Origin of the sequence: Arthrobacter oryzae (assembly GCF_030812315.1) — a bacterium.
GTDB lineage: Bacteria > Actinomycetota > Actinomycetes > Actinomycetales > Micrococcaceae > Arthrobacter > Arthrobacter oryzae_B.
In genome coordinates this window covers 114,748-169,759 of sequence record NZ_JAUSSM010000009.1, presented here as the reverse complement: position 1 = coordinate 169,759, position 55,012 = coordinate 114,748, and the positions used below count along the sequence as shown (strand labels likewise).

55 protein-coding genes and 1 pseudogene (2 of these 56 running past the window's edge) are annotated in these 55,012 nt (G+C 66.1%); 28 read left to right on the top strand and 28 right to left on the bottom strand.

Features of this window, described 5'->3' with window-relative positions:
• From J2S97_RS17970 to J2S97_RS17960, 3 genes are all read left to right on the top strand, one after another.
• Positions 1-827, top strand: partial view of an NAD(P)/FAD-dependent oxidoreductase gene (locus tag J2S97_RS17970; RefSeq protein ID WP_307051304.1) — the 3' portion only. It extends 376 nt beyond the left edge of the window; 827 of the gene's 1,203 nt are visible here — the last part of the coding sequence; the start codon falls outside the window, past its left edge; it ends in the stop codon at positions 825-827.
• A 145-nt stretch (positions 828-972) separates the two neighbouring features.
• A complete protein-coding gene (locus J2S97_RS17965; protein WP_307051303.1) occupies positions 973-1,728 on the top strand; it encodes a peptidoglycan-binding protein in 756 nt (251 codons plus the stop codon).
• Between the two features lie 36 nt (positions 1,729-1,764).
• Positions 1,765-4,230 (top strand): hypothetical protein, encoded by a 2,466-nt coding sequence (locus tag J2S97_RS17960; protein WP_307051302.1) that lies wholly within the window; start codon positions 1,765-1,767, stop codon positions 4,228-4,230.
• A gap of 48 nt (positions 4,231-4,278) precedes the next feature.
• Here J2S97_RS17960 and J2S97_RS17955 read toward each other — a convergent pair whose 3' ends face one another.
• The 3 genes from J2S97_RS17955 to J2S97_RS17945 form a co-directional block, all read right to left on the bottom strand.
• The gene (locus J2S97_RS17955) at positions 4,279-4,836 is read right to left on the bottom strand and encodes a GNAT family N-acetyltransferase (RefSeq protein ID WP_307051301.1); all 558 of its coding nucleotides are present in this window, start codon (positions 4,834-4,836) and stop codon (positions 4,279-4,281) included.
• Positions 4,837-4,917: 81 nt separating this feature from the next.
• The gene (locus tag J2S97_RS17950) at positions 4,918-5,730 is read right to left on the bottom strand and encodes a glycosyltransferase family 2 protein (protein WP_307051376.1); all 813 of its coding nucleotides are present in this window, start codon (positions 5,728-5,730) and stop codon (positions 4,918-4,920) included.
• Positions 5,731-6,987: 1,257 nt separating this feature from the next.
• Entirely contained in the window at positions 6,988-8,142 is a 1,155-nt protein-coding gene (locus tag J2S97_RS17945) for an acetate kinase (protein WP_307051300.1), read from the bottom strand.
• A gap of 122 nt (positions 8,143-8,264) precedes the next feature.
• On the opposite strand from J2S97_RS17945, the gene J2S97_RS17940 reads away from it, so the two are divergent.
• Complete coding sequence (locus tag J2S97_RS17940; protein ID WP_307051299.1) at positions 8,265-8,522, top strand: hypothetical protein; 258 nt, start codon at positions 8,265-8,267, stop codon at positions 8,520-8,522.
• Positions 8,523-8,556: 34 nt separating this feature from the next.
• Here the strand turns inward: J2S97_RS17940 and pta are convergent, their stop codons facing one another.
• Positions 8,557-10,668, bottom strand: coding sequence for a phosphate acetyltransferase (gene pta, locus J2S97_RS17935; protein ID WP_307051298.1), 2,112 nt, complete (start codon positions 10,666-10,668; stop codon positions 8,557-8,559).
• Positions 10,669-10,822: 154 nt separating this feature from the next.
• On the opposite strand from pta, the gene J2S97_RS17930 reads away from it, so the two are divergent.
• The 4 genes from J2S97_RS17930 (at position 10,823) to J2S97_RS17915 (ending at position 14,721) form a co-directional block, all read left to right on the top strand.
• Positions 10,823-11,344 (top strand): hotdog fold thioesterase, encoded by a 522-nt coding sequence (locus tag J2S97_RS17930; protein WP_307051297.1) that lies wholly within the window; start codon positions 10,823-10,825, stop codon positions 11,342-11,344.
• Between the two features lie 15 nt (positions 11,345-11,359).
• Complete coding sequence (gene paaK / locus J2S97_RS17925; RefSeq protein ID WP_307051296.1) at positions 11,360-12,706, top strand: phenylacetate--CoA ligase PaaK; 1,347 nt, start codon at positions 11,360-11,362, stop codon at positions 12,704-12,706.
• A gap of 479 nt (positions 12,707-13,185) precedes the next feature.
• Entirely contained in the window at positions 13,186-13,791 is a 606-nt protein-coding gene (locus tag J2S97_RS17920; protein WP_307051295.1) for a TetR/AcrR family transcriptional regulator, read from the top strand.
• Positions 13,792-13,869: 78 nt separating this feature from the next.
• Positions 13,870-14,721: a DUF427 domain-containing protein gene (locus tag J2S97_RS17915; protein WP_307051294.1), complete on the top strand. Its 852-nt coding sequence runs from the start codon at positions 13,870-13,872 to the stop codon at positions 14,719-14,721.
• A 126-nt stretch (positions 14,722-14,847) separates the two neighbouring features.
• On the opposite strand, the gene J2S97_RS17910 is transcribed toward J2S97_RS17915, so the two are convergent.
• Both J2S97_RS17910 and paaZ read right to left on the bottom strand, forming a co-directional pair.
• Positions 14,848-15,261: a VOC family protein gene (locus tag J2S97_RS17910; protein ID WP_307051293.1), complete on the bottom strand. Its 414-nt coding sequence runs from the start codon at positions 15,259-15,261 to the stop codon at positions 14,848-14,850.
• 260 nt (positions 15,262-15,521) lie between these two features.
• Complete coding sequence (gene paaZ, locus J2S97_RS17905; protein WP_307051292.1) at positions 15,522-17,633, bottom strand: phenylacetic acid degradation bifunctional protein PaaZ; 2,112 nt, start codon at positions 17,631-17,633, stop codon at positions 15,522-15,524.
• 136 nt (positions 17,634-17,769) lie between these two features.
• Between paaZ and J2S97_RS17900 the strand changes: the two genes are divergently transcribed.
• From J2S97_RS17900 to J2S97_RS17885, 4 genes are all read left to right on the top strand, one after another.
• Positions 17,770-18,186, top strand: coding sequence for a PaaI family thioesterase (locus tag J2S97_RS17900; protein ID WP_307051375.1), 417 nt, complete (start codon positions 17,770-17,772; stop codon positions 18,184-18,186).
• Positions 18,187-18,280: 94 nt separating this feature from the next.
• On the top strand, positions 18,281-18,823 hold the full coding sequence (locus tag J2S97_RS17895; protein WP_307051291.1) for a flavodoxin domain-containing protein: 543 nt from the start codon (positions 18,281-18,283) through the stop codon (positions 18,821-18,823).
• Positions 18,824-18,938: 115 nt separating this feature from the next.
• On the top strand, positions 18,939-20,207 hold the full coding sequence (locus tag J2S97_RS17890; RefSeq protein WP_307051290.1) for a wax ester/triacylglycerol synthase domain-containing protein: 1,269 nt from the start codon (positions 18,939-18,941) through the stop codon (positions 20,205-20,207).
• 202 nt (positions 20,208-20,409) lie between these two features.
• Complete coding sequence (locus tag J2S97_RS17885; protein ID WP_307051289.1) at positions 20,410-21,117, top strand: DUF4397 domain-containing protein; 708 nt, start codon at positions 20,410-20,412, stop codon at positions 21,115-21,117.
• A 132-nt stretch (positions 21,118-21,249) separates the two neighbouring features.
• Here J2S97_RS17885 and J2S97_RS17880 read toward each other — a convergent pair whose 3' ends face one another.
• Positions 21,250-21,855, bottom strand: coding sequence for a ferritin (locus tag J2S97_RS17880; RefSeq protein ID WP_307051288.1), 606 nt, complete (start codon positions 21,853-21,855; stop codon positions 21,250-21,252).
• Positions 21,856-22,098: 243 nt separating this feature from the next.
• Between J2S97_RS17880 and J2S97_RS17875 the strand changes: the two genes are divergently transcribed.
• Together J2S97_RS17875 and J2S97_RS17870 are read left to right on the top strand one after the other, a co-directional pair.
• The gene (locus J2S97_RS17875; protein ID WP_307051287.1) at positions 22,099-22,674 is read left to right on the top strand and encodes an RNA polymerase sigma factor; all 576 of its coding nucleotides are present in this window, start codon (positions 22,099-22,101) and stop codon (positions 22,672-22,674) included.
• A complete protein-coding gene (locus tag J2S97_RS17870; RefSeq protein WP_307051286.1) occupies positions 22,661-23,467 on the top strand; it encodes an anti-sigma factor domain-containing protein in 807 nt (268 codons plus the stop codon). The genes J2S97_RS17875 and J2S97_RS17870 overlap by 14 nt, the downstream gene beginning before the upstream one ends.
• 111 nt (positions 23,468-23,578) lie before the next feature.
• Here J2S97_RS17870 and J2S97_RS17865 read toward each other — a convergent pair whose 3' ends face one another.
• Together J2S97_RS17865 and J2S97_RS17860 are read right to left on the bottom strand one after the other, a co-directional pair.
• Positions 23,579-26,095 (bottom strand): trypsin-like serine protease, encoded by a 2,517-nt coding sequence (locus J2S97_RS17865; protein WP_307051285.1) that lies wholly within the window; start codon positions 26,093-26,095, stop codon positions 23,579-23,581.
• 19 nt (positions 26,096-26,114) lie between these two features.
• Positions 26,115-26,828, bottom strand: coding sequence for a tyrosine-protein phosphatase (locus tag J2S97_RS17860; RefSeq protein WP_307051284.1), 714 nt, complete (start codon positions 26,826-26,828; stop codon positions 26,115-26,117).
• Between the two features lie 196 nt (positions 26,829-27,024).
• On the opposite strand from J2S97_RS17860, the gene J2S97_RS17855 reads away from it, so the two are divergent.
• The gene (locus J2S97_RS17855) at positions 27,025-27,906 is read left to right on the top strand and encodes an SGNH/GDSL hydrolase family protein (protein ID WP_307051283.1); all 882 of its coding nucleotides are present in this window, start codon (positions 27,025-27,027) and stop codon (positions 27,904-27,906) included.
• 94 nt (positions 27,907-28,000) lie between these two features.
• Here the strand turns inward: J2S97_RS17855 and J2S97_RS17850 are convergent, their stop codons facing one another.
• Entirely contained in the window at positions 28,001-28,792 is a 792-nt protein-coding gene (locus J2S97_RS17850) for a class I SAM-dependent methyltransferase (RefSeq protein ID WP_307051282.1), read from the bottom strand.
• Positions 28,793-28,955: 163 nt separating this feature from the next.
• Between J2S97_RS17850 and J2S97_RS17845 the strand changes: the two genes are divergently transcribed.
• On the top strand, positions 28,956-30,605 hold the full coding sequence (locus J2S97_RS17845; RefSeq protein WP_307051281.1) for a response regulator transcription factor: 1,650 nt from the start codon (positions 28,956-28,958) through the stop codon (positions 30,603-30,605).
• Between the two features lie 28 nt (positions 30,606-30,633).
• On the opposite strand, the gene J2S97_RS17840 is transcribed toward J2S97_RS17845, so the two are convergent.
• Complete coding sequence (locus J2S97_RS17840) at positions 30,634-31,242, bottom strand: GNAT family N-acetyltransferase (protein WP_307051280.1); 609 nt, start codon at positions 31,240-31,242, stop codon at positions 30,634-30,636.
• 36 nt (positions 31,243-31,278) lie between these two features.
• Between J2S97_RS17840 and J2S97_RS17835 the strand changes: the two genes are divergently transcribed.
• Positions 31,279-31,494, top strand: coding sequence for an SRPBCC family protein (locus J2S97_RS17835; protein ID WP_307051279.1), 216 nt, complete (start codon positions 31,279-31,281; stop codon positions 31,492-31,494).
• 56 nt (positions 31,495-31,550) lie between these two features.
• On the opposite strand, the gene J2S97_RS17830 is transcribed toward J2S97_RS17835, so the two are convergent.
• The 5 genes from J2S97_RS17830 to J2S97_RS17810 form a co-directional block, all read right to left on the bottom strand.
• Complete coding sequence (locus tag J2S97_RS17830; RefSeq protein ID WP_307051278.1) at positions 31,551-32,438, bottom strand: 3-hydroxyacyl-CoA dehydrogenase family protein; 888 nt, start codon at positions 32,436-32,438, stop codon at positions 31,551-31,553.
• A 2-nt stretch (positions 32,439-32,440) separates the two neighbouring features.
• Entirely contained in the window at positions 32,441-33,274 is an 834-nt protein-coding gene (locus J2S97_RS17825; protein ID WP_307051277.1) for an enoyl-CoA hydratase/isomerase family protein, read from the bottom strand.
• Positions 33,274-34,503 (bottom strand): thiolase family protein, encoded by a 1,230-nt coding sequence (locus J2S97_RS17820; protein WP_307051276.1) that lies wholly within the window; start codon positions 34,501-34,503, stop codon positions 33,274-33,276. Before J2S97_RS17820 ends, J2S97_RS17825 begins: the two co-directional genes overlap by 1 nt.
• Before the next feature lie 250 nt (positions 34,504-34,753).
• Positions 34,754-35,461 carry a pentapeptide repeat-containing protein gene (locus tag J2S97_RS17815; RefSeq protein WP_307051275.1) on the bottom strand — a complete coding sequence of 236 codons (708 nt, stop codon included), beginning with the start codon at positions 35,459-35,461 and terminating at the stop codon, positions 34,754-34,756.
• Positions 35,461-35,934: an SRPBCC family protein gene (locus J2S97_RS17810; RefSeq protein ID WP_307051274.1), complete on the bottom strand. Its 474-nt coding sequence runs from the start codon at positions 35,932-35,934 to the stop codon at positions 35,461-35,463. Before J2S97_RS17810 ends, J2S97_RS17815 begins: the two co-directional genes overlap by 1 nt.
• A gap of 167 nt (positions 35,935-36,101) precedes the next feature.
• Here J2S97_RS17810 and J2S97_RS17805 point away from each other — a divergent pair, with 167 nt between their 5' ends.
• Positions 36,102-36,278, top strand: coding sequence for a CsbD family protein (locus J2S97_RS17805; protein ID WP_011693098.1), 177 nt, complete (start codon positions 36,102-36,104; stop codon positions 36,276-36,278).
• A gap of 124 nt (positions 36,279-36,402) precedes the next feature.
• Positions 36,403-37,128 (top strand): dienelactone hydrolase family protein, encoded by a 726-nt coding sequence (locus J2S97_RS17800; RefSeq protein WP_307051273.1) that lies wholly within the window; start codon positions 36,403-36,405, stop codon positions 37,126-37,128.
• A gap of 74 nt (positions 37,129-37,202) precedes the next feature.
• On the opposite strand, the gene J2S97_RS17795 is transcribed toward J2S97_RS17800, so the two are convergent.
• The 3 genes from J2S97_RS17795 to J2S97_RS17785 all read right to left on the bottom strand — a co-directional run bounded on the left by J2S97_RS17795 (position 37,203) and on the right by J2S97_RS17785 (position 39,913).
• Positions 37,203-37,571, bottom strand: coding sequence for a hypothetical protein (locus J2S97_RS17795; protein ID WP_307051272.1), 369 nt, complete (start codon positions 37,569-37,571; stop codon positions 37,203-37,205).
• A 58-nt stretch (positions 37,572-37,629) separates the two neighbouring features.
• Positions 37,630-38,178 carry a hypothetical protein gene (locus tag J2S97_RS17790; RefSeq protein ID WP_307051271.1) on the bottom strand — a complete coding sequence of 183 codons (549 nt, stop codon included), beginning with the start codon at positions 38,176-38,178 and terminating at the stop codon, positions 37,630-37,632.
• A gap of 73 nt (positions 38,179-38,251) precedes the next feature.
• Positions 38,252-39,913: a LuxR C-terminal-related transcriptional regulator gene (locus J2S97_RS17785; protein ID WP_307051270.1), complete on the bottom strand. Its 1,662-nt coding sequence runs from the start codon at positions 39,911-39,913 to the stop codon at positions 38,252-38,254.
• Positions 39,914-40,158: 245 nt separating this feature from the next.
• Here J2S97_RS17785 and J2S97_RS17780 point away from each other — a divergent pair, with 245 nt between their 5' ends.
• Positions 40,159-40,698, top strand: a complete 540-nt coding sequence (locus J2S97_RS17780; RefSeq protein ID WP_307051269.1) for a hypothetical protein — start codon at positions 40,159-40,161, stop codon at positions 40,696-40,698.
• 77 nt (positions 40,699-40,775) lie between these two features.
• Here J2S97_RS17780 and J2S97_RS17775 read toward each other — a convergent pair whose 3' ends face one another.
• From J2S97_RS17775 to J2S97_RS17755, 5 genes are all read right to left on the bottom strand, one after another.
• A complete protein-coding gene (locus J2S97_RS17775; protein ID WP_307051268.1) occupies positions 40,776-42,236 on the bottom strand; it encodes an amino acid permease in 1,461 nt (486 codons plus the stop codon).
• Positions 42,237-42,444: 208 nt separating this feature from the next.
• Positions 42,445-42,762, bottom strand: a complete 318-nt coding sequence (locus J2S97_RS17770) for a Rieske (2Fe-2S) protein (RefSeq protein ID WP_307051267.1) — start codon at positions 42,760-42,762, stop codon at positions 42,445-42,447.
• A complete protein-coding gene (gene nirB / locus J2S97_RS17765; protein WP_307051266.1) occupies positions 42,759-45,347 on the bottom strand; it encodes a nitrite reductase large subunit NirB in 2,589 nt (862 codons plus the stop codon). The genes J2S97_RS17770 and nirB overlap by 4 nt, the downstream gene beginning before the upstream one ends.
• Entirely contained in the window at positions 45,347-45,694 is a 348-nt protein-coding gene (locus J2S97_RS17760; RefSeq protein WP_307051265.1) for a molybdopterin oxidoreductase, read from the bottom strand. Before J2S97_RS17760 ends, nirB begins: the two co-directional genes overlap by 1 nt.
• Before the next feature lie 210 nt (positions 45,695-45,904).
• Entirely contained in the window at positions 45,905-47,575 is a 1,671-nt protein-coding gene (locus J2S97_RS17755) for an ABC-F family ATP-binding cassette domain-containing protein (RefSeq protein ID WP_307051264.1), read from the bottom strand.
• A gap of 315 nt (positions 47,576-47,890) precedes the next feature.
• Here J2S97_RS17755 and J2S97_RS17750 point away from each other — a divergent pair.
• Both J2S97_RS17750 and J2S97_RS17745 read left to right on the top strand, forming a co-directional pair.
• Positions 47,891-48,055 (top strand): annotated as a pseudogene (locus tag J2S97_RS17750) (histidine kinase); the annotation flags it as partial.
• A gap of 309 nt (positions 48,056-48,364) precedes the next feature.
• Positions 48,365-49,621: an IS110 family transposase gene (locus J2S97_RS17745; RefSeq protein WP_307051263.1), complete on the top strand. Its 1,257-nt coding sequence runs from the start codon at positions 48,365-48,367 to the stop codon at positions 49,619-49,621.
• Here the strand turns inward: J2S97_RS17745 and J2S97_RS17740 are convergent.
• The gene (locus J2S97_RS17740) at positions 49,618-49,875 is read right to left on the bottom strand and encodes a hypothetical protein (protein WP_307051262.1); all 258 of its coding nucleotides are present in this window, start codon (positions 49,873-49,875) and stop codon (positions 49,618-49,620) included. The genes J2S97_RS17745 and J2S97_RS17740 overlap by 4 nt on opposite strands.
• A 222-nt stretch (positions 49,876-50,097) precedes the next feature.
• Between J2S97_RS17740 and J2S97_RS17735 the strand changes: the two genes are divergently transcribed.
• The 5 genes from J2S97_RS17735 to J2S97_RS17715 are packed head-to-tail and all read left to right on the top strand — an operon-like array spanning position 50,098 to position 52,175.
• Positions 50,098-50,418: a DUF4097 family beta strand repeat-containing protein gene (locus tag J2S97_RS17735; protein ID WP_307051261.1), complete on the top strand. Its 321-nt coding sequence runs from the start codon at positions 50,098-50,100 to the stop codon at positions 50,416-50,418.
• A 58-nt stretch (positions 50,419-50,476) separates the two neighbouring features.
• The gene (locus J2S97_RS17730) at positions 50,477-50,971 is read left to right on the top strand and encodes an ABC transporter ATP-binding protein (protein ID WP_307051260.1); all 495 of its coding nucleotides are present in this window, start codon (positions 50,477-50,479) and stop codon (positions 50,969-50,971) included.
• A complete protein-coding gene (locus J2S97_RS17725; RefSeq protein WP_307051259.1) occupies positions 50,940-51,389 on the top strand; it encodes a hypothetical protein in 450 nt (149 codons plus the stop codon). The genes J2S97_RS17730 and J2S97_RS17725 overlap by 32 nt, the downstream gene beginning before the upstream one ends.
• Positions 51,386-51,958, top strand: a complete 573-nt coding sequence (locus J2S97_RS17720; protein WP_307051258.1) for an ABC transporter permease — start codon at positions 51,386-51,388, stop codon at positions 51,956-51,958. Before J2S97_RS17725 ends, J2S97_RS17720 begins: the two co-directional genes overlap by 4 nt.
• 52 nt (positions 51,959-52,010) lie before the next feature.
• Positions 52,011-52,175, top strand: a complete 165-nt coding sequence (locus tag J2S97_RS17715) for a hypothetical protein (RefSeq protein ID WP_307051257.1) — start codon at positions 52,011-52,013, stop codon at positions 52,173-52,175.
• Here the strand turns inward: J2S97_RS17715 and J2S97_RS17710 are convergent.
• Genes J2S97_RS17710 through J2S97_RS17700 form a run of 3 tightly spaced genes read right to left on the bottom strand, consistent with a single transcriptional unit; the run spans position 52,172 to position 54,858 of the window.
• Entirely contained in the window at positions 52,172-53,047 is an 876-nt protein-coding gene (locus tag J2S97_RS17710) for a metal ABC transporter permease (protein WP_307051256.1), read from the bottom strand. The genes J2S97_RS17715 and J2S97_RS17710 overlap by 4 nt on opposite strands.
• Before the next feature lie 3 nt (positions 53,048-53,050).
• On the bottom strand, positions 53,051-53,881 hold the full coding sequence (locus J2S97_RS17705; RefSeq protein ID WP_307051255.1) for a metal ABC transporter ATP-binding protein: 831 nt from the start codon (positions 53,879-53,881) through the stop codon (positions 53,051-53,053).
• Positions 53,878-54,858 (bottom strand): metal ABC transporter substrate-binding protein, encoded by a 981-nt coding sequence (locus J2S97_RS17700; protein ID WP_307051254.1) that lies wholly within the window; start codon positions 54,856-54,858, stop codon positions 53,878-53,880. Before J2S97_RS17700 ends, J2S97_RS17705 begins: the two co-directional genes overlap by 4 nt.
• A gap of 152 nt (positions 54,859-55,010) precedes the next feature.
• Here J2S97_RS17700 and J2S97_RS17695 point away from each other — a divergent pair, with 152 nt between their 5' ends.
• On the top strand, positions 55,011-55,012 hold a 2-nt sliver of the coding sequence (locus J2S97_RS17695; RefSeq protein WP_307051253.1) for a CPBP family intramembrane glutamic endopeptidase. 760 nt of this gene lie beyond the right edge of the window; just 2 of its 762 coding nucleotides fall inside the window; only part of the start codon is in view: it crosses the right edge, with 2 bases visible at positions 55,011-55,012; its stop codon lies off the right edge, out of view.

Genomic DNA, 55,012 nt, shown 5'->3' with positions numbered 1-55,012 from the left:
CGCACGGCGCGTCCCATTACGAGTTCGAGCTGGCTCCGAAAAGCTGGACCTTGCTCAGCAGCCTCAAGGCGGGCACCGTGGTGTTCACCATGCCTGCCGGGCCCATCAAATGTGGAGGCGCCGCCCAGAAGCCCATGTACCTGGCCTGCGACTACTGGCGGGAACAGGGCGTCCTCGATGACATCCGCGTGGTGATGGTCCAGCCCTACCCCACCGTGTTCGGCGTCCCGGGTGTGGATGAGGAGCTGGACCGGAAGGTGGCCGAATACGGCATTGAACTGCGGCTCAACAGCGAACTGGTCTCCGTCGACGCAGCTGGCCGGACGGCGCGCATCCGGAATAACTCCGCCGGTACCACCGAAGATCTCAGCTACGACGTGCTGAACGGGGTCCCGCCGCAGTCGGCGCCGGACTGGCTCAAGCGCACAGACTTGCCGGCGCCGGGAGACGCTGGCGGCTTCGTGCAGGTGGACCCGGAAACCCTCCGGCATGTCCGATACCCGGACGTTTGGTCCCTCGGCGATGCCGCCGCGACCACCAACTCCAAGTGCGGCGGCGCACTGCGCAAACAGACCAAAGTGCTGGCCAGGAACCTCATGGCGGCCCGCAACGGAGCGCCGCTGACCGCGAAATACAACGGCTACGCGGTGTGCCCGTTTACCGCATCCCGCTCAACCGTGGTTTTCGCCGAGTTCGACGATCAGTACCAGCCGATGCCGACCATCCCGCGTATCCCCACGTGGAAGGAGAGCCGGGCCTCCTGGGTGGTGGACCGCGACATCTTTCCGCAGGTGTACTGGAACCTCATCCTCAAGGGCCGGGCCTAGGCGGGGAAAAGAGCGCGATCATCAATAGAGCCGATCGGTGTACCAAAATATGATCACCATGCTTACTATTGACTGGCATTAGGCACATCGGTGTAGGAACTGCTCACTGGGGGCAGCGGCGACCGTGCCGGAACTGGAGTTTCGCATGAGCACTGAACAGGGATTGACCCCGCTTACCGACGATGAACTCATGGCACAGGGCGGGACGGCGCTCCCGGACAAGGAAGTGGCCTCCGTCCTTGACCTGAACGCCGACCTGGACCTGGGCATCAACGCCGCGGCACCCATCGACCTCGCAGTCGCCGCCAACGCCAACGTCGCAGCCCCGATCGACGCAGCGGCATCCGCGAACATTCTTTCGTTCGGGTCCGAGGCCCAGGCCCTTGCTGACCAGGGCGTCATCATCGACCAGGGCATCACCGCCGACGCCACGGCCGACTCCACGCAGGACAGCACCATTGACCAGGGGGCAGGCACGGCGGACGGGGAAGCGGTTGACGGCGGGACGCCGGACACTGCAGGGGAAGCGGTCGACGGCGGGACTCCGGCGTCTCCGGGCGACGGCGCGGTGGACGGCGGCCAGGTACTCGACGGCACGCTCCCGGATGGCACGCTCCCCGACGTCGGCGCCTTGCCTGTTGATCCCGCCGCGGCACTGGACGGGGACCTTCTGAACGTCAATGTTGATCTCGCTGCCCAGGCCGACATCGCGGCGCCGATCAACGGCGCCGTGGCAGCCAACGCCAACGTGGCCGCACCGATCGACGCCGCCGTGGCTGCCAACATCGGTTCCATCGACAGCGATGCATTCGCCGTGGCCCAGCAGGACGCCATCATCAGCCAGCACATCGACGGCGAAGCCACCGCTTCGGCCGACCAGCAGTCCGACCTGCGGCAGTAGAGTCCGGAAACCACCTCCCACAATGAGCATGCCTTAATGAGCACGATGCAAGGCGGGCCGTCCCAGCTGGACGGCCCGCCGCCTTCACCTGCGTCCGCCGCGGGCGGCGCCGACAGCCTGCCCGAAGCCTTCCTGCCCGATGTTCCTGTCCGGGCCGACGGCATTGAACTGATCGGTGAAACGAAGGGTTCTGGCTACCGTGAGCCGCCCTCGCTGGTCCGCAGGGCAGATGGCCAGGCCATCCAGCTGACACGCCTGCTCTATTTGGTGCTGGAAGCGGTGGACGGCAAGCGCACCACCGGGCAGATCGCCGATTACGCCAGCACGCGCTTCGGAAAGTTGGTCAGCGAGGACAACGTCCGCACGCTGGTGAGCTCCCAGTTGCTGCCGCTGGGATTGCTCCGGCTGGCCGACGGGTCGCAGCCGGAGGTCAGGAAGGCCGACCCGCTGCTGGGCATGCGCTTCCGCTACACCGTGACGGACCCGGAGCGCACCCGAAAGCTGACGGCTCCGTTCGCGGTGCTCTTCAACCCGCTGATCGTGGTGGCCGTGTGCGCCGCCTTCGCCGCCGCCTGCTGGTGGGTTCTTATGGTCAAGGGACTCGGATCAGCAACCCACGATGCCTTCGCCAACCCGGTCCTGGTGCTGCTGGTCCTGGCCGTGACCGTGCTGTCCGCCGGTTTCCACGAGTTCGGCCATGCCGCCGCCGCACGCCGCGGCGGCGCCACGCCGGGAGCCATGGGTGCCGGCCTTTACCTGATCTGGCCGGCATTTTTCACCGACGTCACCGATTCCTACCGGCTGGGCCGCGGCGGCCGGATCCGTACGGACCTGGGCGGCCTGTACTTCAACGCGATCGTGGCCGTTGCCATCATGGTCCTCTGGTGGGCAACAGGCTTTGACGCGCTGCTGCTGGCAGTGGTCACCCAGATCCTGCAGATGATCCGGCAGCTGCTGCCCCTGGTTCGGTTCGACGGATATCACATCCTGGCCGACGCCACCGGCGTCCCGGACCTCTTCCAGCGCATCAAACCGACCCTGCTGGGACTGCTGCCGTGGCGCAGGACAGACCCCGAGGCCCAGGTACTCAAACCGTGGGCCCGGGCCGTGGTGACCGCCTGGGTGCTGGTCACCGTGCCGCTGCTGGTCTTCAGCCTGGTCATGATGGTGCTCTCGCTGCCACGGCTCCTGGGCACGGCGTGGGCCAGCGTCCTCAAGCAGCAGACCGGGCTGTCCGAGAGCCTGGCTGCCGGGGACATCGCGGGCGCCGCTGTACGTGTGCTGGCGATCGCCGCCGTCGCCCTGCCCATTCTGGGCATTTTCTACATCCTGTTGCGGCTGGTCCGGCAGCTGACCGCCGGGCTCTGGCAGAAGACCCGCGGCAAGGCGCTGCAACGGGTCGCGGCAATGGCTGTCGTCGTGGCCGTGACCGCGGGCCTGGCCTGGGCGTGGTGGCCCGGCGCAGAGACGTACCGGCCGGTCCAGCCGTACGAACGCGGCACCCTGGCCGATGTCACCACGGCTGTGTTTCCGACGGCGTCGTACTCGGGGCTGCGCGAGGGCCAGGGCGGGAAGACGGTGGCGTTGTGGCCTGCGGGTGCCGCGAAGCCGACGCGTGAACAGCCCCAGCTCAGCATGGTCCTGGTGCCCCGCACCGGTTCAACCGGCACAGCCACTTCCAGCGCAACCGGCGCCGACACTTCCAGCGCAGCCGGAGCCGCCGCGGCGCCGTCGTGGGTGTTTCCCTTCGACAGGCCTGCGGCCCCGGAGGAGGACGGCAACCAGGCCCTCGCGGTGAACACGGAGGACGGTTCTGTGGTGTACGACGTCGCGTTCGCGCTGGTGTGGGCGGAGGACGGCGAAACCGTGGACACCGCCAACGAGGCCTACGCCTTCGCCAGCTGCACCGACTGCGCGGCCGTCGCAGTGGGCTTTCAGGTGGTCCTGATTGTGGGCCAGGCGGATGTGATTGTGCCGGAGAACCTGTCCGCCGCCGCGAACTACAACTGCGTCCGCTGCCTGACGTACGCGCTGGCCAACCAGCTCGTGCTCACCCTGGACGGACCGCTGAGCGACGATGGCATGGCAAGGCTCGACGCGCTGTGGGCGGAAATTGCCGAGTTCGGGCGCAACCTGCAAAACGTTCCGCTGTCCGAAATCCAGGGACGCCTGAACGCGTTCAAGGAGCAGGTCATGCAAATTGTCCAGAGCGACCCCAGTGCCACGAAGGGCGCCCGCACCTCCGCGACGCCGTCCCCGACCGCCACGCCGTCACCAGGATCTACGTCGGTAACAAGCCAAACTCCCTCGCCGGGAGCCGCCTTGCCTGGCGCGCCGTCCGGAACCACGACGGCGGTGCCTGCTCCCGGGGGGCCCGTCACCACGGGCGCAGCACCGGAAAGCAGCCCGGCGCAGGAAGCTCCCGCCACTACGGAGCCGACGCTTGCTCCAACCGCACCAGCCCCGACCACGCCAACGCCCGTGCCAACCACCGGGGGGTGAGCAGCCGGGCCTGCATTTTCGGGCCACAATCGACCAGTCTCAGCCTGATCACCGCGCCCGGGCAGCCCATTCATCGCGGAGCATCGCATAGACAATTTCCGTGGCCCAGTCACCCTTGTAGCGCCACTTGTCCACGTGTTTGGCCTCCAGGCGCATCCCCAGCCGCTCGCAGACGGCGGCTGACGCTGTGTTCTGTTCGTCCAGCTTGGCATCGATCCGGTGGAAGTCCAGGCCCTCGAAGCCGAGCTTGAGCACAGCCTCCGCAGCCTCGGTGGCGTAGCCGTGGCCGCGCGCACTTGGAGCCAGGCACCAGCCCACCTCGGCCTGGCGGTGGCCGGGAAGCCACTTCAGCACCACTTCGCCGATCAGGCCAGGCGAATCCGCAGCCTCGATGGCGAGCACCACCCAGTCGCCTTCCCGGTCGAAGGCAAAGTTGGCGTACTTGCCCACGCGTTCCATGCACTGTGTGTAGCTTTTCGCCGGCCCGGGCAGGAACCGGGCAGTCAGCGGCAGCGAGTGGTACCCATGGAAGGCGTCGAGGTCGGCGGCCTCGAAACGGCGCAGAACCAGGCGGGCGGTGCGGATGGGCAGTCTGATATCCGGCATGGTTTGAGGGTACCTCCTGCGATTCGCTGGGCTTGCCGCTGGATCTCTCCCAGGGCGCAGGGCGTGCCAGGCCTTAGTGCATTACTTCTTCACCACGTGGAATCCATTGACGGGCTTGAGGAGCGCCATCATGACGGCCGTCGCTTCCATTGCACTGAACACCGGCAACAGGACAACCTGGACTGCGGTCCACGCGCTTCGAGCGAGCCAGCCCGTGATCCCGTGCTCGTCGAGATTCGCCTTCAACCCCGTGAGATACAGGGTCACGAAAGAAGCGAAGGAGAAGTTGGCGAGGGCACGCACCCAGGGCTGAATCTCAAAGCCGTAGAAGAAGTGGACGATGGTGTACAGCACTGCGAACGGAGCGAGCGTCCAGAGCATGGTGTTGGCGCCGATGGCCAGGCGCCACCTCAGCTTCACGGGTGCGTGGATCGCAACCTTCATCAGGCCCTGGTACCAGCGCCGCCGCTGCCTGAGGAAGTCACCGACGCTTTGTGTTGACTGCTCTTCGAGGTACCCGTCAACCCACCGCGCACGCCCGCCCGCTTCCATGAGTTTGAGGGCCCAGAAGGCATCTTCGGTGATGGAACCGTGGGGTCCAAAATCGAATCCGACGGACTTCTCCACATCGTTGCGGACCACTATGTAGCTGCCGTGCAAGCCAAAGACCGTCCGGCCAAGCTTGTGCTGGAAGTGGAAGCGGGCAAAGTCGTCGCCGGTGCGCACATTGTCCGCCAGAGTCAGGAACGGGTGCTTCTTCCAGTCCCGGTGGTAGAGGAGGGCTCCTTGGCCCGCTCGTAGCCGGCCGCTTTCCTCTTCTTCCGGATCATCTGGGCTATGCCCTTTATGCCGGAGGACGTGGGTTGGGTTTCCTCGTCGAGGTGAACCAGCCAGGCGTCGTCCGGAATGTGGGAATTCTCGAGGGCGAACTGCAGTGCGCGCGCTTTGTAGAGCGAAGTATTTGCCGTTGCGTAGTTTCGCGGGATGACCAGGTACCTGATGGTGTCGCCCTGTGGAAGATCACCGACACCGGGGTTATCCTCGATGACGATTTCAACGAGGTAGCGGAAGAGCGGGGTTCTTTCCATTTCGGCAGCGCATCTCCGGATGGTGCTGGCCACCGCCTCCCGGTTGGTGCCGCGGGTGACTATGCGGAACACCACGAGCTGACTGATTGGTGCCACCGCATCCAGGTGGGCCGGGTGCCGGAACGACAGTGCCCCCAACAGTCCCAACAACCCGGGAATGACGGCGCCGAGCCATACAACACTGGCGGATCCCCACAGACTGTCTGCGAAGGTCACAGGTTTCACTGCCACCGGCCACAGGAAATCCTGGAGCAAGTAGAGGCCAACGATCGCCAGGGCCATGCACAGGACAATCCTGGTGCGGTGGCCGGTGATGAATCCCAGGCTCCAGTCGCGGACAGGCTCAAGGACCTTCCCCGGACGGTCAAAATGAAATCTCGTTCGGAATCCAGACCCTACTGCGATCCGCGTGGGTGAAATCCCCTCTTCGAGTGTTGACATGGCTCTTCTTTCAGATGGCGGGTTTTGGTCCGGCGGCGCGCCCGGCGGAGTTTGTTTTGCGCCTGCCGGCCCGATTTTTGGGCAGGACAAATCAGCACGGCGTGATGCCGGGGCATGGCCGCATCAGGCCGGGTAATCAGGATCGGTGCGTATTTAGGCTTTGACGGCGTTTAGCCGCGGAGTAGCGGCACGGCGGTCCACCATGTGCGGTGCCTATGGAGGCTCAGCCCGCGCTGCGCCCACGTTGCAGTGAGCCAGGCTCCCGGATGCCTGCCCGGCGGTGCGAGGGGCAAGGACATTCTGATACGCAAAGAGTTAGACACGGTGAGACCCCCTTAGGTTCCGCGTCGCTGACCAACATTGACGGTTAAGAAACGACGGCGGGCCCCCTCAGTTGGGACCGCCGTCGCGTGAACGAAACCGCTTGCTTAGAGAGTAGGGACAGAGTCGGGGCAGGGACCAGCGTGTGCGCTACCCTACATTTTGGGCAGGAACCACTGGTAAATGGGGCGGGACCACTTGCTTAAAGGGGGCGGGACTACTTGTTTCGGCGGATTTCGCTCGCCCACCACTCCCTCACCTCGCAAGCTCGGTCAGGGAACCCTACGGTCGTGGTCCAGGCTCAAGCACCGACGACGGCGGCAGTCGCCTCCGCGATGGCGCGCTCCTCGTCGGTCGGCACCACCAGGACGGGGATCAGCGACTCCGCGGTGGAAATAACGCGCGGTTCTTTTGACCGCTCACTGTTCAGCCCGACGTCGAGCTCTATGCCCAGCGCACCCAGCTTCTCCCCCACCAAAGCGCGGAACTGGTGCGAGTTCTCGCCGATGCCGGCCGTGAACACCAGCGCCTTGGCACCGCCAACTGCCACGTGATACCCGCCGATGTACTTGGCCAGCCGGTAGGATGCGACGGCGAGCGCAGTGGCCGCCCGCGCATCCCCGGCTTCCGAGGCCTCCACCACGGTGCGCATGTCGTTGTTCCCGGCGAGCCCCTTGAGCCCGGACTCGCGGTTGAGCAGGGAGTCCAGGTCCTCCGTAGACCAGCCGGCCCGGCCGAGGAACACCAGGATGGACGGGTCCAGGTCGCCGGAGCGCGTGCCCATCACCAGGCCCTCCAGCGGGGTGAAGCCCATGGACGTGTCCACCGATTTCCCGCCGCGGATGGCCGTGGCCGAGGCGCCGTTCCCCAGGTGGGCGATCACGCCGTCGAACTCTTCCACCGGAAGATCCAGCAGGGCGGCCGCCTGGTGGGCCACGTACTCGTGCGAGGTGCCGTGGAAGCCGTAGCGGCGGATTCCGTGGTTGGTGTACAGCGAATCCGGCACTGCGTAGCGCCACGCGTGTTCCGGCAGGGTGCGGTGGAAGGCGGTGTCGAACACGGCGACCTGCGGCATCTCCGGCCACTTCTTGGCGATGGCGCGGATGCCCAGCACGTTGGCGGGGTTGTGCAGCGGTGCCAGCGGGTTGAGCCGCTCGATGGCGCGGGTGATCTCGTTGTCGATCAGCACGGGCTCGCCGAAACGCTCGCCGCCGTGCACCACGCGGTGGCCAACGGCGTCCAGCTTCCGGTCGCCCAGGACCTCGTGGATGGCGGCGTCCACCTGCTCCAGCGCCTCCGCATGGTCGCGGGGACCCTCGATCTCGCCGTCACCTTCACCGCCGTTGCCCATGCCGATCTTTTCGATCAGCCCCTCCGTGAGGACACTGTGGGATTCCACATCGCGCACCTGGAATTTGAGCGAGGACGAGCCTGAGTTGATGACGAGGACGAGCACTGGGCCTCCTAAGCCTTGGCTGCTGCGGTGGTCGGTCGAAGTTCGATCGTAGCGTCATTGCGAAAGGTCCGGCGGGAGCCTAGAGTCGGCGGACCAGTTGGACAACCACGGAGGACTTTTCCATGACTGATAGCACTACCAAGCCGGACAGCACCGAACCGGACGCCACGGAGCCTGCCAGCAAGCCGAAGGATCCCACCGGAGTCGAAGGTGCGAACCCCGCCCTGGACGACACCGGAGACCTCAAGGCCGCCGAGGTGGGCGAGGCCCCCGAGCCTCCCGAGAATCTGGAAGACCTGGACCTCACGCCCGAGGGCCTGTCCGACGAGCCGGCCCAGCAGGAAGACGCGGACACCCCGGTTAAGCCGGAAAACAGCTAGGCAGGCCGGCGCCGGGCAGCGCCTTTGGCGCCGACTACGCGTGCGCGGCCGCGGGTGCCGGCTCTGCCGCGGGCTCCACGGACTGCGCCTGGACGGCGGTGATGGCCACCGTGTTCACGATGTCCTCCACGGTGCAGCCGCGGGACAGGTCGTTCACCGGCTTGCGCAGCCCCTGCAGCACAGGCCCGACGGCGACCGCCCCCGAGGACTGTTGCACCGCCTTGTAAGTGTTGTTGCCGGTGTTCAGGTCCGGGAAGATGAACACCGTGGCCTGCCCAGCGACGGACGAGCCCGGCATCTTGGACTGGGCGATGGCGGCGTCGACGGCGGCGTCGTACTGGATGGGGCCTTCGACGGCGAGGTCCGGGCGGCGGGTCTTCACCACTTCGGTGGCCTGCCGGACTTTGTCCACCGCCTCGCCGGTCCCGGACCCGCCGGTGGAGTAGGACAGCATGGCCACGCGCGGGTCCACGCCGAACTGCGTGGCGGTCTCGGCCGAGGCCAGCGCGATGTCCGCCAGCTGCTCGGCGTTCGGGTCCGGGTTGACTGCACAGTCGCCGTACACCAGGACGCGGTCCGGCATCAGCATCAGGAACACCGAGGAGACGATCTTCACGCCGTCCCGGGTCTTCACAAACTCCAGCGCCGGGCGGATGGTGTGGGCGGTGGTGTGCGCGGCGCCGGACACCATGCCGTCCACCACGCCCAGCTGCACCATCATGGTGCCGAAGTAGCTGCCGTCCAGCATGACCTCCAGCGCACGGGCCAGGTCCACGCCCTTGTGCGAGCGAAGCTCCGCGTACTTCTCGGCGAACTGCTGGCGCAGCTCCGACGTTGCCGGATCAATGATGTTCATGCCGGAGAGGTCGATGCCCTGGGTGGAGGCCAGCTCGCGGACGTCCGACTCGTTGCCCAGGATGGTGAGGTCGCAGACGTCCCGCCGGTGCAGGATTTCCGCTGCACGAAGGATCCGCACGTCGTTCCCCTCGGGCAGCACGATGTGCCGGCGCTGCAGCCTGGCCCGCTCAATGAGGTCGTGCAGGAACCGCAGCGGCGTCATCCGCTCCAGCCGCGGCAGGTGCAGGCGCTCCACCAGCTCGGCCTCGTCCACGCACCTGGCCCACAGCCCCACGGCCGAGGCCACCTTGCGGCGGTGTCCGGACCAGATTTCGCTGCGAACCTCGGACACCCGCTTGGCCGTGGTGTAGGTGTCGTCCGGGGCCGCGAACACCGGGAACGGCGCCTGCGCCAGCAGGGAGTAGATGTTGGGGTCCGGGGCCAGGCCGCCGGTGAGGATCAGCGCCGACGGCACCGGGAACTCCGGCGAGAACGACGACGCGAGGCACGCGACCATCACGTCCGCACGGTCACCCGGGACGATCACCAGCGCGCCGTCGTCGAGCACGTGCAGGAAGTTGGCCACGTTCATGGCCGCCACTTTGATGGAGTGGACGTCGCGTTCCATGTCCTGCCGCCCGGCTACCTGGCGGATCCCCAGGGCCGAGGCAACCTCGCCGGTGGTGGGCCTGGCAATGTCCTCCAGCTCCGGGAAGACGTACACGGGCCGGCCGGACGCGCCGGGCTTCACCGCGGCGGCGATACCGTCCACGTCCTCCGGGTCGGCACGGTTCACCATGATGGCCAGCAGGCTGCAGCGTTCCGCCGCCAGTTCCTTGCGGGCAACCTCGACGGCGTCAGCCGCTTCCGCGACAGTCAGCCCCTTCGCGCCAACCACGGCCACGATGGGGGCGGCCAGGTTGTTCGCGAGGCGTGCGTTGAGGTCGAATTCGACGGCGGCGTCCTGGCCGGTGAGGTCAGTCCCCTCCACAATCACCACGTCGCAGTGGCGTGACATCTCAGCGAAGATCTCCACGCAGCGGGCGTCGATCTCCGCCCGGTTCCCCTCCGCCAGCAGGCCGCGGACCTCGGTAAACGTCAGACCGCCGCGGCAGCGGTTGTCGTCGAGGTCGAACCGGGCCTTCATCAGCGCCACCATGGGGTCCGCTCCGGCGTCGTTGCCATGGACCACCGGTTTGAAGAAGCCAATGCGGTCCGCGTGCCGGTGCAGCGTGTCCGCCAGACCCAGCGCTATGAGCGACTTCCCGGATCCCGGTGTGGTCGCGCTGACGTATATCCCCTTGGCCATGATCCGCCCTTAGGTTGTGACGTGGTGATGCTCCGTCCTCCCATACTTTCACTTGTTGGCGGCAGGGGCGATCCGGCCCGCGGCTCTTGACAGGATGCCCCAAAATGGGATTACCTAATGAACATTCGGTAAATAAAGCTGGAGGCAATGACGCATGGCTGAACTAACCATTCCCGGGGCAACCCACCAGATCCTGAAGGACGACTATGCCTCCGAATGGATGGGCATCGAAGTCCTGAAACTGGACGACGGGCACGCCACCATCCGCATGACCCTCCGGCAGGAAATGCTCAACGGCTTCGGCATGGCCCACGGCGGAATGATCTTCGCCTTCGGCGATACCGCCTTCGCCCTCGCCTGCAACCCCGCCAGCCCGCCACCCGGCGCAGCAGGGACCGACACCATCACCGTGGCCGCCGGCGTCGACATCAACTTCCTCAAGCCGGCCTTCCGGGGCCAGGTGATCACCGCCGTCGCCAACCGCCGCGCCCATTCGGGCCGCAGCGGCCTGTACGACATCCAGATCTACGCCGCAGACCCGCACAACGCCGCAGGCACCAACACCGATTCCTCCGACTCCACCGCCGCTTCCCCCTCGGATGCTACCGAGACCGACACCCCGGGCGAGCTCATCGCCGAGTTCCGCGGCCGCAGCCGCACCATCTCCAAGAAATAGAAACAGGGAACCCAGATGACCCTCCACGCCACTGAACCAGCCTCCGCCACCGGCGCCGTACTGGACCCCGAAGAAACCATGTCCCGCGACGAACTGGAGGCCCTGCAGCTCAGCCGGCTCCAGCACACCGTCGCCTACGCCTACGACCGCGTCCCGCTGTACAAGCGCAAGTTCGACGAAGCAGGAGTGCACCCCACCGACCTCCGCGAACTCGCGGACCTGGGCAACTTCCCATTCACCACCAAGGACGACCTGCGCCAGGAATACCCGTTCGGCATGTTCGCCGTGCCGCAGAACGAGGTGGCCCGCATCCACGCCAGCTCCGGCACTACCGGACGCCCCACCGTGGTGGGCTACACCAAGAAGGACCTCGCCGACTGGGCCAAGCTCGTGGCCCGCTGCTTCCGCGCCTCCGGCGTCCGGCCCGGCATGAAGGTCCACAACGCCTACGGCTACGGCCTCTTCACCGGCGGGCTCGGTGCCCATGCAGGCGCCGAAGCGCTGGGCTGCACCGTGATCCCGATGTCCGGCGGCCAGACCGAACGCCAGATCCAGATGATCCAGGATTTCGAACCGGACGTCATCCTGGCCACCCCCACGTACCTGCTCACCATCGCCGACGCCATGGCCCACATGGGCATCGATCCCACCTCCACGTCGCTCAAGTACGCCGTGCTTGGCGCCGAGCCGTGGACCCAGGAGATGCGCCACGAGCTCGAAGTGACCATGAACATCAAGGCCTGCGACATCTATGGACTGTCCGAGGTCATGGGGCCGGGAGTTGCCGGCGAAGCCGTGGAGACCCAGGACGGCAGCCACATCTGGGAGGACCACTTCCGCCCGGAAATCATCGACGCCTTCAACCCTGCGCCCGGCAAGGAGAACGTCCTGGGCGACGGCGAACACGGCGAACTGGTCTTCACCTCGCTCACCAAGGAAGCCCTGCCGATCATCCGGTACCGCACCAAGGACCTCACCCGCCTGCTCCCGGGCACCGCGCGCCCGGCCCACCGCCGGATGGGCCGCATCACCGGCCGCAGCGACGACATGATCATCCTCCGCGGCGTGAACCTGTTCCCGTCCCAGATCGAGGAAATCGCCCTGCGCATCCCCGATCTCAGCCCGCACTTCCAGCTGGTGCTCACCCGCCCCGAAGGCCAGCGCATGGACCAGCTGACCGTGAAGATCGAGCGCCGCGACAACGTCACCGAAGCGCAAAGCACGACGGCGGCCCGCACCCTGCGCGAGCAGATCAAGATCCACGTGGGCTCTTCGTGCACGGTGGAGGTGGCGGAGCCCGGGTCGCTCGAGCGTTCCAGCGGCAAGCTGCGCCGGATCTACGACCTGCGCCCGAAGGGATAGCGGCCTTGGGATAGCGCGAACGTACACTTACGGCCCTGAGATAGCACCTGCCCGAAGGTCTAGCGCGAACGTACACTTACGGCCCTGAGATAGCACCTGCCCGAAGGTCTAGCGCGAACGTACACTTACGGCCCTGGGCCCTGGCGTCCAACCCAGGCACGGGGATGGTCCCCGGCTACGGCAGCCGGGGACCATCTTTTCGGGAGGCATTCAGTGCACTGCTGCCAATGCGCGACAGCGCTGTGACGTGCCGATGGCTAACCGTCTACCGGGCAACCCAATGTGCCTGATCCCGTCCCGGTCTCTAAAGTCTCTTTGAAGTCCGGACTTTGAAGCTGTTTGTTTGTATGGACCGGTCCCCGCGCCGGAAAGTTCCTGATACAAGTTTTCTAGCACCGGGGACACCGACAGGCAAGGGTTTTGCGGCTTTGACTGTCCGTTACGTTGATTGACCGAACGTTCATGAGAAAATAGCCGGTATGTCCACAACTGATGCACCCACGAAGCGCGGCCGCCCCGGATACGACCAGCAGTCGGTGCTGCAGATCGCCGTCGAGGTTTTCAACCGCCACGGCTACGACGCCACGTCCATGGGCATTCTTGCCGAAAACCTGGGCATCTCCAAGTCGGCCATCTACCACCACGTGCCGTCCAAGGGAGACCTCCTCAAGCTCGCCCTTGACCACGCTCTGGGCGGCCTCGAGGCCATCCTGGACCAGCCCGAGGCCCAGTCCGGCACCGCCGAGGCGCGGCTGGAGTTCGTCCTCCGCCAGACCATCTCCGTGCTCGTGGAACGCCTGCCGTTCGTCACCCTGCTGCTTCGCCTGCGCGGCAACACGGACATTGAGCGCGACGCCATGGAACGCCGGCGCACCTTTGACCACAAGGTTGCAGCCCTGATCTCGGCCGCCCGCGACGAAGGCTCCCTCCGCGAGGACATCGACCCCCGCACGGTCACCCGCCTGCTGTTCGGCACCATCAACTCGATCGTCGAGTGGTACAAGCCGGGCGGTTCGCTGTCGCCGGAAAAGCTGGCGGACGACGTCATCACAATGGCCTTCAAGGGGCTCAACGCGCCTCGCTGACGCGGTTCTCCCCCACGTTCCCCCACGGCTGCGGGGGCCGTCATTGACGGCGGGAATAGCGGCGATCACCCTGTAGTCATGGCCACGAAGTTATCCGAAGTCATCTTCGGCACGTTCCCCGAATTGCGCTACCAGCCCACCGCCAAAAGGGTCCGTGCCATGGTGGGCGGGAACGCCGTCGTCGACACTTTTTATGCGCTCCTGGTGTGGGAGCCCAAGCGCATCACCCCCATCTATGCCGTCCCCGAAGTCGATCTGCAGGCCGAACTCGCGCCGCCGCGGCAGGAGCCTGCCGTCGTCGCGGAACACGGGGTCAGGCTCGGCGCGGACGGGCCGCCGGCGCTGGATCCGCGCACCGGTTTCGGCCGGCACACGGCGCCCGGTGAGGAGTTCGACGTCGTGACCTCCGAGGCGAGGCTGCTCCGCGCGGCCTTCCGGCCGCAGGACCCCGACCTCGCCGGCTATGTGGTGCTGGATTTCAAGGCCTTCGACTGGCTGGAGGACGACGAGGAGATCATTGGCCACCCCCGTGACCCGTTCCACCGGGTGGACATCCGGGCGTCGTCACTCACCGTTGAAGTCAGGCTCGACGACGTCACGCTGGCTACCACGAATGGCGCCCAACTCCTGTACGAGACCATGCTGCCGGTGCGCTACTACATCCCGCCAGCAGACGTCCGGCTGGACATCATGGAGGCCAGCCCCAAGAAGACGGTGTGCCCGTACAAGGGAACGGCGAGCTACTGGACGTACCCGCAGTCCGAAACCGGGCGGAACATCGCGTGGATGTACGACCAGCGATTCCGTGACGCGGCGCAGATCCACGGGCTGGTGAGCTTCTTCAATGAGCGGGTGGACATCACGGTGGACGGGGTCCGGCAGGAGCGGCCGGTCACGCCGTGGTCCGCGACACCGCCGGAATCGCCGTGAGGCCAGGTCACCTTGGCCCGCCCGGCGGTTTCCCTCCTGGGGAGGCAAAGATAAGGCGTCCCGCTGAGCCGGAACGCCCGTCTTTTTCGCCCTCGCCGGAGTGATCGTCCGGCAGGGCCACAGCCGCTAGAGCTGGTACTCGGCCTGCTGCATGCCGAGGGTTTCGTGAACGCAAAGAATATTGTTCTCGGTGTCCATGAACCATGCGCATTTCTCGGAATCGGTAGTACAGATGTGGTGTTCGCCAGTCTTCAGATCAGGGCGATCATAATCCTGGAACCGGACGCCACGGGATTCCATTTCATCAACGGTCCGCTCGATGTCCCTGACTTCAAAGCTCAGGGCGGTGTGCTCGGAGTGCTTGCCATCCGTCACGGGCATCAACTGCAGCATGGGGCCGTCGCCGCTGCCAAACAATTCGCTTCCGTCGTCTGCCACGCCGCGGTGGGGAAGTCCAAGAGTCTCCTCGTAGAAACGACGGGCACGCTCTTTGTCATCCACGGGCAGGACGGTTGTGGCTGTGTTCAATACTAGGGTCATTTCGCCACCTCCTACGCTGAAAATTTTACGCCCGGGCAGGGCAGAAAGATCTTACGAAAAGGGGTGCGGTCCCGTGGCTCACGGGCCCCAACGCTCTCTCACTTCCTGCCGCTTAAACCCCCAACGCTCTCTCACTTCCTGCCGCTTAAACCCCCAACGCTCTCTCACCGGGTGAGAGAGCGTTGGGTGAAAAACCCACCGGAAGTGAGAGAGCGCCGGGAAAAAACCCACCGGAAGTGAGAGAGCGTCGGGTTAGGCGGCTACTTTTCGACCAGGGTGAGGACGTCGTAGGTGGCGACGATTTCGTCGTTCTGATTGGTCAGGACGGCGTCCCAGGCAACCTCGCCGTACTCGTCGGTCTCGCGCGGCGTGATCTTCTTCGCCGTCAGGGTGACCCGGATGGAATCCCCTGCTGCCACCGGCGTGATGAAGCGCAGGCTCTCCAGGCCGTAGTTGGCCAGGACGGGGCCGGGGGCCGGCTCCACGAACAGCCCTGCACCCCAGGCCAGCAGGAGGTAGCCGTGCGCCACGATGCCCGGGAAGAACGGGTTGGCTTCGGCGGCCGCCTGGTTCGTGTGCGCGTAGAAGGTGTCACCGGTGGAGTTGGCGAATGCGGTGATGTCCTCCAGGGTGACCTGGCGCAGCTCGGACCGGACAGCGTCGCCGATGTGCAGGGTCTCCAGGGACTTCCGGAACGGGTGGGTGCCTTCCGTCTCAACAGTGAAGTTGCGGTCCGCGCCCGCGTGCCAGACGCCGGTCACGGCGGTGAGCATGTTGGGCGAACCCTGGATGGCCGTGCGCTGCATGTGGTGCATCACCGAGCGGATGCCACCCAGCTCCTCCCCGCCGCCGGCACGACCCGGCCCGCCGTGGACCAGGTGCGGCACCGGTGAACCGTGGCCGGTGGAGCTGCGGGCGTCCTCGCGGTTGAGCATCAGCACGCGGCCGTGGTGAGCGGCAATTCCGGTAACCAGTTCCCGCGCCACGGCGGGATCGTTGGTGCACACCGAGGCCACCAGGGAGCCGCCGCCGCGGGCGGCGAGGCGGACGGCGTCGGCCAGGTCCGTGTAGCCGATCACCGAGGAAACGGGACCGAAGGCCTCCAGCGAGTGGACTTCCTCGGCCTCGGCATCCGCCCAGCTGAGCAGCACCGGGGACATAAAGGCACCGCGCTCGACGACGCCCACTCCCCCGTCAGCCTTGGTCACCTTGGGCGAATCGAGCGTGCCGTACGCGAGCTCGCCGCCGGCGTCGAGCATGGACTGCACCGCGGCGCGGACGTCGGCCAGCTGCTCAAGGGAGGCCAGTGCGCCCATGGTGACGCCCTCGGCGCGGGGATCGCCCACCACAACGCGTTCCTCGATGCGGGCACCCACGGCAGCAACGACGTCGGCCACCAGCTCACGCGGCACGATGGTGCGCCGGATGGAGGTGCACTTCTGGCCGGCCTTAACGGTCATCTCGGTGACCACGGACTTGATGAAGGCGTCGAACTCGGGCGTGCCCTTGACGGCGTCCGGGCCCAGGATGGCGGCGTTGAGCGAGTCCGTCTCGGAGGTGAAGCGGACGCCGCCCTGCACAACATTAGGGTGCGACTTCAGCGAGTTGGCCGTGGACGCAGAGCCGGTGAAGGCCACGAGGTCGCGGTAGTCGAGGTGGTCCAGGAGCGTGCGGGCCGAGCCGGAGATGAGCTGCAGGGAACCCTTCGGCAGGATGTTGGACTCGATCATGGCCTTGACCACGGCCGCCGCCACGTAACCGGTGGGGGTAGCGGGCTTCACGATGGTGGGAACGCCGGCGATGAACGCGGGCGCAAATTTCTCCAGCATGCCCCACACGGGGAAGTTGAAGGCGTTGATCTGCACGGCCACCCCGGGGATGCGCGTGTAGATGTGCTCACCGGCGAAGGAGCCGTCGCGGGACAGCACCTCCATAGGACCGTCCACCACCACCTGGGAGTTGGGCAGTTCGCGCCGGCCCTTGGAGCCGAACGTGAAGAGCACGCCGATGCCGCCGTCGATGTCCACCAGCGAGTCGATCTTGGTGGCGCCGGTCTGCGCGGACAGCTCGTAGAAGTGTTCGCGGCGCGCGTTCAGGTACTGCGCCAGTTCCTTCAGCTTGAGGGCGCGCTGGTGGAAGGTCAGCGTGCCCAGTTCCGTCTGGCCGGTGGTGCGCCCGTAATCCACGACGTCGGCAAGGTCCAGTCCCTCGGTGCTCACCTTCGCCAGGAGTTCTCCGGTGCTGGCGTCCAGGACGGGCACAGCGGAAGCCGCAGCGCCGGCGTCGGGCGTCCACCAGGAGTCCCGGACGAAACTGGGGACTGTCTCAACAGTGTCCAGCGAGGATTTCGGAGCAGTTGCTGTGGTGGTCATCGTTGACGGGTCCTTCCAACGGGGGGCAAGATCTTCACGGCCAGAGCATTACTGACCGTCCGTTCGGTAATATGTCTACAGTACATGAATGTGCCTTGCTGCACACTAGAGGAAGACCAAGGAAAGATAGGTGGCCATGCAGCCCGAAACAGGCAGCGCCGAACTGTGGAAAATCACGCTCGGCGAACTCGACGAGAAGATGGGCGTGAAAATCGTCGAGGAATCGGTGGAGCGCGTAGTTGCCACGATGCCCGTGGAAGGCAACCGGCAGTCGTTCGGGTTGCTGCACGGCGGTGCGTCCCTGGCCGTGGGCGAGGCCGTGGGGTCCTGGGCCGCCGTGATCCACGCCAGCACCCTGGGCAAGACCGCGGTGGGTGTGGACGTGTCCGCCACCCACCACAAGTCAGCGCGCGAAGGGCAGATCACTATCACGGCCACGCCCATCCACCTGGGCGGTACGCTGACCACGCACGAGGTCCTGCTCACCAACGAAGCCGGCCAGCGCCTCTGCACCCTCCGGATCACCAACCTGCTCTTGGACCGGAAGAACTGACCCGACGCGTGGAGAAGCTTGCCCGTGTCAGGACTTATGGCACGGTCGAACCGGCTCAGCTTCCATGAGACTGAGAGGGTAAGGAGGCTTCGTTATGACTGTTCTTGTTGCCTATGCAAGCGAGCTGGGTTCCACCGGGGAGATAGCTCAACATATGGCCTCCCGTATTGCGGTTGCACTGGGCGCGGTCGAGTGCCGGTCCGTGGAGGAGGTCGATTCTGTCTCCGGTTACGAAGCTGTCATAGTCGGTAGCGCCATCCACAACCAGGCGTGGTTGCCCCCGGCCGCGCTGTTCTTCACCCGCCTTGCACCCGAGCTGGCTAAACGACCCGTCTGGGCCTTCAACGTAGGGATGGCCGACGCCTTGCCAAAGCCGTTTCGCAAGCGCGGTGCGGCACTGCAGCAGAAACGCCTAAGAGGATTTCTGCCCCAGGAAGTTCCGCTTCGCGGCCACAAAATCTTCTCCGGTGTCTATCAGCCCGAGCAGATGCCACCACCGCTCCAGGTCTTGTTCCGGCTTACCGGTGGCCAGTTCGGGGACTTGCGGAACTGGGCGGCTGTCGACGCCTGGACGGATCAAATTACAGCCCAACTCGCTAAACCTGCTTCCCCGACTTCAGGCAACATCACGCCATAGCTTCTCGTCACGGTCGCACTCCATGGCACAGCTCGCCGGGACGCTCACGCGGGACGGAACGGGGTTACAGTTCCGGCCCTCACGGCCTGGCAGGACCGGCTGCTACCCTTTTTGCATGCGCCCGGCGACACACCGGCTCGCCGCGGTCGACGAGGCGAACTTGGTGCTTGACCACGCCGGTCAGGTCAACGTGTTCCTAGTCGCCGGTCTGCTAACGGCGGGCGGCTTCGTCGGTCCCGACGGCATGCCTGACCTGACCGCCCTGCGCGCCTCCCTTCGCGAGCGGATCGCAACGCTGCCACAGCTCCGGAAGATGGCTGTTGCCACAGGCCGCCGACACCGCTGGGTCGAGGCGCCGCCCGACCTCAAGCACCACATCCGTCTCATCGAGGCCGTCGATGGGTTCACGGGCTTCGAGCAGACGTGCGGCGAACTGATGAGTGCGACGCTGGGGCTGGATCGTCCACTCTGGGAGATTCTGGTGGTGCCGGGTGCGACCGCTGGAGGGCTCGGGGTCGTGCTGCGCATCCACCATGCTGTCGCCGACGGGATGGCGGCGACAGCGATAGTACAACAGCTCTTCGACCCCGTGGAATCGCGGGAAATGTCGGCGCACGTGCCTCGTGTCCCAGTGCCGAGGCAGGCACCGCGACGCGACCTACGGCATGTGCTCGGGAGGCTCGGCTTCGGTCTGCGCCGCATGCGGATGACCCTGAGCGGTCGGGAGGTCGCTCCCACGGTGCTGCTCGGTGAGCGTAGTCCGCGTCGCGGGGTTGTGTTCCTGGACGCCGACCTCGCTGCGCTCGAGACACATGTCCGGCCGCTCGGCGCCACAGTAAATGACGCCCTGCTCGCTGCAGTGGCGTGGGGCTACCTGGCGTTGCTGCCCGCCGCCGGAGAACGGATCCCCGCCCGGCTACCCGTCTCAGTGCCGGTCGCGCTGCAGCGCCGCGGGACATCGGGGAACCAAGTCGGGGTCATGCTCGTGCGGCTGCCGCTCGGCGAGGTCGAACCCGACGAACGCGTCCGGCTCATCGCGGAACAGACCCGGGAGGAGAAGGCGCGGGCGAGGGAGCAGGGAACGCTCGAGTTCATGCGCGGCCCGATCGGCGCACGCATCATGGACCGCGTGGCTCGAAGGCAGCATCTCGTCGCAGGGTTCGTCACCAACGTGCCAGGCCCGGTCGGCTCCTTTCACCTCGCGGGTGCCCCGGTCGTCGCGATATGGCCGGTCGCCGTGCTCGCTGCCAACGTCCGGCTCGGCGTCGCGGCTGTCTCCTACGCCGGCCGGCTCCACTGCGGCATCCATTTCGACGCGGAAAACGTGCCCGGAGCAACCTTCGCGCGCGCTATGGGCGAGGAACTGGCACGGCTGGGCGGGTGAACCCCCGCCGGGAGACAGGAGCCTGCGGAGCGGCTCCCTCAGGTGAGAGTAGCGAGTGCCGCGAACGGCACCGCGAAATCCGTCTGCGAAAATAGCCCCGCAGAAAACTTCATGACTTTGCATCCAAAGAGGGCCTCCGGCCGGTAGTAAGGGCGTAAGCACAAACACAGCCCGTCACGGGCATCCCTCTTAGGAGTTTGAAATGCGCAAAACAACCTACGCCGCCGGAGCACTGTCGCTCCTGGCTGCACTCACCTTCGCGACCCCCGCCCAAGCGGGCGGCTGGCACCACGACGATGCCCCCGCGAAGCTCTCTGTCCTGCACGGCGTTCCCGGCCTGACCGTGGATGTGTGGGTGGACGGCAACCTCACGCTGGATGACTTCACGCCCGGCACCCTGGCCGGTCCGCTGGAGCTCGCGGCGGGCGACTACGAAATCGCCATCACCGCCTCCGACGCCACCAGCGCCGACAGTCCCGTGATCGGGCCGGTGGACGTTGAACTGGACGACGGCGGCGACTACACCGCGGTGGCCCATCTCGACGCCGACGGCGCCCCCACAGCCACGCTGTTCACCAATAACACGAAGGCCCCGCGCAACGACAACAAAGGCAAGCTGACGGTCCGGCACGTAGCCGCAGCCCCCGCCGTCGACGTCCTGGCCGGCGGGACCGCCGTAATCGAGGGGCTCAGCAATCCGGACGAGCAGACCCTGAAGCTTGAGGCCGGAACCGTCTCGGCGTCCGTTGCCGCGGCCGGAACCACAGCTCCGGTGATCGGGCCGGCTGACGTTACCGTCGAGGCCGGCAAGAACACCATCGTCTACGCGTGGGGAAGCCTGGCCGACGGCACGCTGGCGGTAGCCGTCCAGGTTGTTGACTCCGCCGACCGGTGGTGCGGACGCCACTAACGCCGGTTCTGAGAACGTCGTGCGCCATTACTGAATACCACTCCCGGCGGGGTCGCCTGACTGGCGGCCCCGCCGTCGTGCCCCCGCCCCGTCGTCAGAGCGCGCCGCCGTCGCGCCTGCCCCGCCCCTGCGTCAGAGCGCGCCGCCCGCCGCTTCCGGCGTGGCGGAGTCGTGGCTTTCGCCGCCATGGCCGCCGCCGTGATGGTGGCCGCCGTGACCGTGGCCTCCTCCATGACCGCCACCGCCGCCACCACCGGCGTCGCCCACCCTCTCGCGGGCAAGGAACATCTCGACGTCGAAGAGATTGTCCGCCCGGCGCGCCACGTTCAGCAGCGTGGACATGGACGCGACTTCTTCCACCTGTTCCTTGAGGAACCAGAGCATGAACTGTTCACCCAGGGGGTCGTTTTCCGCACGGGCCGTGGCGAACAGTTCCTTGATGCGGTCCGTGACCTCGACCTCCTGGGCCAATGCCAGGACAAGGGGCTCCTCCGCGGACGTGAAGTCGTTCCGGACGGGCTCGATGCCGGGAATCGTGATCCTAATGCCGCGGTCCAGGATGTACCGCACCATCATCATGGCGTGGTTCCGTTCCTCCAGCGACTGCCGGTAGAAGTGCTTGGCAAGCCGGGGCAAATCCTGCCCGTCGAACCAGGCAGCGATGGCGATGTACTGCTGCGATGCTGCGAACTCATTGCCCACCTGTTTGGCGAGCAGTTCATTGAATGTGGTGCTCATGGGGCTCTCCTCGAGTCGGGGTTCAAGGCTGAGGACCTGCGGCACAAAGGCTCGTCTGGGCCCGGGGTTGCCGGAGGGCCTGACATGAGCTTGCCCCGGTGCGGTGGCGGCGGTCAAGACCCTTTCGGTTGCCGCCCGCGGGTGCGGCCACGGCCGCCTCTCTGGCGGCCTCTATGGCGGGCCGCTGGCGGGCACGGCATAATGTGGTTCCACAGGTCTCACTGCCGCTCGAAGGAGCCATCGATGACGCCTGCCGGCCCGCATGATTGGGACGCCGATCTCGATCATGCATTCGCGGGCGGCCAGGAAGCGGCACTTGCCGAGGCCTACAGGCGGCTGGGCCCGCTGGTGTACACCTTGGCGCTGCGGTCGCTGGGGGAACGTGCGGCTGCCGACGACGTCACCCAGGATGTGTTCATCCGGGCGTGGAAATCGCGCGCCAGCTACCGGCCCGAGGCCGCCCGCCTGCCTGCCTGGCTGGTGGGGATCGCCCGAAATGCCATTGCCGATGCGCTGTCCGCCCGCATGCGCCGGCAGGAGCTGGAACACGCGGCGGGGCAGGTCGCGGGTGATGGCGTCGCCGCAGCTTCACCGGCAGCTGACGTGGAAGCCGTGGCCGACCGCATAACCTTGGAGGAAGAGCTGGAGCGGTTGGGCGATCCACAGAAGGCGATCATGAAGCTGGCGTTCTACGAGGACCTCACGCACGATCAGATCTCGTCGCGCCTGCAGCTGCCGCTCGGCACCGTCAAGAGCCATATCCGGCGCAGCCTCTCCCGGATGCGGACCCGCCTGGAGGTGGGCAATGAAGCATCTTGACGATGAGCAGCTGAGCCTCGTGGCCCTTGGCGAACCCGCACTGACGCCGGCCGAGGCTGACCACCTGGCGTTCTGCAGTGAATGCGCCGGGACCCTCACGGCCCTGGAACGCACCGTCCACGCCGCCACGATCGACCCCGCCGAAGTGGAACTGGCGACGCCCGGCCCGCACAACTGGGCAGCCATCCACCAGGCTTTGGGCCTCTCCCCCGACCAGGCGAAGGATCCGCTGACCCGGCCGGGATCCCGGAGCAGTTCGACGACGACGGCAACGCCCCCAACGCCCCTCCGTCGGCGCGTCCGCGAGCGGCGCCCAGGTTCCACGGCGGGCCGCTTGGTGGCGATGGCCGCGGCGGCGGGAATCATGCTCGGCGCAGCCGCGGTCTGGGCAGCCTACAACTTCCTCGGGCAAGGCCCGGAGGCGTTCCCTTCACCTACCCCGACCGCACCGCAGGCCGTGATTATTGCCCAGGCACCGCTGCAGCCGTTGGAGTCGTACACGGCCAACGGTAAGGCCCTGGTGGAGCGGCTTCCGGACGGATCCCGCCAACTGGTGGTCCAGTTGGCGGACGGCCAAGTCAGCGGCTTCCGCGAGGTCTGGGTGATCTCGCCGGATCTTTCCAAACTCGTCAGCCTTGGAGTGCTGGACGGCGAACCCGGTGTCTTCGCCATTCCGGAAGGACTCGACCTGGCCGAGTACCCCATCGTGGATGTCTCCAATGAGCCGTTCGACGGCAACCCCGGACACTCCTCGGACAGCATCGCCCGCGGCGAGCTTGCCGCGGAGAACTGAGCGGCCGCGCTGCAGCCCGGACGGAATTCAGCGGCGGGAGCTTGGAGTTTTTGTCCACTTATCGTGAGATAGCCTCGCCCTTGGACGCCATATGTGGACAAAAACTCTTGCTCAGCGGCGGGAGCGGCGCCTGGCCAGGACCAGCGCGACACCACCGAGGACCAGCACGCCCGCTCCGGCGCCGGCAGCAGTGAGCAGGCCATCGGCACCTGTGGCCGGCAACTGGCCCGAGACTCCCGCGGGGGTGATGGCAGCAGGAGCAATCACGGGTGCGGGGTCAACCACAAAGGTGACATTGACTGGTTCCGAGGCGACGCCGTCGACCGTTTGCCTGGCCGCCACCGTATGCGTGCCGGCGGCAAGTCCCGCCGGCAGGGGCGAGCTCCAGGTGCCGTTCGAAGCGGCCTGCGCCGGTGCGGCGCCGTCGACGGTGACGGTCACCGCGGCGCCGTTGAGCGCGGCACCGGTGACCTGACCCGGAACGGCGTCGTGGGCAAAATGCTGGCCGTTCCGGATGTTGGTGACCGCGGGCGAGGGCGGTGCAACCTTGAAGGTCCGGCTAGCCGCGGGGCTGTCGGCAACGCCCCGGGCGGTCTGCACTGCCGAGACGGTGAACGAGCCGAACCTTGCGTTGCCGGTGACCGGGACAGTCCATTTGCCGTCGAGGCCAACGACAGCCTGCCCGGTGGCGTCGCCGGAGAGTTCCACCGTCGCGCCGGGTGTTCCGGTTCCTTCGATGCGCTCCAGCGCCGTGAGGACTTGGCCCTCAGCCGGGCTGCCGATGGCAGGTGCCGGCAGGTCAGATGGCAGCACCGTGACGTCGAACGAGCTCTCTCCGGAGTGGCTAAAGCCGTTGATGGTTTCGGCCGTAAACTGCAGCCGGCCCGCGGGAGACGGCGCGGTGAAATGCCACTGTCCGGCGGCGTCCACGGGCACCTCCACGGGAGACTGGCCGGGCACCGTGATGCGGACGGTTGAGCCCGCGGCGACCGCAGACGCGGGGGCCGCGGGGACCTGTCCCGTGATGGCCTGCCCGAGCGCCACTCCGCCGCCGTCGGCCGGTTCCGTGAGGACGGGTTGGTTGAGGAACAGCTGAAGCTGAACACCGGGAAGCCGGGTCATGGCGTCCTCCAGCGTGGTTGCCACGGCGAAGTTCGCTGCGGAACCGGGGGCGTCGCCCGCAGAGTGCGTGCCGACGGCGAAGTTCCCGCTGATCCAAGGTCCGCCGGAGTCGCCGCCGCTGGACTGGACGGAGTACGACAGGAAGCCGCGGAACGCCCGGAGGTCGGCGGGGTCTGGGGTAATGCCGCCCACGACGTAGATCCCCACCTCATCCACCGTGCCGCAGGACCAGCCGTCGGTGCGGCCGGACCGGCAGACGGCCTGCCCGGGTGACGGCGACGCGGTTCCAATGATCTTCACGGCTGTGGAGCCGGGGTCTGCGGGCGCATCCCAGCGGGAGGCTGCAGGATGAACATCCAGGCCGGAGCGGATGGACTCGATCACCGCGATGTCCGTGCCGATGTTTCCCGGGTTGGCTTCATCGCCGGTGATCCACGAGTTCCCAGGCCCGCCGAACTGGCTGAAGCCCAAGGTGCCGAGCAGCGTGTTGGCGGCCGATTCCGGTCGTTCCACGTTGGCCGTCGAAAGGGTTCCGTCGTCAGTGCAGTGGCCGGCGGTGAGCACTATGGGCTCCCCTGCCGGGCTGTAGGCGCCATACCCGGCGGAGCAACGGATGCCGTTGTTGAGGACAAAGCCCTGCCCGCCGAAGAGGTCCTCCTCCGGGGCTAGCGGCTCGCCCTGCTCCAGCCGCACGTTCGAATACTGCGCCACGAACTCAGACGGCGAGGCCGTCGAGGCTGGCGGCTCCGGGGTAGCGGCCGCCGAGCTGCCGCCGGCCTCCGGCTCGTTGGTGCCGCCGGTGCGGATCACAAAGCTTCCGTTGGCGTAGGCCACGGCCTGAAGGCCGCTGGCGCCGACTTCGTGGACGTAGTCCTTGAACAGCTGGTCCGTGCTGGCCGCTACCCGTTCCGGCGTTTGCGGTGTTTCTGGGGCATCCGGGGTGGACGGTGCTTCTGGGGCTTCCGGCGCGGACGGTGCCACCAGGATGAATTCACCGGACACACCGGCCTGGCTCCCTGCCAAGGTACCCGCTCCGGATCCGGCGGCGTTGAGTTCGGCCACCCGTGCCGCAAGCTCCGCGCCGCTGCCCTCGACCACAATCCGGCCGTCCTTCAGGCTGATCCCCGCATAGCCGGGAAGCGAGCGCAAGGAGGGCACGGCGTCGGCCGCGCGTTTGCCTTGGTCACCGGCGGCGTTGAACTGTTCGAGCGTCATTCCCAAGTCGCGGAGAATAGCTTCCGTCAACCCGGCGTCGCTGATCGCGGGCGCGGAATCGCCCGTTGCGGGGGCCGGAGTGGACACGGCAGGCGCCGCCGCGGAGGTGGGCGCTGCAGCAGAAGCAGTAGGCGCAGTGGTGGAAACCGCCGGCGCCGAGGGACCATGGACCGGTGGCGCGGACTCGGCGACGGCAGGAACCGCGAAGAAGGTGGAGCCGAAGACCAGCGCGCCGGCGGCAGCCAGTCCCAGGGAGCGGTTGAGCCGTTTACGTCCGGAATGATGTGTCAAAGCTTCCCCCAAATTTCGTTCACGTCGCCACCCTGGTTGCCAGCCGGAACCTAATGGCAGCCAACTCGGCCGCGGTGATCCCGTGCCGCAAAAGATAGTTTGTGGTGTCCAGCCGCCGGACGAACTCGAGGGCTCCGCCGCCGCGCTTCTCCAGCAGGGGCAGCAGGGCGTGTTCTTCCAGATAGCGCTCGTGCTTGTGGGGCACGCGTGCCGTGCGGTGCCGTTCGTTGATTCCCCGCATGGCCGCCTGGTAGCCGGAAACGATCTCGTGATCGTCGGCGCCGGTGAGGTCCTGGAGCATGGCAGCGATCATTCCGCTGCGGTCACGCCCGGCCGAGCAGTGGATCACCACGCCGGCAGGCGCAGCGCCGACAGCCCTGAAAACGGCCACGAGTTTGTCCGGAAACAGCCGGGCGTTGGCCGCGTAGCCGTCCGGATCGTTCAGGTAGGGGGAACAGAGTTCCTTGAACTCCGGGTGGTCCGGGTCTTCGGTGGGAATATGCAGAACGTCGAACGCCGCCAGCACATCCGCGCCCACCTCGGGGTCTGTGTCCCGGCGGCCGTGTTCCGCGGCGTTCCGAAGGTCGATCACCGTGCGGACGCCGTCGTCGTACGCCTGTTTCCAGCCCGCCTCGGTGACCCACTCCCGGCGCCCCATCCGGAACACGCTGCCGGAAATGCGCCACGCATTCACGGCTCCGTCCCAGTACACGGGCTGTCCAGGCTGTTCCATCCAGACAGCTAACCACAGACCCCCGACATCCGGCACCGGTACTTGGCGAAAAATGGGGTGGTGTCCGGCAAACAAACGAGTATTCCAAACGGTGTCCGGCGGGAGGTCACTGGCGGTACCGTTGGGGTACTTGCGGCCTCGCCGCGGCCCGTGGCTCCGCAGCCCCGGTGCACAGTTCAGAACAAAGGGGAAACTGATGAGTGACCGGATATTACGACGGCGGCGGGCGGCATTCGCTGCCGGTTTGGCAACACTGGCGCTGGCGCTGGGAACCGCGGCGGGTCCGGCGGGAGCGGCACCGGCTTCACAGCTGAATTACGTCGCCGTTGGCGACTCCTACACTGCGGGCACCGGCGCGGGAGCAGCAGACAAACCGGCGGGCACAACGTGCTGGCAGAGCACCCCGGGGTACGTCGGCGACGTCGATAAAACAGGCCGAGTGTCCTTGGTGGTCAACGCCGCCTGCCACGGGGCACTCCTCACCGGCGGAACTGAGATGAGCGTGCAAACCCAGATCCAGACGCTGGCATACACGCAGGCCCTGAATGCCTCCACCAAGCTGGTCACCATCACCGCCGGAGCCAACGACGCCGGAGTGAGCCCCGTATTGTTTGCCTGCGCCTCCAATGGCGTAGAGGTGTGCGCCAACGCGGTCGCGGCGTCGGAAGGCGCGCTTGGACGGGTCGGCGCCGGGCTGGCGAGCGCCTACGCGACAATCCACGCGTTGGCTCCGAACGCGAAGATCGCTGTCCTGGGGTATCCCATGCTGTTCGAACCGGCTGACGGTAATCCCTACTTTTCCGCGGACGAGCAGGTCCTGATCAATCTGGCCACGGAACGGCTCAACAGCGCCATCGCCGGTGCCGTCGTCAGTGCCAAGGACGACGGGGCGGACGCACAGTTCGTCGATGTCACCACCAGATTTTCCGGGCACGCCGTGAACTCCGACGATCCCTGGATCGCCTACAACAGCGGGAACCCTCTGGCTGACTCCAACTTCCACCCGAATTCCACCGGGCACCGTGCCTATGCCACGGCGATTATGACCGAGGTCAAGCCTGCCAAACTGGCGAAGTAGCAGGCTGGCAGCGGGCCCTCCGGCGGCTCATGCCGGCGGGTCCGCCAGGGTCTCAGCCCCCCACAGGGCACAAGACACTTATCACTTGGGACTGTCACCTCCGGGCGACGATGATAAGGCCATGCAGCGGCGCCGCCACTGATCCGTCTCTGTCCGTGAAAGGTTGAAGTACTGCCTTTGCTCCTAGGCGCACCTGGGCGTACTGCTCCGGGGTCAGCCGATCCATCAGGGGCGTGCTTTCCACTTCGCCCACGACGAAATCATCCGCTGACGCGTAGCGCGCCGTTCCGACGTGGGTGCGGATGGCCGTCACCGTGAGGCCAGCCTCGGCGAAAAGCCGCTGGAGTCGTTCGGGGTCGCCGCATGCCCAGTACACACTCAAAAGGGACATCGCCTCCGCCCCGGCATGCCGCGCCACCATCTCCACGAAGGGCCCGTAGGCCGGCTGGTCCTCGAGCCGGCCTGGAACTGCTGCCGCGATCGTTCCACCAACGGAAGCAACCCTGCCCATCTCCCTAAGAGCGCCCGCCGGGTCAGGGAAGAACATCAATGCCATCTGGCAAAGTACAGTGTCGAAGTCCGCGTCGGGCAAAGGTAGGGCGGCGGCATCGCCCAGCAGCCATGTGATGTCCGGGCGAATCCGCGCCGCCACCTTAAGCATCGCGTCGTTGATGTCCACACCGGTCACGGCCGGGGCCCCGGCAATCTCGGCGGCACGGCGGGCCGCAATGCCCGTTCCACAAGCCACGTCGAGAACCCGCTGGCCGGGCGCGACTCCGGCTTCTGTCACCAGCACCTGCGCCCACTCTGCGAATATCGCGGGCACAAAGCGCTCTTCATATGCCTCAGCCGCGGCAAGTTCCAGTTGGAATGTTTCTGATGTCATCGTTATCGCCCTCCGGAAATAGCTGTCTATAACAAAGGATCCGCTCCGCATCGACAGACCCACATGGGTGCTTGCACCTATTTGCGACTCCCATGCGGGCTCAGGCGCCTGTCCGGCCCACACGCCTGCAGCTTCTGCTGATGAGCCGGCGGTAAAATGAGGGATGGCTTCCGCCGCGGGGCAATTGCTCGATGACGGCCGTATCGCCCTCGATGCTGGGGACTGGCTCAGTGCCCGTTCGCTATTTGAGCTCGCGCTCAGTACAGAACCGGGCCCGGAGGCAGCCTATGGGTTGGCGAGGGCCGTGGAATGGGCCGGAGACTTCGAAAACGCCATCCGCCTCTATGAAAAAGCCTTCGTGATGTACCGCCGGCAGGGCCAGGTGAGCCTTCCGGCCCTAATCGCAGCCCGCGAGCTGAGCTTTCTCTACGGCGCGGTCTACGCGAACGCGGCGGCCGCGGACGGCTGGAGGGCACGGGCCCTGAGCCTGCTGGGCGAAGCGGGTGGATGTGTGGAGAGAGGCTGGGTCCATCTGGCCGAATGCCTCGCCACAGATAACCCAGCCCGCATCCGTGAACATGCCGCCGCTGCCACGGAAATCGGCCGGCGCTTCGCGGATCCGGACCTTGAGTTCTGCGCCCGCAGTTACGAGGGGCTGTCGTTGGTTCTCGGTGGTCACATCGTGGAGGGCATGCGGCTTGTCGATGAGGCCGCCGCTGCTGCCACCGGCGGTGAGGTCCGCGACTATCAGGCCGCCGGCGAGATTTACTGCAAGATGCTCCTGTGTTCCGAGCTGACCCTTGATGTACGACGCGCACAGCAATGGATGGAGGTCGCTGACGGTTTCGGCCACCGTACCCATGCAGTCTGGATATCGGCCATCTGCAGCACGCATTACGCGGGGATTCTTACGGCTGCCGGTCGCTGGTCCGAGGCGGAGGACCGCCTGTTGTCAGCCATCCGTGATTACGACGGCAGCTTTCGCGGCCTGCGTTCGGCAGCGGTGGTGCGGCTCGCCGACCTTCGGTTGCGCCAGGGTCGGCTGGAAGAATCGGCTTCCCTGTTCAAGAACAACGAAACCGATTCATACGCGGTCGGCCCGCTGGCCCGGCTTTGGCTGGCCAACGGTGAAATCGACAGCGCGGCCAACATCTTGACTCGTCATGTGGCAGTTTCCGGCGGGTCCGTGCTCCTTGCCTCGGAACTCGCGCTGCTGGCCGAGGTTCATCTGGCCGCAGGACGCCTCGATGCCGCGGCCGCCCTCGGATTCAAGCTGAATGTCATCGCCGCTGCCGTGGGATTGGCGCAGTACCGCGCCCTGGCCGAGTACACACTGGGGATAGCGGCGATTGCGGCTGGCGACGCCGGTGCCCGGACACATCTGGAGGAGGCGCTGGCGAACTTCGGCGAGGCCGGCCTGCCGCTGGAACAGGCCCGCTGCCGGCTCGCACTGGCCCGGACGATGGCCCCCACCGAACCGGAGCTTGCCGCGTCGGAAGTACGTACCGCAATACGGGACTTCCAGCGGCTCGGCGCAGCCTACGATGTGGACGCTGCCGCCCAGCAACTTCGCCGGCTCGGACACGGCTCCCGCATCACTGCCCGGCTGGGAGGCCGCCTGACAGCACGGGAATCCGAAGTCCTGGAGCTCGTAACCGAGGGGCATTCCAATATCCAGATCGCAGCACGCCTGTTCATCAGCAAGCGGACCGTGGAGCACCACGTGGGCAGCATTCTGGCCAAGCTGGGACTGAGCACCCGGGCCCAGGCCCAGGCCTACGCTTATAGAACACTCAAGAATGAGCGGGCTTAGGCACCTGACCCTGAAAGTGAAGGCTCGGCTAGCGCTGCTTCGAGAGCCGGAACTCCAGGCCGGCGCGGACCATGGGCCATTCGTGCTCAAGGATCGAGAAGACCACGGTGTCGCGGAGGGTGCCGTCCGCGGTCCGCGAGTGGTTGCGCAGCACGCCGTCCTGTTTGGCCCCCAGCCGGGCGATGGCTTCCCGGGACTGGTGGTTGAGCCAGTGCGTCCGGAATTCGACGGCCGGGCACCCCAGCGTTTCAAAGGCGTGCCGGAGCAGCAGCAGCTTCGAATCAGGGTTGCTGCCGCTGCCGTGCGAAGAAGCCGCGTTCCAGGTGGAGCCGATCTCCACGCGGGGAGTGGCGGCGTCGATGTTCATGTAGGTGGTCATCCCGATGACCCGGCCGGGACCGCCCGTGGCGGGGTCGATCAGACGCGTGGTGAACGGCAGCATGGAGCCCTGTTCCTGGAGCCCCAGGCGGCGGTCGATCTCGGCGGCCATGCCTTCGGGGGTGGGCACACTGGTGTACCAGAGCTTCCAGAGTTCGCCGTCGCGGGCCGCTTCCACCAGTCCGTCATGGTGCGTGTGGCTCAGCGGCTCGAGGACGACGTACTGACCGGTCAGGGCAATGGGTTCGATGGAAGTCACGGCACCATCCTAGGGGTCTCCAGCTAGGCTTCTCGGATGATCACTGTTGCAGGAACCGTCCGCTCTCCCCTCGCCGCAGACCAAGCCTTCGCCTACCTGTCCGCCTTCGAGCACACCGCCGAATGGGACCCGGGCACGCCGGTGGTGAAGAAGCTCTCCGAAGGTCCCGTGGCCGTGGGTCACCGTTACCACGCCGAGGCGGAATTCCGGGGCAAACGGCAGACCCTGATCTATGAGGTGAACCCTTCATGAAGCCTGCGTTCATGTCCCTGCGGGATCCCGCGATGAACGGCCTAAAGCCGCGACGCTCACGCTGGCCAGTCGAAGAACCCCTTGCCGGTCTTACGGCCCAGTTCCCCGCGGGCCACCTTGTCGCGCAGGATCTGCGGCGGCGCGAAGCGCTCCCCCAGCGTTGACTGCAGGTACTCCGCAATGCCCAGCCGGACGTCCAGGCCAACGATGTCCGTGGTCCGGAGCGGCCCGGTGGGGTGCTTGTAGCCCAGCACCATGGCGTTATCGATGTCCTCCGCGGCCGCGACACCTTCCTCCACCATGCGCATGGCTTCCAGCGCGATGGCCACACCCAGCCGCGACGAGGCAAAGCCGGGCGCGTCATTGACGACGACGGCGGTCTTGCCCAGTGCCTCGACCCACCTTTTCGCCGCTGCGGCAAGCTCCTCGGAGGTCTGCTCACCGAGCACCACCTCGATGAGCGTGGACGCCGGGACGGGGTTGAAGAAGTGCAGGCCCAGGAAGTTCTGCGGACGCTTCAGTTCGCGGGCCAGGCCGTTGACTGACAGCGAGGACGTGTTGGAGGCGAGGTAGGCGTCGTCGGCGAGGCGCGCCTCGATTCCGCGGAGCGAGGTGACCTTCAGGTCCCAGTCCTCCGGGACGGCCTCCACCACCAGCTGGCGGTCCTTGAAGTCGTCGTAGTCCACGGTCACGGAGAGGCGGGAGACCATCTCGTCCAGGTTGCCGTCCGTGGCCCCGCGCTCGATGCTCTTGGCCGCGGCGGACTCGACGCGTTCCCGGGCGGCTTCCGCGGAGGCCTCGTCCCGCTCCACCACCAGGACGTTGGCACCGTTGATCAGGAAGGCGTGGGCGATGCCGGCCCCCATGCGGCCGCCTCCGAGAACTCCTACGAAGTCGGGAAAGTTGGCGCCGCGAAGGTTTGCCGGAAGTGCGGAGTTGCTCATGGTTACTGCTTCCCGTCGGACTGGTCTGAATTCTTGTCTGCTGTCTTGGCTGTTTTCTTATCTGTTTTCTTATCGAGAAACAACTGCATGCGGTCGAACTTCGCCTGGGATTCAAAGAGGATTCCCTGGGCCAGCTGGTCGATCAGCGGGTGCGCCTCGGCCGGTGCATGGAACACGGACTTGGTGATCCGCACGGCCAGCGGGTCCTGCCGGGCGATGCGGTCAGCGAGGCTGTGGGCTCCGTCCATCAGGTCGGGGGCCTCGTGGATCGCCGTGATGAGGTTGACCGCGAGGGCCTGTTCGGCGCGCAGCACCAGCCCGGCCAGCAGGATCTGCTTGGCGACCGGTTCGCCCACCAGTTCCTTCAGCCGCCAGCTGGCACCGGCAGCGGCAAGGATGCCCAGGCCGGTCTCGGGGTTGCCGATGCGGACGCTGGGCGTTCCGATCCTGAAGTCCGCGGCGTAGGCGAGCTCGGCCCCGCCGCCCAGGCAGTAGCCGTCCAGCGCCGCGATGACGGGCATGGGCAGCTTGGCGATCCGGACGAAGATCGTGGAGTTGATGCCCTGCAGCGCATCGTCCCTGCGCCGTTCGCGCAGCTGGGCGATGTCCGCGCCGGACGCGAAAACGCCGTCGACGCCGGCGATGATGAGCACCTTGGGGTTCTGCTCCAGCGCCGCGCACACGATGTGGAGTTCGTCCACCATCTGCTGGTCGATGGCGTTGCGCACCTCGGGGCGGTTGAGGAGAACCACCACGCGGTCTTCACGCTCCTCGACCAGGAGCGTGCGGAAGTCGTGGGTGCTCAAGTGTCCGTTCGCGCTATCCGGGGCCGCCATTACACACGCTCCAGTAGCATTGCGGTGCCCTGGCCGACGCCGATACACATGGTGGCGAGACCCATCCTGGCGTCTTCGCGTTCCATCCGGCCCAGCAGCGTAATGGCGATCCGTGAGCCGCTGGAACCAAGCGGATGCCCCAGGCTGATGGCGCCGCCGTCGTTGTTCACGATGTCCGGGTCCAGGCCGAGCCGCCGCATGCTGGCGAGCGACTGGGTGGCAAACGCTTCGTTGAGTTCGACGGCGCCGAGGTCATCCACGCTGAAGCCGCTGCGGGCCAGCACTTTCTGCGTGGCAGGGACGGGGCCGATGCCCATGATCTCGGGCTCGCACCCGGCCGAGGCGCCGTCGATGATGCGGGCTCGCGGGGTGAGGCCGAGCTTCTGGATGGCCGCCTCGGACGCCACGATGATGGCGGAGGCGCCGTCGTTGAGGGTGGAGGAGTTGCCGGCGGTGACGATCGAGCCGCCCTTGACTACGGGGCGGAGCCCGGCGAGCACGTCCATGGTGGTGCCGGCGCGGGGGCCTTCATCGGTGTCCACCACGGTTTCGCCCTTGCGGGTCTTCACCGTCACCGGGACGATTTCTTCGGCGAAGCGACCGGCGGCGATGGCTGCGAGGGACCGTTCGTGCGAGCGGACGGCGAAAGCGTCGGCGTCTTCGCGGGAAATGCCATCAACGCGGCCCACTTCCTCGGCCGTCTCCGGCATGGAGTACGTCATCTTGCCGTCCCGGGAGAGTTCGCCCTTCTGGAACAGCGGGTTGGCGAAGCGCCAGCCGATGGACGTGTCGAAGATGGCACCGGGCTTGGCGAAGGCCGTCTGCGGCTTCTCCTGCACCCAGGGCGCCCGGCTCATGGATTCCACGCCGCCGGCGATCACGATGTCTGCGGCTCCGGACTTGATCATCTGGCTGGCCATGATGATGGCGCTCAGCCCGGACGCGCACAGCCGGTTCACCGTGATGCCGGGAATGTGGAGGGGAAGCCCCGCCAAGAGCGTAGCCATGCGGGCCACGTTGCGGTTTTCCTCGCCGGCGCCGTTGGCGTTCCCCAGGATCACTTCGTCGATGGAATCGGGGTCAAGCCCTGCTCGTGAAACGGCCTCGCGGACCACGAGGGCGGCGAGGTCGTCGGGGCGGACGGCGGAGAGCGCGCCTCCGTACCGGCCCACCGGCGTCCGGGCACCGCCCACCAAAAATGCCTGCGGTCCTGCTACTGCTGAGGCCATGGAAACACCCTTCACGCGATAAACGGCACTGTCATCTGCGGCGGCAAGAGCCCTGCGACTAATTTACCGACCGTTCGTTCTATAAAGATTACACGGCGGCCGCAAGGGGTCAACCGGGGCCCGTCGGGCCCGGCAACTTGCGGAGCGTAGTGGGATGGTTCTTCGGGAGCTCAGCGGGGAGAGTTTTTGTCCACTTATCGCGAGTTGAAGCGCCTTTTGGACGCGATAAGTGGACAAAAACTCCAGAAACCTACAGAACGACGACGCCGAGATGGGCGGCAAGGAGCGGGGCGAGCAGGCTCAGCTGGTAGTCGTCGATCACAACCCCAGCCAGGCTTTCGAGACCGCTGATGGTGCGGAAGTCGGTGCCGCGAAGATCAAAATCCTTGAACTTGGCGCCGGCAAGGTCGAGGGTGCCGATGGTGCAGTTCTTCAGTGCCACGCGCGTTCCGGTCACGGAGCCCAGGTCCAGCTCGTTGATGATGCAGTCGCTGATCTGCACGTCCGTCAGCCGTGATCCTCGCAGGTTGACGTAGTCCAGCTTGCCGCCGTCGATCCGTACGGACGTCCAGCCGCTCTCGTACAGCTCCGCCGAACCCCACCGCGGATTCCTGATCTCAACATCCCGCAGCGTGGCCCGCGCCGCCGTAAACACCGGGGCGTACACCTCCGCAAGGATGCAGTCCCGGAACGTGGCACCGTGCAGCTGGGTCTCGTTGAAGGAGACCCCTTCGAACTCGCACTCAGCGAAGTCCGTGCCGCTCAGCTCCAGCCCGTCAGCATCGGCGCGGCTGAACTTCAGGCCGTCATACCGCTCGCCCCGCTGGAATTCCGGCGACGGCTCATCGCGAAGTTCCTCGAGCCGGACCGGCGAGAGCCTGGGGGCTGTCACCTTCAGCGCCTTGCCTGACAGTGACCGGCCCGACGGCGATGCGCCCCCGGCGGGCCTGCCCGCCATCAGAGGGACTCGGCCTTCGCCGCAATCTCAGCCAGGTCCTTGGCCAGCGCCTTCCGTGTCATGCTCATGCCGATCCTGCCGAAGAGGGCCATCGCGATCTTGCTCAGCAGGGTGGGCTTGACCACCTCGGCGCCGAAGGTCAGCGCGAGGTCCGTCCCGCCGTCGCGCTCGGCAAGCGTGAACCGCGTGGTGTAGTCCGCGCCGCCCTGGAGCGCTTTGACGGTGGTGCTGCCGGCATGGGTCGGCGACGGCGGTTCAGCTTGGGACACCCACATTTCCACTGTTTCGGCCCGCCCCATCATGGTGCGCGTTTCCTTCCACCGGGTGCCTTCGCCGTATCCGCCCTCGCTGAGCATCTGGATGGAATCGATACTGGAAAGGGTGGCGGCCGAGCCCGGAATATCCGAGATCACGGCCCAGACCTTGTCCGGGCTGGCATTGACGTGCTGCGTGAGAGTGGTCTTGTGGTCCATGCAATCGAGCCTAGCCGGGAGCACCGACAACCGTCACGGACACCGCGGCGTCCCCTTGGAATTCCGCTGGAACAGCAGCAGAACTTTCCTTGAATTAGTAAGCATGCTTTGTGTTATTGTGATGGTGCTTAGTTTTTTACCCGGCTACGAAAGGTGGAATACACACCATGGGAATCGGCGACAAAATTCAGAACGAAGCAGAGCACCTCGGCGGCAAGGCCAAGGAAGCGGCCGGCAACGCCACGGACAATGACCGTCTGCGTGCAGAGGGTCAGAAGGACCAGGTTGTTGCCGACGCCAAGAAAGTTGGCGAAAACGTGAAGGACGAGTTCAAAAGAGACTAGAGCATCCCAGGCAGCGGCTACGGCGGCTGCCCGGGAAACGGCGGCGGGCATTCCTTTGGGGGATGCCCGCCGTCTTTGTGTGAGATTCTCTGGTGACAGCAACCGCCTAGGAAAGGTCCGCACGATGACGATCATCGACCTCAGCGAGGCCGGCACTGCCGCGGAGAACGGCCGGAACCTGCGCGGCTACCTCGCGGAACCTGCGGGACCGGGTCCGTTCCCCGCCGTCCTGATGATCCACGAGGCGTTCGGGCTCAACGATATTGCCCGGCGCCAGGCTGACCGGCTGGCAGCGGCCGGATTCCTGACGCTGGCGGTGGACCTCTTCAGCGACGGCGGTTCCCGCAGCTGCCTGGTGTCCACCATGAGGTCGCTGCTGTCCGGCTCCGGCAAGGCGTTCACGGACCTGGCCAAGGCGCAGGCCTGGCTCGAAAACTCCGGCCGGACCAATGGCAAGATCGGTGTGATCGGCTTTTGCATGGGCGGCGGCTTCGCCCTAATGGTCGCCAGGAACGGCTTCGATGCCGCCGCCGTCAACTACGGCAGGCTGCCCAGGCACCCCGAGGAAGCCCTGCTGGGTGCGTGCCCGATGCTGGGCAACTTCGGCAAGAAGGACCGCACCCTGCCCGGGGCCGCGGCGAAACTCGAAGCCACGCTGGAAACGCTCGGCATCGAGCATGACGTCAAGGAATTCGAAGGCGCCGGCCACGCGTTTATGAACGACGCCGAGGAAGGTCCCCGGCCGCTGCGGCCACTGTTCCGGGTGATGGGCATCAAGCCGGACCCGGAAGCGGCCGCGGAAGCCTGGCAGCGGATCGAGGACCACTTCGCCCGGTACCTGAAGGACTGAGCTCCGGGGCGCGCGAACGGACTTGAGGTCTTCGCAGGGGGCCGATGTGTCCGTTCGCCTTGCTGGTTTAGGCCTTACGCCTCGAGGTTTTTCGCCACAACCTCGAGCGTGCGGGCCAGTTCATCGGTCGGGCTGAACTCGACCAGCTCCGTCCCGGGATCGAGCTCGTCCGTGTGTCCCGGCGCGGCGTAGTACGCCTCGCCGGCCTGGATGATTTCGTCTCCTGCGGGCGTGTGCATGATGAGCCGCCCGCGGATGACGTAGCCCCAGTGGTGGCTCTGGCACAGATCGTCCGGCAGGCCCCGGTAGTACGGCGTGAAGTCGCCGCCCTCTTCGAAATTCTCAAAGGCGAGGGTATAGCCATCCGCCTCCCGAAAGCGGCCCTCGTAGCCTGTCATGCTTTCCGTGCGTGCTGTCGAATCGTCTCGCGCTAGCTTTGCCATTGTCCTGTTCCTTCCTTGAATTTGTGCCTTGGTAAGAATCTGCCTTGGTAAGTGCGGGTCAGGCCCGCGGTTTGGCCTCTGCCGCCGCCACGAGCCGTCGCAGTCCAGCCCGGCTGGGGCGCGCCCACTCACGGGATGCGAGCGAGCGCAGGACCGGAATTCCGTAGAGAGCCAGTGAACCCGGCAATGCGTTCGCGCGGACCAGCCGGCACGTGTAGGTGATCTTGCTCCGGTCTCCGTCCGGCTCAACCTCGTAGCGGTGCACCATGAGCCATTGCGCCGGAGACCCTTTCCGCTTTGTCTCCAGCCTGGACTCTGTGACCTTCTCGAAGGTGGCCGGCCGGACGGCTTGCGTGACCACCGAAGAATCCCAGATTCGGCAGATAGCGTCCTCCGACGTCGAAGTGAACTCCACCCCTGCTATGGCCGGACCCGCCGGAGCATCCACGGACAAGAGCGTTGATGCCTCGGCACCTCCCCAGCCGGGATGACCCGACAGGTCGGCGAGGGTATCGAATACGACATCGGCCTGGGCCGTGGACTTCCGCCAGACTGTCACCACCAGCTCGTGTTTGAGGACATTGGCCGCTGCCATTTGCCGTGTCATGTCGCACCTCCTGCGGACTTCCTGATACCGCAATAATGCGCCGCCGCAGAACCGAAAGGATGGGGGGATTCCCCTATTTACTGCCCGGTTCGGGCCGGGTGTGGCGCAGGGCGAAGGCTGCAGCTTCGGCGCGATTGCGCAGCTGCAGTTTGGCCAGAACGTTGCTCACATGGTGTTCGGCGGTCTTGGCGCTGATGAACAGCCGGTCTGCAATTTCTGCATTCGTCAATGCCTCCGCCAGCAGCGTGAGCACCTCGGATTCCCGCCGCGACAGAAGCCCGAGAGCTTTGGGGCCTGTACGCGCCGGCCCGCCGAGGGAGCGCAGGAGCGCGGAAGCCTGGTCTGCCATTCCTGCGGCACCCGCATCGTCGAAGACCGCCAGTGCTATGCCGGCTTCATGCACCGCCATATCGCGGTCCGACAGGCGCAGGGCCTCTGCCAGGGAGAGGCGCGCCTGAGCCGCCTCGAGCGGCATGTTCAGCTCGTCATAGCTCGCTATGGCCGTGTCCAGGCGTTCCTGCGCCAATGTAATGCTTCCCGCGGCGGCCGCGGCGCGACCAGCCGTCAGATGTGACGCCGCAATAGCCCGCGGCCAGTGGGTGGCCGAGGCGACATCATCCAGGCGTGCGGCCGTTGCCATGGCCTGGTCTGGAGTTCCTTGAACCAGTTGGACGTCGGCCAGCAGTGCCAGCAGCGGAACTGCAAGGAGTCCCCCGCCGGTCTGGCGGATCCGCCTGTGCAGGAGCGCCGCCGCCACGGCCGTGTCGCCGGACGCCAGCCGCACTGCCGCCGTCGCCCTTAAAGCGTCGGGGCGCCCTTCGAAACCTGAGAGCAGCCTTCCGGCGTCCTCAACGCGGCCCTGGAGCAGCCGGAGTTCGGCGAGCTTGGCGGCCGGGTGCACGCACCGGGAGCGATGCCCGCCCTGATCAAGCTCATGCAATGTCTTTGTGAGCCACGCTTCGGCTTTTGCGATGTCACCGGTGGAGAGGAGGATCTCCGCACAGCATGTGCCGCAGAACTCGAGCAGCGCAGGGTGTCCCGTGTTTTCCATGTAGCGCATGACGGTCTTGTTCCACTGGCGCAGCCGCGAGGTGTCACACGCCTCCTCGCTGGCCCGCGTCACCATGCAGCAGACGTCGCCGAAAACCATGGCGTCCTGTAGCTCGCTGGCAGTCACCACAACCATCGCCTCGTCGAGGAGCGTCATCCCGTCCGGTACGTTGCCGGCGGCGATTGTGCCGAGACCGAGGAGGGCCAGGGCCATTGCCTCGAGATCCGGATCGGCGCTGCTGCGCGCAACATCCAGCGCCGCCTGGGCGTCGTCGCGCGCCGCTGCCGGGTCGACCCCGAGAAGGCCCCGGGTAACGGCGAGCCAGCCGCGTTCGACGCCGGGCGGCAGTTTGGCGGCAAGGCCTTCGGCCCGTGCCAGCCAGCCGCGGCTGACGGACTCGTTGCCCACGGCCTCTGAAAATTCTCGAGCCAGCCAGATGGCCGCCCGGAACGCCAGGGCGTCTTCGCCCAGCCGGCGAAAGCCTGTGTAGGCCGTCGTTCTCTCGGCGATGGCCCTGTCGACGTCGCGAAGCCACCACGTGGCGCTCGCCAAGCCGTCATGGGCCTCGGGGTCGTCGCTGCAAGCCAGAACGGATTCGAACGCCACGGCCGCGTCTGCCCAGTTGTTTGCTGCGAGAAGGCGCCTGCCCTCTGCAAGGCCTGTGGACACGGTGCTGTCGACCATGGGTTCATTCTCCTCCCGGTGCCAGCCGGACCCATAGCCCCCCCGGCGCCCAAGCAATATGACGGCGGCGTGGGCCTGCACCTGAGCCGGACCTATTCTCCAAGTAACACCGAGTGAAAAGTCGAGTACTGCTTACTCGGGTGTTGCCTTCAGCCTCATTCGTACACTCCAGTAGCGGAGTTTCTGGGCTCCGTGCATGCCTTGGCGATCGGCGCCTGGGCAACATCTAAAGGGGAATTGGTCTCATGAGAAAGAAAACGTTTGTGCTTTCAGCCGCTGGGGCGGCCTTCGCGGCATCATTGGCCCTTGCCTCACCGGCAGCGGCCATTGTTACGTTCGACCCGGCCACAGGCACCGGCTTTGTTGGCAAGGGCGATGTCCAGACTGTATTCGACTGGAACAACAAGGCACTCCAGACCCACGCTTCAACCGTCGATTTCCGGGTGGACTCCGTGAGCGAGACGACGTGGACCTGTACGAAGACGTTTGAGATCGGCACCGGCGAGACCAAGGAAATCGTGCAGCAGCGTAACACCACTACGAGCGTTCAGGGCCTCGTGACCACGGTTGCCAGGGATAACTCCAAGGGCAAGGACGGCGCGATTACCGGCTTCTACCTTCAAGGCTACGAGGGCACCCCGACGCTGGAAACCGACGGCCCTGCCGTGGGTACCTGCCCCGCTGATCCGAGCGGCTTTGTCTACGATGGGAACGCCCTGACAACCGAGTCCGGCGGCGGCCTTGAGGTCACCTATAACGGGACGGCCTGGTACAGCCTCGGCTAATTTGCTGACATTACGACGGCGGCGGCCACCTCGGGAAGGTGACCGCCGCCGTCGTCGTACCTCTTGGGTGTAAAGCCCTAGCTGAAGAGCTCGCTCTTCGGTTCGTTGTTCCGGACCTTCTGCCACCCGAGCCACAGCACCAGGGCGAAGAACGGGATGGTGGCCAGGGTCCAGAGGCCGAGGTGGAAGACCTCGCCGGTCTTGCTGGTCATGGTGTCGAAGCCAATCAGCACCGTGATGGCCAGCAGTGCAATCAGGCCGGCCCAGCTGCTCCAGGTTCCGCCCGGCGCGGGCAGGGAGGAGACCTTGCCCTTCTTCTTGCGCAGCGCGATCTGGCTGGCGAAGATGGCACCCCAGGTAAAGATCACGCCGATCGACGCGGAGTTGAGGGCGAGGTCGAACGCGTGTGAGCCGCCGAGCCAGATGTTCAGCAGAATGCCGACGAGGTACACGGCGCCGATGGCCAGGATGGCGGCGTACGGCACGTGGCTCTTGGACATCCGGGTCAGCCACTCCGGAGCGTGCCCGTTGTTGGCCATCGTGCGGAAGATCCGGCCGATCGAGTACAGGCCCGAGTTGCAGGAGGACAGCGCGGCGGTGATGACTATCATGTTCATGACATCGCCCATCCAGCCGAGGCCCATCTGGCCGAATACGGTGACGAACGGGGAGGTGCCGGCCACGTACTGGTCCGATGGCAGCAGCATGGCCAGGAGGGTCACGGAACCGACGTAGAACACCACGATGCGGAAGACGACGGCGCGGATTGCCTTGGGCACTTCCTTGGCCGGGTCCTGCATTTCGCCGGCCGTGATGCCGACGAGCTCAATGCCGTTGTAGGCGAAGATCACGGCGTTCAGGACCAGGATCATGACCAGCGCACCCTTGGGGAACATTCCGCCTTCGGCTGCGAACAGGTTGCTGACGGAAGCGTTGCCGTCGCCCACCTGGGCGTTGGTGACCACCATGAAGGTGCCCACGGCCAGGAAGATCACGATGGCGCCCACCTTGAGGCAGGAGGCCCAGAATTCGAACTCGCCGAACGCCTTGACGCTCAGCAGGTTGACGCCCACGAGCAGCAGCAGCGCTGCGATGGCGGACAGTTCAACAGGCACGTTGGGGAAAAAGAACTGGAAGTACAGTCCGATCGCGATGAGCTCGGCGATGCCGGTCATGGCCCAGTTGATGAAGTACATCCAGCCGGACAGGTACGCGCCCTTCTTGCCGAACATTTCGCCGGCATAGCTGACGAAGGAGCCCGACGTCTGGCGGTACATGATGAGTTCGCCCAGGGCGCGCATCAGCAGGTAGGCGATGACGCCGGCAATGGCGTAGGAGAAGATCAGCGCGGGGCCCGTGGAGGCCAGGCGTCCGCCGGCACCCATGAAAAGGCCGACGCCGATGGCGCCGCCCATGGCGATCATGGTGACCTGGCGGCCGCTCAGGGACTTCTTGTAGCCCTCGGCGCTAAGGGTGGAGTCGACGACGGCGGATTGCGCCGTCGGGCTCGCGAGTTCTGTGGGGGTACTTTGTGGCACAACTGTTCCTTGTGGGTCGGGGGATGGCCGGCACCGGAACGCAAAGTTTTAGTCCACATAATTCGGGTTCATCCCTCGTTTGGGGGAATTATCTGGACGAAAACTCTCGGGGCGTCGAAGGTTCGCGCGGCCTACCTAGCTTACAAGGCGCGCGGAACCGTCCGTGACGCAGACAACAGTTGGAAGGTGTTATGCCGAATAAATTTCTCTATCTTGCGGCGATTCTCAGAATAATATTCTGGTGATTGTCCATTTGGACGTCATAGCTGCCCAGAGGTTCGGCGCCGGTGGTGGAGCAGCCCGTGTCCAGCCTGAAGGCGTGCTGGTGCAGCGGGCACAAGACCAGCTCCTGGTCGATGGTGCCGTCCGCGATCGGGCCGCCCTTATGCGGGCACACAGCGGACAGCGCCCGGAGGCTGCCGTCGCGGAGCCGGAACACCGCCACCTGTTCGCCGGCCACGCCGAACGCCCGGCCCTCCCCGAACGGGATCTGGTCCACAGGGCCCAGGTTGTGACCGGCGTTCATCGGACCGGCACCTGGGGAAGCGCCGTGAGCGGCAGCGAGGTGCGGAACTGCCCGGGCGTGAGCGGACCGTCGCGCTCGGTCCACGGATCCACATAGCTGTCCACGGAAGCCTGCATGGCCGCGTCCAGGTCGGCCGCGATGCCCTCCGTGTCGTCCACCACCACGGCGCGGATGCGGTCGATGCCCACCCGGGGCACAAACGCGTAGGTCCGCTCCAGCCAGTTGGCGTTCTCCCGGTAGTACTGCATGAACCGGCCTGTCAGCACCTTCACCTCCTCGGGGTCATCGACGGTGGCCAGCAGGTCACCCTTGCGGATGTGGGCGCCGGCCGCTCCCCCGACGTAGAGTTCCCAGCGGCCACCTTCCACGGCCACCACGCCCACGTCCTTGACCAGTGACTCTGCGCAGTTCCGCGGGCAGCCCGAGACGGCCAGCTTCAGTTTGGCCGGCGCCTCGATGCCCTGGAACCGCGACTCGATCTCGATCCCCAGCTTGGTGGAATCGCCGGTGCCGTAGCGGCAAAAATCCTTGCCCACGCAGGTCTTGACCGTGCGGAAGCTCTTCCCGTAGGCATAGCCGGACGGCATGTCCAGGTCGGCCCACACCTGTGGCAGGTCCTCCTTGGGCACGCCCAGCAGGTCGATGCGCTGGCCGCCGGTCAGCTTAATCAGCGGGATGTTGTGCTTTTCGGCGACGTCGGCAATCCGGCGCAGCTGCTGGACGGACGTCACGCCGCCCTTCATCTGCGGAACGACGGAGAAGGTGCCGTCCCGCTGGATGTTCGCGTGGACGCGGTCGTTGATGAACCGGGCGTCCCGCTCGTCGATGTACTGGTCCGCGAGCATCATCTTCATCAGGGACGCGAGGCCCATCTTGGATTTCGCGTCCTCCGCGCTGCCGGGTGCCAGCGCGGCGAACACGGAGGACACCGAGCGCAGGCCCTGCTTGCGGATGGCTGCCATCAGTGACGGCTTGTCCAGCGGAATGCCCGGCACGTAATAGCTGGCGGCGGGATCCTCTTCCACGGCGCCGTCAGCGGCCCATTCCACCACCTGCTTCACCAGCAGCTTGCAGGACCCGCAGCCCTTACCGGCCCGGGTGGCATCCATGGCGCCGGCCACGGTGTTGCAGCCGCCCTTCACAACGTCCACGAGGGATTTCTTGCTGACGCCGTTGCAGTTGCAGACCTGCGCGTCGTCGTCGAGCTCGGCCACGCCTTGTTCCTCGGCGGGGCCGCCCAGATCGAACATCAGCGAGATCCGCTCCTCCGGCAGGGGCAGCCCCTTGTCGAAGGCCTGGGTCAGGTAGGCCACCTTGCGGCTGTCGCCGAGAAGGGTGGCGCCCACCATCTTGTTGTCACGGATGACGATGGACTTGAAGACACCACGGCTGGGCTCGGAGAACAGGATGTGTTCGTCCGTCTCCCGTTCCGGGCCCTGCAGGCCCATGGACGCGACTTCGACGCCGGCAACCTTGAGTTTGGTGGCGATCCGGGAGCCGAGGTAGGCCGAGGTGGAGTCCGCGCCGGTGACGTGGTTGGCGAGCACAACGGCCTGCTCCCACAGCGGCGCCACCAGCCCGTAGACCTCGCCGCGGTGCTGGACGCATTCGCCCACCGCATAGATGTCATCCTCGTCCACCACCCGCAGCTGGTCATCCACCACGATGGCGCGCTCCACGTGCAGCCCACTGAGGACGGCGACATCCACGTTGGGGCGGATCCCGGCGGCCACCACCACCATGTCGCAGTCGATGTCCGGCCGGTCCCGCAGCCTCACGCCGGTGACCTTGTCCGCGCCGAGGACCGCTGTCGTACGGCTCCCTGTGTGCACCCGGATGCCCAGGGCCTCCACGCTCCGGCGGAGGATCGCCCCGCCGTCGGGTCCCATCTGGGCGTTCATAAGGTGCCCGCCGGAATGCACCACGTCGACGTCGATGCCGTGGCTCTGCAGTCCGCGCGCCGCTTCCAGCCCCAACAGGCCGCCCCCAATGACTACCGCACTGCGTTCTCCCTCCGGGGGACGATCCTGCTGAGCGTGCTGGACCATGTTGCGAGTGTCGTCGATGGTGCGGAACGTGAACACCCCGGGCTTGATCGAGCCGCTGGGCGTGTACAGGCCGTCCATCGGCGGAATGAACGACTGGCTGCCCGTGGCGATGATCAGGACGTCGTAGGGAACAACGTGGCCGTTATTGGCGAAGACGTACTTGGTGAACCGGTCGATCCGTTCCACCCGGACGCCCGCGTGCAGGGTGATGTTGTTGTCCTGGTACCAGTGCAGGGAGTTCAGGAAAATGTCCGCGTCGCTTTCCTCGCCGGAGAGGACGTGGCTGAGCATGATCCGGTTGTAGTTGCCGTAGGGCTCGTCGCCGAACATGGTGATGCTGAACTGCTCGGCGCCGCCGCGGGCCAGGATCTCCTCCACCGCACGGGCCCCGGCCATGCCGTTGCCGATCACCACCAGCCGACGGCGGGCGGCTGGCTTCGCCTGACGCGCTTGGTGCCTGGGCTGGGTCTTGGGCCGGGTGATGGCCTGGGTCTTGGGCTGCGTCTTGCGCTTGTTTTCGTCTGCGACGGTTGTCATCAGTGTTCCACCATGCCCAGGTCGACCACCACGTGCCCCGCAACGCCGTTGGCCGCCAAAAGGAACACCTCAATGACGGACCCGCCCTCGATGTCCTCCACCACGCGCAGCGGCACATGGACGTCGCTCTTGGCGCCGATGGGGAAATACCGCATGGGCACGCCGTCCCGCATCAGGACCACGGTGATCAGCTCGGAACTGGAGTTGCCGCCCCGGAAGTAGAGGGTCTGGTTGATGATTCCGTCCGGAACGAAGTGTGCGAGTTCCCGGTGGATGGGGACGGGCTTCTCGAGTCCCGCTCCCTCGAAGGGGAAGACGCCCTGCAGAAAAAGGTTCTTGGTGATCACGGGACAGATCCTTTCGGCCGGCTTGAGTACGCCCCCGGCGGCGGACCGCAGGGGCGCTACTTGAGCGTGGGAATCACTGACTCCCTTCCATCCTGCTCCGCGGTTGTTTCAGCCCTGCAGGCAAGGCGTAACGATCCCTTAACGCAAATCTCACCGTTTTTCGCAGCAGCTTCCAGAGCCGATTCCCGCACCGCTGACACGGACGCGGAACTAGGCCAGCGCGCCCTCCGCCATCGTGTAGCGGAGCCAGCCTGGGCCGCCGGTGCTCCCGGCCGTGTCCCGTGCGGCACACTTGCTGAACCACTCCCCCAATGCGCGGTCGTGGCTGACCATGATCAGGGTTCCGCCGAATTCCGAAAGGGCCGCTTCCAGCTGTTCCACCAGCACGGGCGCCAGGTGGTTGGTGGGTTCGTCCACGAGCATCGTCCCGAAGCCGCCGAGCAGGAGCCGGGCAAGGGCCAGCCGGCGCTGCTGCCCGGCGGAAAGGCTCCCGACGGGGACGTGGAATTCGGTGGTCCGGAAGAGTCCCAGCCGCAGCAGGGACTCCGCATGCTCATCGATGTTCCCGCCCAGTCCCGCGGCGAACGCCGGAAGGAGGCGCGTCCCCGGACGGGCCGGCGGTTCCAGCTCCTGCTGCAGATAGCCGATCCGGCCATGCCGCACCACCGTGCCCGCGTCCGGCTCGAGGGTGCCGGCCAGCACGGACAGCAGCGTTGATTTCCCGGCCCCGTTGGGACCGGTGATCAGGATCTTCTGTCCGGCCTCCACCCGGAAATCGGTCGGAGCCAGGCGGCCGGGCACCTGCACGCCGCGCGCTTCCAGCGCCGGTCCCGCAGCATCGGCCGTGGCAGCCTCCTCCCCGGCCTCCGCCTGAAGCTCCACCGCCAGCTTCAAGGGAACCGGCGGCCGGTCGACGGGATTGGCCTCGAGCCGGCGCAGCCGCTCCTGGGCGTTGCGGACCTTGCTGGTGACGGCCTGCTGCCAGGTGCCGGCCTTGAAGTCGAAGCCCATTTTGTCGCCGTCGCGGCGGCGGGCGTAGCCCATTTTCCCGGCCACAGTGTCCGCCTGAAGGCGCTCGGCCGCCATCGCGTCCAGCCAGCCGCGGTACTGCTGCACCCAGCGTTCACGCTCGGCGGCCTTCTCGCGCAGATACCCGTCGTACCCGTTCCCGTAGCTGTTGACGGCGCACCGCTCGGCGTCCACCTCGATGACTGAAGCGGCCACTTTCCGCAGCAGCGCACGGTCGTGGGAAACCACGACGACGGTCCCCCGGTGGGCTGCCAGCCGCGCCTCGAGCCAGGCCGTGCCGCTGGCGTCCAGGTGGTTGGTGGGCTCGTCCAGCAGGAGGACGTCCGCCGGATCAGCCAGCACGCAGGCCAGCCCCACCCGGTGCTGCTCCCCGCCGGAAAGCGAACCCAGCGTCCGTTGCCGGTCCAGTCCGCCCAGGCCCAGACGGTCCAGCGCCGCCTCCACACGGGATTCCGCGGCGTAACCTTCCCGGAGCTGGTACTGGGTCTGCAGGTCGCCGTAGCGTTCCAGCTGTTCCGCGTCGGCGTCAGCCAGGCCGGATTCCAGGCGGTCCAGTTCGGCTTCGATGGCGCGCAGCGACTCGAGTGCGTCGTCGATGGCGTTGCCCACGGTGAACGACGCCGGCAGGCCGGTGGTCTGGGCAAGGTAGCCGACGCGGCCGTGGCTCGCAGCCGCGCCCTCGTCCGGGGCCTCAAGCCCGGCAAGGATCCGCAGCAGCGTGGATTTGCCGGCTCCGTTTTCGCCGACGACGGCGGCGTGTTCACCGGCGCCAATGACGAGGTCGACGGCGGTGAAAAGCTGGCGGTCACCGTAGCCATGGGTGACGCCGGTCAGGGAAAGATGTTCAGTCAAGAGGAGTCCTCGCAGGTCCGCAGTGTATGGCGATAGCCGATGTGTGTACTGGGAAAGCAGCCGAAAGTAGGGGGCTGCGCTTAGGACTTCATCGGTCCAGAGTGCCCCGCCGAGGCTGGCGAGTCAAGCAGCGACACCACACTGACACCATCATTCAGAAGAATGTGTTGACGTGACACCACACAATGACGTCCTGATAGTGCGGCCGCAAACGACTTCGAAGCGGTCACCGAGCGGTCGGGCCAGCCGACGCGGACTGTCGCAGCGGAGGACCTCGACGGCGCCAGCACCTCCCGCACAACGCTCCGGCTTCCGGATCATCTCAAGCAGCAGGTTGAGGAGGCCGCAGGCCTCGAAGGCCTGTCCGTGAACTCCTGGTTGATCCGGGCTGTGGCCGATGCCCTCAACGGCAGCCAATCGACCCAACGCACCGTCCGCCGTGATCCCGGCGAGCAGAACTTCACAGGATGGGCACGCTGATGACAACTTTCGAGCTGCGGAGCCGCTCCGCGGCGTTGTGGTCTTGAGAAAACAGCCTTGTGGCTGGGTTGGGTAGCGGCGGATGATGGCGGTGCCGCGGTCGACGCCGCTGTGTCTTAGTGCTTAGAGCCTGTTTTCGAGCGTGGTGTGGAGGGCTTCCACGGGAACCGTGGATTGGTGCCGCAAGCCCAGCAACATCGGGTTTGAAGAGCCCGTTTAGTAGATTCCTGAATCATGTCCCCGCCCTTCCCGCGGCACCTGGCACCACCAGCCGGTGGGTGCTGTTCGGTCGGATGCGAGGAGTAGATGATGGACATCGTGCACGAGCGTGCCGCCGGAATGGATATCTCCAAACGCGATGCGAAGGTCTGCATCCGGATACCAGGAGCGCGGGCAGGAACGTCCAGTAGGACAGTGATCACATATGGCGCGACCACGAACGAGATCGTGCGCCTGCGCCGTGATCTGGAGGCCGCCGCAGTGACCGTGGTTGTGATGGAGGCCACCGGCGACTACTGGAAACCGTTCTACTTCCTGCTGTCGGAGTCGCTGAATGTGCAACTGGTCAATGCCAAAGCTGCGCGGAATATCCCGGGGCGAAAGTCCGATGTTTCGGACGCGACGTGGCTGGCGGAGCTCGCCGCCCACAACCTGCTGCGGGCTAGTTTCGTGCCGCCCGAGCCGATCCGCCAGTTGCGGGATTTGACCAGGACGCGGTCGAACCTGACTCATGAGCGCACCCGCGAATTCTCACGACTGGAAAAAGGGCTGGAGGACTCGAACATCAAGTTGTCCTCGGTTGTCAGCACGCTGAGCACCCGATCCGCCCGTAGTATCCTCGACGCTCTCATATCCGGAGAACGTGATCCGCAGACTTTGGCTTCGCTGGCGCACGCCTCGATGCGCCGCAAATCTGCGGCGCTGGTCGAAGCCCTCACAGGCCGTTTCACCGACCACCACGCGTTCATGGTGCAGCTGCACCTGGACCGCATCGACCAAATCGAGGCGACCCTCGCGGCCCTCGACGCCCGCATCGACACGGTGATGGAACCTTTTTCCTTAGCCCGGGAGCTGCTGACGACCGTCCCCGGAATATCGAAGAACGTCGCTAACGTCATCATCGCCGAAGCCGGCGTGGACATGAACGTCTTTGACACGGCAGGCCATCTGGCATCGTGGGCGGGAGTGTGTCCGGGCCAGAACAAGTCGGCTGGACGAATCAAGTCCACCCAAACCCGCCCTGGCGACCATTACCTCAAAGCTGCATTGGGAATCGCGGCGCTGGCCGTGTCCCGATCAAAAACGACCTATCTCGCCGTGAAGTACCGTCGCATTCAGTCCCATGCCGGTGCCCTGCGTGCCGTAGTCGCTCTGCAACACACGCTGCTTGTCATCGTCTGGAACATGCTCCACGACGGAGTCGCCTATGACGAACTCGGCGTCGATCATTTCGACAAGACGAACCCCGAACGCGCCAAGAAACGGCTCCAACGCCGAATGGTCTCGCTCGGATTCGAGCCCAACCTCACCCCAATTTCGGGAGGAAGGTCACCTTTGTTTTCTTAGTAGACACCCCAGCCCATCGCCGTCGTCGTTGAAGTGTCGGTCCGTGCCGACATTTTGGTCGTCGCCGGCAACCGCAGCGACACCGTGGTCAATGTGCAGCCCCGCACGGCTGCCCGCGCGCTGGACGCACGGGTGGCCGAACAGACAACGGTGGACTTTTCCGATGGCCGCCTGCAGGTCCGGCTGCGGCCCCTGCGCCGGTACAGCTGGTTCGGCGACGGCGGCGCGGTGGACATCACCGTTGAAGTGCCCATCGGCAGCAGCCTGGAGCTGAAGTCCGGGATGGGCGACCTCCGCTGCGAGGGCGAATTCACCTCAGCCGACCTGAAGACCGAGATGGGCTACGTCCGCATCGACCGCTGCACGGACCTCCGGGTCCACACCGGAATGGGGGACGTGACCGTGGAACGCGTCGCCGGCCGGGCAGAGATCAAGACCGGCTCGGGAAAAGATCCGGATCCGGGAAATCGACGGGAATGCCAGCGTCAAAAACGGCAACGGCGGCACGCACATCGTGGGCCGGCACCACAACAAGCATCAAGGCATCGAACGGTGACATCACCGTCGGCGAGGTAGCCAGCGGAACCCTCACTCTCCAGACCGCTGCCGGATCCCTGGCCATTGGCGTCCGCGAAGGCAGCGCCGCGTGGCTGGACCTCAGCACCAAGTACGGGCGCGTCCGCAACGGACTCGACGCCACCACAGGGCCAGGCAAGACGGACGCGAAAGTGGAGATCCGTGCCCGCAGCGCCTACGGCGACATCACCGTGCGGCGCTCCCCCGTCCGCACCGTCTAGGGCTCCAACCGTTCAGGGCCCCACCGGGGGCCAAAACCCACCAAAGGCAGGAAAGATCATGGCAAGTACTACTCCTGCGGCCATCACCGTGGCCGGGCTGCGCAAGGCATACGGCAGCAAGCAAGTCCTCGACGGCGTTGACCTCACCGTCCCGGCCGGAACCATCTTCGCCCTCCTGGGTCCCAACGGCGCCGGCAAGACCACCATCGTCCACATCCTGTCCACGCTGATCCGCGCCGATGGCGGGGAGGTCGCCGTGGGAGGGTTCGACGTCGTGCGCCAGGCAGACGAGGTGCGCGGCAAGATCGGTCTGACGGGACAGTTCTCGGCCGTGGACAGCCTGCTCACGGGCGAGGAGAACCTGGCCCTCATGGGCAGGCTCCGGCACCTGCCGCCGGCCGAGCTCAAGCGCCGCACGGCAGGGCTCCTGGAAAAGTTCGATCTGGTCGAGGCGGCCAAGCAGCCCCTTGCCACGTACTCGGGCGGCATGCGGCGGCGGCTCGACCTCGCCATGACCCCTCATGGGCGATCCGGAGATCATCTTCCTGGATGAGCCGACCACCGGCTTGGATCCCCGGAGCCGCCGGACCATGTGGGAGATCATCCAAGGCCTCGTGGCCCGCGGCGTCACCATCTTCCTGACCACCCAGTACCTGGACGAGGCCGATCAGCTTGCCGACAGGATCGCGGTGCTGGACCAGGGCCGGATCGTGGCCGAGGGCACCCCGTCGGAACTGAAGCGGCTGGTCCCCGGCGGGCACATCCGCATCACTTTCGGCGACCAGGCCGCCCTGGAGCGGGCCGCCGTCGTACTTGACCCGGAAGCCCGCGACGACGGCGTGCGGTCCCTCAAGGACGTGCTGGACCGCCTTGAGCGCGCCTCCGTGGAGGTGGCCGACCTGTCCGTCCACACACCCAACCTGGACGATGTCTTCCTCGCCCTCACCAGCCAGAAGGAGAACGCACGATGAGCACCCTCAGCCATGCAGCCAGTGACGCGACAACCATGTTGCGCCGGAACCTCAAGCACGTGGTCCGCTACCCCTCGATTCCGGTGTTCGTGGCGGGGACCCCGATCATTTTCCTGCTGCTCTTTGTGTACGTGCTCGGCGGGACGCTTGGCTCGGGACTGGGCGGCGGGAGGGACGACTACCTCGCGTACATCGTGCCGGGCGTCCTAATGCTCACCCTCACCGGGAGCGCGACGGGCACGGCCATCTCGGTGTCCACTGACATGACGGAAGGCATCGTTTCACGCTTCCGCACCATGGCGATCTCCAGGGGCGCCGTCCTCACAGGTCACGTCCTGGGCAGCCTCATCCAAACAATGGCCGCCATGGTGCTGGTGGCCGCCGTGGCCCTGCTGATCGGATTCCGGCCCGCAGGTTCCCCCGGCAGGCTGGCTCGGAGCCCTGGGCGTGCTGACGCTGATCGCATTCTCGGTGACGTGGTTGTCCGTGGCCATGGGAATCAACGCCAAGAGCGTGGAAACAGCCAGCAACCAGCCTATGATCCTGTTGCTGATGCCGTTCCTTGGTAGCGGCTTCGTGCCGACCGAGTCCATGCCCGACGCCCTGCGCTGATTCGCCGACGTGCAGCCGTTCACCCCCTTCATCGAAGCCGTCCGGGGACTCCTGATGGGCATACCTGTGGAGGCCGGCACCATGCTCGCCACGCTTATCTGGTGCGCAGTGTTCAGCGTGGGCGGGTACGTGTGGGCGCTGTGGCTTTACAACCGAAAGTCGGTCCGGGCCTAGGCGGCGAGCGCCACCGCTTTCTTGCGGCGCGCCTTCGCCAGCCGGGTGCCGATCAGCCCCTGGCGGGGGCTGAACAGATAGACGACGGCGAAAATGGCACCCTGGGTGAGCACCACCATGGCGCCGGAGGCGGTGTCCAGGTAGTAGCTGAGGTAGATGCCGGCGATGGAGCAGAGGGCCGAAATCACCGGGGCGATCACCAGCATGCGGGAGAACCGGTCTGTCAGCAGGTAGGCCGTGGCTCCGGGGATGATCAGCATGGCCACCACCAGCACCACACCCACGGTCTGCAGCGCCACCACCGAGGTGAGGGCCAGGAGGCCCAGGAGCAGCGCCCCCAGCCGTTTCGGCGAGAGTCCGATGGCGTGGGCGTGTGTGGGATCGAAGGCGTAGAGCGTGAGGTCCCGGCGTTTGAGGATGAGGATGGCGAACGCCACCACTCCCAGCACCAGCACCTGGATGAGGTCCGGAATGCTGACGCCCAGCAGGTTGCCGAAGATGATGTGGTTGAGGTCGGTTTGGCTGGGCGTGACGGAGATCAGCACCAGGCCCAGGGCGAACAGGGAGGTGAAGACGATGCCGATGGCCGCGTCCTCCTTTACCCTGCTGGTGTTCCGGACCACCCCGATCAGGGTGACGGCGATCAGCGCGAACACCAGCGCCCCCAGGGCGAACGGTGCCCCCACGATGTAGGCGAGGACCACACCGGGCAGCACGGCGTGGGAGACGGCGTCACCCATGAGCGACCAGCCGATCAGCACCAGCCAGCAGCTGAGCACGGCGCAGACAATGGCAGCGAGCGCCGTGGTGACGATGGCCCGCACCATGAAGTCGTAGCTCAACGGTTCCAGCAGGAGGTCGAAGAGATCCATGGATTAGTTCCTGCCCTGTTGGTTCGTGAGGTCGCGGTCCGTGGCGGCATCTTGAAGGGCGGCGTCCGATGCGTCCCCGTCCGGGAGGTCGCCGTCCGGGAGGTCGCGGTTGAGGACGTCCAGGCCGAAGGCCGTGGCCAGGTTCTCGGGCTGCAGGACCAGCTCGGGCGGGCCGTGCATCAGGACCTTGCGCATCAGCAGCACGGCTTCGTCGCACAGCTGGGGCAGGGCATGCAGGTCGTGGGTGGAAATGAGGATGGTGCAGCCGTCCGAGGCGAGTTCACGGAGCAGGCGGGTGATGGTGGCTTCGGAGCGTTTGTCCACTCCGGCGAACGGTTCGTCCAGGAGCATCATGGTGGCGCCCTGGGCGATGCCCCGGGCCACGAAGGCGCGCTTCTTCTGGCCGCCGGAGAGCTGGCCGATCTGCCGGTTCGCGAACTCGGAGAGTTCCACCCGGTCCAGGGCGAGGTCGACGGCGGCGCGGTCCGCCTTGGAGGGGCGACGGGTGAAGCCCTGGTGCCCGTAGCGGCCCATCATCACCACGTCGCGGACGGACAGCGGGAACTGCCAGTCCACGTCTTCGCTTTGCGGGACGTAGCCGATGCCGCCTTCCTTGCGTGCCTTGGCAGGTGACTCACCGTTGATGAGGACGCGGCCGGCGTCGGGCTTGATCATTCCCATGATTACCTTGAACAGGGTGGACTTTCCGGAGCCGTTCATGCCGATCAGGCCGCAAATCCGGGCCGTGTCCAGGGTCAGCGACGCGGCGTCCAGCGCCAGCACCTCGCCGTAGTGGACGGTGACGTTTTCCACCAGGATGGCCGGGGTGCTCACGGCATTGCCCCCGCCGAGGCACCGGTCAGCGCTTCGGTGATGACCTTGGAGTCGTGCCGGATGAGGTCCAGGTACGTGGGGACGGGGCCGTCCGCCTCGGACAGCGAGTCCACGTAGAGGACGCCGCCGAACTTCGCACCCGTGGCTCCCTCCACCTGGCGCATGGGGGCGTCGGACACCGTGGACTCACAGAACACCGCCGGGACCTTGTTGGCCTTGACGAATTCGATGGCCCGGGCGATCTGCTGCGGCGTGGCCTGCTGCTCGGCGTTGACTGCCCAGATGTAGACCTCGCGGAGGCCGGCGTCACGCGCCAGGTAGGAGAAGGCGCCCTCACAGGTCACCAGCGCCCGCTGCGCTTCGGGAACGGACGAGAGCTTCTGGACCATTTCGTCCTTCACCGCCTGCAGCTTGGCCTTGTAGGCCGCCCCGTTCGCCTCGAAGGTGGACGCATTGTCCGGATCAAGCTTCGAGAACGCCTTCACCATGTTGTCCACATAGATCTGGACGTTGACCGGCGACATCCACGCGTGCGGGTTCGGCTTGCCCTGGTAGGAGTCCTCGCTGATGGACATGACTTCAACGCCTTCGGTGACCACCGCGTGCGGAACATCAAGGCCTTCGACGAACTGCGCGAACCAGGCTTCCAGGTTCAGGCCGTTGTCCAGGATCAGGTCGGCTTTGGACGCCTTGCGGATGTCCCCGGGCGTGGGCTCATAGCCGTGGATTTCGGCGCCGGCCTTGGTAATGGACTCGACCTGCAGCTTGTCCCCGGCCACGTTCTGCGCGACGTCCGCCAGCACGGTGAAGGTGGTCAGCACCACGGGTTTCTCGCCCCCCGACCCTTGGCCGGGGGCGGCACCCCCGCACGCGGCTAGGGAGAGGCACAGGAAAACGGCGACGACGGCGGCTCCGGCAGTGCGAAGGCCCTCGGTTCGGCGGACTACTTTGGCGCACCGAAACAGAAATTTAGGCATACCGAATATTGTACGGGGCGCCTCTGCCCTGCTGCAACGTCGCGGCTTCACACATCGGCCCAACTGACTCGCATTTAACGTCGTCATTCAGCGTTTTCACGCCTGTATTCAAGACATCAAATCCGGGTCAATTGGGAAGCTAGGCTGGTGGCAT

Bases quoted from the DNA above. Each gene is read 5' to 3' on its own strand.
- J2S97_RS17795 (WP_307051272.1), bottom strand. From the start codon at position 37,571: ATGGCAAAGCTAGCGCGAGACGATTCGACAGCACGCACGGAAAGCATG.
- paaK (WP_307051296.1), top strand. From the start codon at position 11,360: ATGACCCTCCACGCCACTGAACCAGCCTCCGCCACCGGCGCCGTACTG.
- J2S97_RS17770 (WP_307051267.1), bottom strand. From the start codon at position 42,762: ATGAACGCCGGTCACAACCTGGGCCCTGTGGACCAGATCCCGTTCGGG.
- J2S97_RS17740 (WP_307051262.1), bottom strand. From the start codon at position 49,875: ATGGGCACTTCAACGGTGATGTCCACCGCGCCGCCGTCGCCGAACCAG.
- J2S97_RS17960 (WP_307051302.1), top strand. From the start codon at position 1,765: ATGAGCACGATGCAAGGCGGGCCGTCCCAGCTGGACGGCCCGCCGCCT.
- J2S97_RS17800 (WP_307051273.1), top strand. From the start codon at position 36,403: ATGACGATCATCGACCTCAGCGAGGCCGGCACTGCCGCGGAGAACGGC.
- J2S97_RS17915 (WP_307051294.1), top strand. From the start codon at position 13,870: ATGGCCACGAAGTTATCCGAAGTCATCTTCGGCACGTTCCCCGAATTG.
- J2S97_RS17710 (WP_307051256.1), bottom strand. From the start codon at position 53,047: ATGGATCTCTTCGACCTCCTGCTGGAACCGTTGAGCTACGACTTCATG.
- J2S97_RS17850 (WP_307051282.1), bottom strand. From the start codon at position 28,792: ATGACATCAGAAACATTCCAACTGGAACTTGCCGCGGCTGAGGCATAT.
- J2S97_RS17965 (WP_307051303.1), top strand. From the start codon at position 973: ATGAGCACTGAACAGGGATTGACCCCGCTTACCGACGATGAACTCATG.
- J2S97_RS17810 (WP_307051274.1), bottom strand. From the start codon at position 35,934: ATGGACCACAAGACCACTCTCACGCAGCACGTCAATGCCAGCCCGGAC.
- J2S97_RS17820 (WP_307051276.1), bottom strand. From the start codon at position 34,503: ATGGCCTCAGCAGTAGCAGGACCGCAGGCATTTTTGGTGGGCGGTGCC.
- J2S97_RS17880 (WP_307051288.1), bottom strand. From the start codon at position 21,855: ATGAGCACCACATTCAATGAACTGCTCGCCAAACAGGTGGGCAATGAG.
- J2S97_RS17815 (WP_307051275.1), bottom strand. From the start codon at position 35,461: ATGGCGGGCAGGCCCGCCGGGGGCGCATCGCCGTCGGGCCGGTCACTG.
- J2S97_RS17725 (WP_307051259.1), top strand. From the start codon at position 50,940: ATGGGCGATCCGGAGATCATCTTCCTGGATGAGCCGACCACCGGCTTG.
- J2S97_RS17780 (WP_307051269.1), top strand. From the start codon at position 40,159: ATGAGAAAGAAAACGTTTGTGCTTTCAGCCGCTGGGGCGGCCTTCGCG.
- J2S97_RS17890 (WP_307051290.1), top strand. From the start codon at position 18,939: ATGCGCCCGGCGACACACCGGCTCGCCGCGGTCGACGAGGCGAACTTG.
- J2S97_RS17930 (WP_307051297.1), top strand. From the start codon at position 10,823: ATGGCTGAACTAACCATTCCCGGGGCAACCCACCAGATCCTGAAGGAC.
- pta (WP_307051298.1), bottom strand. From the start codon at position 10,668: ATGGCCAAGGGGATATACGTCAGCGCGACCACACCGGGATCCGGGAAG.
- J2S97_RS17855 (WP_307051283.1), top strand. From the start codon at position 27,025: ATGAGTGACCGGATATTACGACGGCGGCGGGCGGCATTCGCTGCCGGT.
- J2S97_RS17805 (WP_011693098.1), top strand. From the start codon at position 36,102: ATGGGAATCGGCGACAAAATTCAGAACGAAGCAGAGCACCTCGGCGGC.
- nirB (WP_307051266.1), bottom strand. From the start codon at position 45,347: ATGACAACCGTCGCAGACGAAAACAAGCGCAAGACGCAGCCCAAGACC.
- J2S97_RS17900 (WP_307051375.1), top strand. From the start codon at position 17,770: ATGCAGCCCGAAACAGGCAGCGCCGAACTGTGGAAAATCACGCTCGGC.
- J2S97_RS17895 (WP_307051291.1), top strand. From the start codon at position 18,281: ATGACTGTTCTTGTTGCCTATGCAAGCGAGCTGGGTTCCACCGGGGAG.
- J2S97_RS17825 (WP_307051277.1), bottom strand. From the start codon at position 33,274: ATGGCGGCCCCGGATAGCGCGAACGGACACTTGAGCACCCACGACTTC.
- J2S97_RS17735 (WP_307051261.1), top strand. From the start codon at position 50,098: ATGCCAGCGTCAAAAACGGCAACGGCGGCACGCACATCGTGGGCCGGC.
- J2S97_RS17870 (WP_307051286.1), top strand. From the start codon at position 22,661: ATGAAGCATCTTGACGATGAGCAGCTGAGCCTCGTGGCCCTTGGCGAA.
- paaZ (WP_307051292.1), bottom strand. From the start codon at position 17,633: ATGACCACCACAGCAACTGCTCCGAAATCCTCGCTGGACACTGTTGAG.
- J2S97_RS17885 (WP_307051289.1), top strand. From the start codon at position 20,410: ATGCGCAAAACAACCTACGCCGCCGGAGCACTGTCGCTCCTGGCTGCA.
- J2S97_RS17940 (WP_307051299.1), top strand. From the start codon at position 8,265: ATGACTGATAGCACTACCAAGCCGGACAGCACCGAACCGGACGCCACG.
- J2S97_RS17700 (WP_307051254.1), bottom strand. From the start codon at position 54,858: ATGCCTAAATTTCTGTTTCGGTGCGCCAAAGTAGTCCGCCGAACCGAG.
- J2S97_RS17730 (WP_307051260.1), top strand. From the start codon at position 50,477: ATGGCAAGTACTACTCCTGCGGCCATCACCGTGGCCGGGCTGCGCAAG.
- J2S97_RS17910 (WP_307051293.1), bottom strand. From the start codon at position 15,261: ATGACCCTAGTATTGAACACAGCCACAACCGTCCTGCCCGTGGATGAC.
- J2S97_RS17875 (WP_307051287.1), top strand. From the start codon at position 22,099: ATGACGCCTGCCGGCCCGCATGATTGGGACGCCGATCTCGATCATGCA.
- J2S97_RS17920 (WP_307051295.1), top strand. From the start codon at position 13,186: ATGTCCACAACTGATGCACCCACGAAGCGCGGCCGCCCCGGATACGAC.
- J2S97_RS17790 (WP_307051271.1), bottom strand. From the start codon at position 38,178: ATGACACGGCAAATGGCAGCGGCCAATGTCCTCAAACACGAGCTGGTG.
- J2S97_RS17845 (WP_307051281.1), top strand. From the start codon at position 28,956: ATGGCTTCCGCCGCGGGGCAATTGCTCGATGACGGCCGTATCGCCCTC.
- J2S97_RS17830 (WP_307051278.1), bottom strand. From the start codon at position 32,438: ATGAGCAACTCCGCACTTCCGGCAAACCTTCGCGGCGCCAACTTTCCC.
- J2S97_RS17835 (WP_307051279.1), top strand. From the start codon at position 31,279: ATGATCACTGTTGCAGGAACCGTCCGCTCTCCCCTCGCCGCAGACCAA.
- J2S97_RS17720 (WP_307051258.1), top strand. From the start codon at position 51,386: ATGAGCACCCTCAGCCATGCAGCCAGTGACGCGACAACCATGTTGCGC.
- J2S97_RS17860 (WP_307051284.1), bottom strand. From the start codon at position 26,828: ATGGAACAGCCTGGACAGCCCGTGTACTGGGACGGAGCCGTGAATGCG.
- J2S97_RS17745 (WP_307051263.1), top strand. From the start codon at position 48,365: ATGGACATCGTGCACGAGCGTGCCGCCGGAATGGATATCTCCAAACGC.
- J2S97_RS17785 (WP_307051270.1), bottom strand. From the start codon at position 39,913: ATGGTCGACAGCACCGTGTCCACAGGCCTTGCAGAGGGCAGGCGCCTT.
- J2S97_RS17955 (WP_307051301.1), bottom strand. From the start codon at position 4,836: ATGCCGGATATCAGACTGCCCATCCGCACCGCCCGCCTGGTTCTGCGC.